This is a genomic window from Bradyrhizobium sp. NBAIM18 (assembly GCF_020193825.1).
GTDB classification, from domain to species: domain Bacteria; phylum Pseudomonadota; class Alphaproteobacteria; order Rhizobiales; family Xanthobacteraceae; genus Bradyrhizobium; species Bradyrhizobium yuanmingense.
Genome location: NZ_JADYVO010000003.1, coordinates 1 through 55403, shown reverse-complemented (window position 1 = coordinate 55403; position 55403 = coordinate 1). Strand labels below are relative to the sequence as shown.

Annotated in this window: 54 protein-coding genes and 1 pseudogene (1 of these 55 running past the window's edge); 19 read left to right on the top strand and 36 right to left on the bottom strand. The window is 64.7% G+C overall.

Annotated features, from left to right (window positions below):
- Positions 1 to 481, top strand: the 3' portion of a protein-coding gene (gene msrA, locus I6F17_RS07765; RefSeq protein ID WP_036008049.1) for a peptide-methionine (S)-S-oxide reductase MsrA. The gene continues 35 nt to the left of window position 1, outside the view; only the last 481 of its 516 coding nucleotides appear in the window; the start codon falls outside the window, past its left edge; its stop codon occupies positions 479 to 481.
- A gap of 70 nt (positions 482 to 551) precedes the next feature.
- Here the strand turns inward: msrA and I6F17_RS07760 are convergent, their stop codons facing one another.
- The 7 genes and pseudogenes from I6F17_RS07760 to I6F17_RS07730 all read right to left on the bottom strand — a co-directional run bounded on the left by I6F17_RS07760 (position 552) and on the right by I6F17_RS07730 (position 7802).
- Positions 552 to 1712 carry an MFS transporter gene (locus I6F17_RS07760; RefSeq protein WP_225130197.1) on the bottom strand — a complete coding sequence of 387 codons (1161 nt, stop codon included), beginning with the start codon at positions 1710 to 1712 and terminating at the stop codon, positions 552 to 554.
- A gap of 117 nt (positions 1713 to 1829) precedes the next feature.
- Positions 1830 to 3062: pseudogene (locus I6F17_RS07755) on the bottom strand (Zn-dependent hydrolase).
- The gene (locus I6F17_RS07750; RefSeq protein ID WP_036041970.1) at positions 3055 to 3840 is read right to left on the bottom strand and encodes an ABC transporter ATP-binding protein; all 786 of its coding nucleotides are present in this window, start codon (positions 3838 to 3840) and stop codon (positions 3055 to 3057) included. Before I6F17_RS07750 ends, I6F17_RS07755 begins: the two are co-directional and overlap by 8 nt.
- Positions 3837 to 4610 (bottom strand): ABC transporter permease, encoded by a 774-nt coding sequence (locus tag I6F17_RS07745; protein WP_036008029.1) that lies wholly within the window; start codon positions 4608 to 4610, stop codon positions 3837 to 3839. The genes I6F17_RS07750 and I6F17_RS07745 overlap by 4 nt, the downstream gene beginning before the upstream one ends.
- Before the next feature lie 61 nt (positions 4611 to 4671).
- Entirely contained in the window at positions 4672 to 5616 is a 945-nt protein-coding gene (locus tag I6F17_RS07740) for an ABC transporter substrate-binding protein (protein WP_225130195.1), read from the bottom strand.
- 105 nt (positions 5617 to 5721) lie between these two features.
- On the bottom strand, positions 5722 to 6447 hold the full coding sequence (gene hutC / locus I6F17_RS07735) for a histidine utilization repressor (protein WP_036041972.1): 726 nt from the start codon (positions 6445 to 6447) through the stop codon (positions 5722 to 5724).
- Entirely contained in the window at positions 6444 to 7802 is a 1359-nt protein-coding gene (locus I6F17_RS07730; protein ID WP_225130193.1) for a formimidoylglutamate deiminase, read from the bottom strand. Before I6F17_RS07730 ends, hutC begins: the two co-directional genes overlap by 4 nt.
- A gap of 87 nt (positions 7803 to 7889) precedes the next feature.
- Here I6F17_RS07730 and hutI point away from each other — a divergent pair, with 87 nt between their 5' ends.
- From hutI to hutU, 3 genes are read left to right on the top strand one after another with little or no spacing between them, the layout of a single operon-like run.
- Positions 7890 to 9104, top strand: coding sequence for an imidazolonepropionase (gene hutI / locus I6F17_RS07725; protein WP_225130191.1), 1215 nt, complete (start codon positions 7890 to 7892; stop codon positions 9102 to 9104).
- Complete coding sequence (hutH, locus tag I6F17_RS07720) at positions 9101 to 10660, top strand: histidine ammonia-lyase (RefSeq protein ID WP_225130189.1); 1560 nt, start codon at positions 9101 to 9103, stop codon at positions 10658 to 10660. Before hutI ends, hutH begins: the two co-directional genes overlap by 4 nt.
- Positions 10661 to 10670: 10 nt before the next feature.
- Positions 10671 to 12341, top strand: a complete 1671-nt coding sequence (hutU, locus tag I6F17_RS07715; protein WP_225130186.1) for a urocanate hydratase — start codon at positions 10671 to 10673, stop codon at positions 12339 to 12341.
- 7 nt (positions 12342 to 12348) lie between these two features.
- On the opposite strand, the gene I6F17_RS07710 is transcribed toward hutU, so the two are convergent.
- The 4 genes from I6F17_RS07710 to I6F17_RS07695 all read right to left on the bottom strand — a co-directional run bounded on the left by I6F17_RS07710 (position 12349) and on the right by I6F17_RS07695 (position 18992).
- Positions 12349 to 14358 carry an EAL domain-containing protein gene (locus tag I6F17_RS07710; protein ID WP_225130184.1) on the bottom strand — a complete coding sequence of 670 codons (2010 nt, stop codon included), beginning with the start codon at positions 14356 to 14358 and terminating at the stop codon, positions 12349 to 12351.
- A 220-nt stretch (positions 14359 to 14578) separates the two neighbouring features.
- A complete protein-coding gene (locus I6F17_RS07705; RefSeq protein ID WP_036041991.1) occupies positions 14579 to 15712 on the bottom strand; it encodes a hypothetical protein in 1134 nt (377 codons plus the stop codon).
- Between the two features lie 192 nt (positions 15713 to 15904).
- Positions 15905 to 18328 (bottom strand): autotransporter outer membrane beta-barrel domain-containing protein, encoded by a 2424-nt coding sequence (locus I6F17_RS07700; protein WP_346657040.1) that lies wholly within the window; start codon positions 18326 to 18328, stop codon positions 15905 to 15907.
- Complete coding sequence (locus tag I6F17_RS07695) at positions 18288 to 18992, bottom strand: hypothetical protein (RefSeq protein WP_225130255.1); 705 nt, start codon at positions 18990 to 18992, stop codon at positions 18288 to 18290. The genes I6F17_RS07700 and I6F17_RS07695 overlap by 41 nt, the downstream gene beginning before the upstream one ends.
- A gap of 169 nt (positions 18993 to 19161) precedes the next feature.
- On the opposite strand from I6F17_RS07695, the gene I6F17_RS07690 reads away from it, so the two are divergent.
- Positions 19162 to 19971, top strand: coding sequence for an extracellular solute-binding protein (locus I6F17_RS07690; RefSeq protein WP_036041993.1), 810 nt, complete (start codon positions 19162 to 19164; stop codon positions 19969 to 19971).
- Here the strand turns inward: I6F17_RS07690 and I6F17_RS07685 are convergent.
- Complete coding sequence (locus I6F17_RS07685; RefSeq protein ID WP_036007971.1) at positions 19945 to 20643, bottom strand: ABC transporter permease; 699 nt, start codon at positions 20641 to 20643, stop codon at positions 19945 to 19947. The two genes, I6F17_RS07690 and I6F17_RS07685, sit on opposite strands and share 27 nt — an antisense overlap.
- 316 nt (positions 20644 to 20959) lie before the next feature.
- On the opposite strand from I6F17_RS07685, the gene I6F17_RS07680 reads away from it, so the two are divergent.
- The 4 genes from I6F17_RS07680 (at position 20960) to I6F17_RS07665 (ending at position 25165) form a co-directional block, all read left to right on the top strand.
- Entirely contained in the window at positions 20960 to 21811 is an 852-nt protein-coding gene (locus I6F17_RS07680; protein WP_225130182.1) for a 3-hydroxybutyryl-CoA dehydrogenase, read from the top strand.
- A 132-nt stretch (positions 21812 to 21943) separates the two neighbouring features.
- A complete protein-coding gene (locus I6F17_RS07675; RefSeq protein WP_036029348.1) occupies positions 21944 to 22408 on the top strand; it encodes a group III truncated hemoglobin in 465 nt (154 codons plus the stop codon).
- A 236-nt stretch (positions 22409 to 22644) separates the two neighbouring features.
- Positions 22645 to 23298, top strand: coding sequence for a Rieske 2Fe-2S domain-containing protein (locus tag I6F17_RS07670; protein ID WP_036041995.1), 654 nt, complete (start codon positions 22645 to 22647; stop codon positions 23296 to 23298).
- 142 nt (positions 23299 to 23440) lie between these two features.
- The gene (locus I6F17_RS07665; protein ID WP_225130250.1) at positions 23441 to 25165 is read left to right on the top strand and encodes a methanol/ethanol family PQQ-dependent dehydrogenase; all 1725 of its coding nucleotides are present in this window, start codon (positions 23441 to 23443) and stop codon (positions 25163 to 25165) included.
- A 155-nt stretch (positions 25166 to 25320) separates the two neighbouring features.
- On the opposite strand, the gene I6F17_RS07660 is transcribed toward I6F17_RS07665, so the two are convergent.
- From I6F17_RS07660 to xoxF5, 7 genes are all read right to left on the bottom strand, one after another.
- On the bottom strand, positions 25321 to 25578 hold the full coding sequence (locus tag I6F17_RS07660) for a hypothetical protein (RefSeq protein ID WP_036041998.1): 258 nt from the start codon (positions 25576 to 25578) through the stop codon (positions 25321 to 25323).
- Positions 25579 to 25650: 72 nt separating this feature from the next.
- Positions 25651 to 27963: a molybdopterin cofactor-binding domain-containing protein gene (locus tag I6F17_RS07655; protein ID WP_036042001.1), complete on the bottom strand. Its 2313-nt coding sequence runs from the start codon at positions 27961 to 27963 to the stop codon at positions 25651 to 25653.
- A 1-nt stretch (position 27964) separates the two neighbouring features.
- Complete coding sequence (locus I6F17_RS07650) at positions 27965 to 28417, bottom strand: (2Fe-2S)-binding protein (protein ID WP_024342565.1); 453 nt, start codon at positions 28415 to 28417, stop codon at positions 27965 to 27967.
- 649 nt (positions 28418 to 29066) lie between these two features.
- Positions 29067 to 29630, bottom strand: coding sequence for an S-(hydroxymethyl)glutathione synthase (gene gfa / locus I6F17_RS07645; RefSeq protein WP_225131819.1), 564 nt, complete (start codon positions 29628 to 29630; stop codon positions 29067 to 29069).
- A gap of 31 nt (positions 29631 to 29661) precedes the next feature.
- Positions 29662 to 30771, bottom strand: a complete 1110-nt coding sequence (locus I6F17_RS07640; RefSeq protein WP_225131820.1) for an S-(hydroxymethyl)glutathione dehydrogenase/class III alcohol dehydrogenase — start codon at positions 30769 to 30771, stop codon at positions 29662 to 29664.
- 60 nt (positions 30772 to 30831) lie between these two features.
- Positions 30832 to 31323 carry a c-type cytochrome, methanol metabolism-related gene (locus tag I6F17_RS07635; RefSeq protein ID WP_225131834.1) on the bottom strand — a complete coding sequence of 164 codons (492 nt, stop codon included), beginning with the start codon at positions 31321 to 31323 and terminating at the stop codon, positions 30832 to 30834.
- Positions 31324 to 31436: 113 nt separating this feature from the next.
- Entirely contained in the window at positions 31437 to 33242 is a 1806-nt protein-coding gene (gene xoxF5, locus I6F17_RS07630; protein ID WP_225131835.1) for a lanthanide-dependent methanol dehydrogenase XoxF5, read from the bottom strand.
- 512 nt (positions 33243 to 33754) lie between these two features.
- Between xoxF5 and I6F17_RS07625 the strand changes: the two genes are divergently transcribed.
- Complete coding sequence (locus I6F17_RS07625) at positions 33755 to 34723, top strand: helix-turn-helix domain-containing protein (protein WP_025037738.1); 969 nt, start codon at positions 33755 to 33757, stop codon at positions 34721 to 34723.
- Between the two features lie 59 nt (positions 34724 to 34782).
- Here the strand turns inward: I6F17_RS07625 and I6F17_RS07620 are convergent, their stop codons facing one another.
- The 4 genes from I6F17_RS07620 to I6F17_RS07605 form a co-directional block, all read right to left on the bottom strand.
- A complete protein-coding gene (locus I6F17_RS07620) occupies positions 34783 to 35772 on the bottom strand; it encodes a tripartite tricarboxylate transporter substrate binding protein (protein WP_036007944.1) in 990 nt (329 codons plus the stop codon).
- A 261-nt stretch (positions 35773 to 36033) separates the two neighbouring features.
- Complete coding sequence (locus I6F17_RS07615) at positions 36034 to 36963, bottom strand: transporter substrate-binding domain-containing protein (protein WP_036042006.1); 930 nt, start codon at positions 36961 to 36963, stop codon at positions 36034 to 36036.
- Complete coding sequence (locus I6F17_RS07610; RefSeq protein ID WP_225131821.1) at positions 36960 to 37313, bottom strand: cytochrome c; 354 nt, start codon at positions 37311 to 37313, stop codon at positions 36960 to 36962. The genes I6F17_RS07615 and I6F17_RS07610 overlap by 4 nt, the downstream gene beginning before the upstream one ends.
- Positions 37314 to 37324: 11 nt before the next feature.
- A complete protein-coding gene (locus I6F17_RS07605) occupies positions 37325 to 38989 on the bottom strand; it encodes a methanol/ethanol family PQQ-dependent dehydrogenase (RefSeq protein ID WP_225131822.1) in 1665 nt (554 codons plus the stop codon).
- A gap of 318 nt (positions 38990 to 39307) precedes the next feature.
- Here I6F17_RS07605 and I6F17_RS07600 point away from each other — a divergent pair, with 318 nt between their 5' ends.
- The 5 genes from I6F17_RS07600 (at position 39308) to I6F17_RS07580 (ending at position 42007) form a co-directional block, all read left to right on the top strand.
- Positions 39308 to 39700, top strand: coding sequence for an EF-hand domain-containing protein (locus I6F17_RS07600; protein WP_036042040.1), 393 nt, complete (start codon positions 39308 to 39310; stop codon positions 39698 to 39700).
- The gene (locus I6F17_RS07595; protein WP_225131823.1) at positions 39697 to 40182 is read left to right on the top strand and encodes a hypothetical protein; all 486 of its coding nucleotides are present in this window, start codon (positions 39697 to 39699) and stop codon (positions 40180 to 40182) included. Before I6F17_RS07600 ends, I6F17_RS07595 begins: the two co-directional genes overlap by 4 nt.
- Positions 40183 to 40400: 218 nt before the next feature.
- Positions 40401 to 40481 carry a pyrroloquinoline quinone precursor peptide PqqA gene (pqqA, locus tag I6F17_RS07590; RefSeq protein WP_008562446.1) on the top strand — a complete coding sequence of 27 codons (81 nt, stop codon included), beginning with the start codon at positions 40401 to 40403 and terminating at the stop codon, positions 40479 to 40481.
- A gap of 228 nt (positions 40482 to 40709) precedes the next feature.
- Entirely contained in the window at positions 40710 to 41579 is an 870-nt protein-coding gene (locus tag I6F17_RS07585; RefSeq protein ID WP_051056922.1) for a hypothetical protein, read from the top strand.
- A gap of 218 nt (positions 41580 to 41797) precedes the next feature.
- The gene (locus I6F17_RS07580; RefSeq protein ID WP_036007926.1) at positions 41798 to 42007 is read left to right on the top strand and encodes a hypothetical protein; all 210 of its coding nucleotides are present in this window, start codon (positions 41798 to 41800) and stop codon (positions 42005 to 42007) included.
- A gap of 22 nt (positions 42008 to 42029) precedes the next feature.
- On the opposite strand, the gene I6F17_RS07575 is transcribed toward I6F17_RS07580, so the two are convergent.
- The 5 genes from I6F17_RS07575 to I6F17_RS07555 are packed head-to-tail and all read right to left on the bottom strand — an operon-like array spanning position 42030 to position 45691.
- Positions 42030 to 42377, bottom strand: coding sequence for a hypothetical protein (locus I6F17_RS07575; protein ID WP_225131824.1), 348 nt, complete (start codon positions 42375 to 42377; stop codon positions 42030 to 42032).
- 25 nt (positions 42378 to 42402) lie between these two features.
- Positions 42403 to 43212 (bottom strand): pentapeptide repeat-containing protein, encoded by an 810-nt coding sequence (locus tag I6F17_RS07570; protein WP_225131836.1) that lies wholly within the window; start codon positions 43210 to 43212, stop codon positions 42403 to 42405.
- A 47-nt stretch (positions 43213 to 43259) separates the two neighbouring features.
- A complete protein-coding gene (locus tag I6F17_RS07565) occupies positions 43260 to 43988 on the bottom strand; it encodes an ATP-binding cassette domain-containing protein (protein ID WP_036007922.1) in 729 nt (242 codons plus the stop codon).
- Positions 43978 to 44715 (bottom strand): ABC transporter permease subunit, encoded by a 738-nt coding sequence (locus tag I6F17_RS07560; RefSeq protein WP_225131825.1) that lies wholly within the window; start codon positions 44713 to 44715, stop codon positions 43978 to 43980. Before I6F17_RS07560 ends, I6F17_RS07565 begins: the two co-directional genes overlap by 11 nt.
- 1 nt (position 44716) lies before the next feature.
- The gene (locus tag I6F17_RS07555) at positions 44717 to 45691 is read right to left on the bottom strand and encodes an ABC transporter substrate-binding protein (protein WP_225131837.1); all 975 of its coding nucleotides are present in this window, start codon (positions 45689 to 45691) and stop codon (positions 44717 to 44719) included.
- Positions 45692 to 45778: 87 nt separating this feature from the next.
- Between I6F17_RS07555 and I6F17_RS07550 the strand changes: the two genes are divergently transcribed.
- Complete coding sequence (locus tag I6F17_RS07550) at positions 45779 to 46138, top strand: hypothetical protein (protein WP_036042017.1); 360 nt, start codon at positions 45779 to 45781, stop codon at positions 46136 to 46138.
- Positions 46139 to 46349: 211 nt separating this feature from the next.
- Here I6F17_RS07550 and I6F17_RS07545 read toward each other — a convergent pair whose 3' ends face one another.
- A complete protein-coding gene (locus I6F17_RS07545) occupies positions 46350 to 47168 on the bottom strand; it encodes a quinoprotein dehydrogenase-associated SoxYZ-like carrier (RefSeq protein WP_225131826.1) in 819 nt (272 codons plus the stop codon).
- A 54-nt stretch (positions 47169 to 47222) separates the two neighbouring features.
- Positions 47223 to 48146: a quinoprotein relay system zinc metallohydrolase 2 gene (locus tag I6F17_RS07540; protein ID WP_225131827.1), complete on the bottom strand. Its 924-nt coding sequence runs from the start codon at positions 48144 to 48146 to the stop codon at positions 47223 to 47225.
- A gap of 126 nt (positions 48147 to 48272) precedes the next feature.
- Between I6F17_RS07540 and I6F17_RS07535 the strand changes: the two genes are divergently transcribed.
- The gene (locus I6F17_RS07535; RefSeq protein ID WP_225131828.1) at positions 48273 to 49157 is read left to right on the top strand and encodes a substrate-binding domain-containing protein; all 885 of its coding nucleotides are present in this window, start codon (positions 48273 to 48275) and stop codon (positions 49155 to 49157) included.
- Positions 49154 to 49711: a PQQ-dependent catabolism-associated CXXCW motif protein gene (locus tag I6F17_RS07530; protein WP_036042023.1), complete on the top strand. Its 558-nt coding sequence runs from the start codon at positions 49154 to 49156 to the stop codon at positions 49709 to 49711. The genes I6F17_RS07535 and I6F17_RS07530 overlap by 4 nt, the downstream gene beginning before the upstream one ends.
- A 56-nt stretch (positions 49712 to 49767) precedes the next feature.
- Here I6F17_RS07530 and I6F17_RS07525 read toward each other — a convergent pair whose 3' ends face one another.
- From I6F17_RS07525 to I6F17_RS07500, 6 genes are all read right to left on the bottom strand, one after another.
- A complete protein-coding gene (locus tag I6F17_RS07525) occupies positions 49768 to 50070 on the bottom strand; it encodes a copper-binding protein (protein ID WP_225131829.1) in 303 nt (100 codons plus the stop codon).
- A gap of 136 nt (positions 50071 to 50206) precedes the next feature.
- The gene (locus I6F17_RS07520; protein ID WP_225131830.1) at positions 50207 to 50821 is read right to left on the bottom strand and encodes a hypothetical protein; all 615 of its coding nucleotides are present in this window, start codon (positions 50819 to 50821) and stop codon (positions 50207 to 50209) included.
- Positions 50818 to 51666 (bottom strand): ABC transporter permease, encoded by an 849-nt coding sequence (locus I6F17_RS07515; RefSeq protein ID WP_036042028.1) that lies wholly within the window; start codon positions 51664 to 51666, stop codon positions 50818 to 50820. Before I6F17_RS07515 ends, I6F17_RS07520 begins: the two co-directional genes overlap by 4 nt.
- Positions 51663 to 52469 carry an ABC transporter ATP-binding protein gene (locus I6F17_RS07510; protein ID WP_225131831.1) on the bottom strand — a complete coding sequence of 269 codons (807 nt, stop codon included), beginning with the start codon at positions 52467 to 52469 and terminating at the stop codon, positions 51663 to 51665. The genes I6F17_RS07515 and I6F17_RS07510 overlap by 4 nt, the downstream gene beginning before the upstream one ends.
- A complete protein-coding gene (locus I6F17_RS07505) occupies positions 52466 to 53434 on the bottom strand; it encodes a YVTN family beta-propeller repeat protein (RefSeq protein WP_057026749.1) in 969 nt (322 codons plus the stop codon). The genes I6F17_RS07510 and I6F17_RS07505 overlap by 4 nt, the downstream gene beginning before the upstream one ends.
- Positions 53435 to 53442: 8 nt before the next feature.
- Complete coding sequence (locus I6F17_RS07500; protein ID WP_225131832.1) at positions 53443 to 54624, bottom strand: ABC transporter substrate-binding protein; 1182 nt, start codon at positions 54622 to 54624, stop codon at positions 53443 to 53445.
- A 60-nt stretch (positions 54625 to 54684) separates the two neighbouring features.
- Here I6F17_RS07500 and I6F17_RS07495 point away from each other — a divergent pair, with 60 nt between their 5' ends.
- Positions 54685 to 55257 carry a DUF3280 domain-containing protein gene (locus I6F17_RS07495; RefSeq protein WP_225131833.1) on the top strand — a complete coding sequence of 191 codons (573 nt, stop codon included), beginning with the start codon at positions 54685 to 54687 and terminating at the stop codon, positions 55255 to 55257.
- The last annotated feature ends 146 nt before the right edge of the window (positions 55258 to 55403 follow it).

Sequence of the window (55403 nt, the reverse complement as noted above, 5' to 3'; positions counted from 1 at the left end):
CTTCTGGGGCATGCAGGATCTGATCCGCAAGCAGCCGGGCGTGATCTCCACCCGGGTCGGTTACACCGGTGGGCACGTCAAGAACGCCACCTACCGCAATCACGAAGGCCATGCCGAAGCGATCGAGATCGTGTTCGATCCGGCCAGGACCAGCTTCCGGACCATGCTGGAGTTCTTCTTCCAGATCCATGATCCGACCACGCTCAACCGTCAGGGCAACGATATCGGCACGAGCTATCGGTCGGCGATCTTCTACACCAGCGAGGAGCAGAAGCGGATTGCCGAAGACACCATCGCCGACGTCGAGGCGTCCGGCCTGTGGCCCGGCAAGGTGGTGACCGAGGTCGCGCCCGCGCGCGAGTTCTGGGAGGCCGAGCCCGAGCATCAGGATTATCTCGAACGTTATCCTGACGGCTACACCTGCCACTTCATCCGGCCGGGCTGGAAGCTACCGCGGCGCGCTGCGGCGGTCGGAGGCTAGAGCCTGAAGAAGGTGGCTCGCCGGCTGTGGCGGTCCACCTCCTCATCGGTCAAAGCCGACGCGAGTCCGGTCACGCATCGACATGCAAGGTCAGGCGCTGCTCCGCGGTGACGGTCCGGGCGGTCAACGTGACGAGACCCATCAAGGCGGCCAGCAGCCAGAATGCCAGCGGCAGTCCGCCGAGCTGTGCGACGAAGCCGACGCCGGCAGGGCCCAGCAGGACGCCTGCATAGCCGGCCGTCGTGATCGCCGCGACCGCAAGTCCCGTGGGCATCACCTTTTGTTGCGCCGCCCGGCGGAATAGCACGGGCACGAGGTTCGAGGCGCCGAGCCCGATCAGCAGGAATCCGGCGATGGCGACCGCTGCCACGGGCGCGGTGAGCAGCACCACAAAGCCGGCGATCGCGATGAGGCTGCCCCACAGCAATGTCGTGCGGTCTCCGATGCGTGCAACGACCGCGTCGCCGCCGAGCCTGCCGATCGTCATGGCGATCGAGAACACCATGTAGCCGATGCCGCCTTGCGGCTCGCTGACAAGCTCGGCGCCGATCACGAGCAGCGCGCCCCAATCGAGTATCGCGCCTTCGACCAGGAAGGTGATGGCGCCGAGCAGCGCCAGCAGCAGCACCGATCCATGCGGCAGCACGAACAATGGGCCTTCCTGCACCTGCACCGAGCGAAGCAGGCGCGGCCAGGTCACGAGCATCGCGATCAGCATCAGCACGGAGCAGATCAACGTCGAGGCGAGCGCGCCGAGCTGCACCGAGAGCAGCGCCGTCATCAGCGCGGAACCGGCGAAGCCGCCGATGCTGAACAGGGCGTGGAAGCCGGACATCAGCGGGCGTCGCGCGGCGCGCTCCACCTCCACGGCGTGGATGTTCATGGCGACGTCGATCGAGCCCAGCGCGGCGCCGAACGCAAGCAGCGCCAGCGCCAGCGCCAGCGGCGAGCTTGCGATCGCGAGCAGCGGCAGCACCAGCGTCAAACCGAGTCCGCCCGCGACGATGATCGGCCGGCTGCCATAGCGCGCGCTCAGCACGCCGGTCAGCAGCATCGCCACGACCGAGCCGATGCCGAGGCTGAGCAGGAGCAGGCCGAGCACTCCGTCGTCGACGGCGAGCCGCGCCTTCGCGAACGGCACCAGGGGTGCCCAGCACGCGATGCCGAAGCCCGCAACGAGGAAGGCAAGCCGCGTCGCAAGGCGGGTTGCCGGCCGGTCGGCAGAAGACATGGGAACTCCGGGAAAGCAGGGGAGGAGACGGTCGACAGGCCCGAGGATTGCCGCGGCTTTATGGCAGAGCCCTGCTCGAATGGTCGTGGCAGGCGCTCAACGGCTGCATGCCTCGACCTAGCCCCCGAGGATCCGCCGGCACGCCTCGACGAACACCTCTGCGCCCGTCACGATGTCGGCATCCGCCGTGTTCTCGGTCCAGTGATGGCTGATGCCGCCGATCGACGGCACGAACAGCATGCCGGCAGGCATGACGGTTGCCAGCATCTGCGCATCGTGGCCGGCGCCGCTCGGCATCCGGATGGAACGGCCACCGGCGACGGCCTTACTTGCGGCCTCGATCGCGTCCTGAAAGCCCGCGTCCATCATCGCGGGTGCGCCGGTGCGCAGCTTCGTCACGCTGACCGTGCAGGGGCCGTTGGCACTGGCCTCGTCCGCCATGGTCCGCAGCAATTGCTCCAGCCGCGCGATCACAGACGGGTCGTCGTCGCGGATCTGGAACAACATCTCCGCGCCACCGGGAATGATGCTCGGTGCGCCCGGATCGAGCGTGATGCGGCCGGTGGTCCAGACCGTGCGCGGGCCGCAGGCCGTCGGGAAGCGCTCGTCGATCGCGACGCAGAACTTGGCCAGCGCCAGGCCCGCATCCTTGCGCACCGCCATGCGCGTGGTGCCGGCATGGTTCTGCTCGCCTACGAAGTTGATCTGGTACTGCCAGATGCCGACGATGGATGTCACGACGCCGATCGCCAGGCGACCGCTTTCGAGCGTGTCGCCCTGCTCGATATGCGCCTCGAGATAACCGACGTGCCGTCCCGGCTCGGTGGTGATGCGCGGGCGCCCCGCGAGCCCCATGTCGGCAAGGGCATCGCGCATGCTGCGGCCGCTGGTGCGGTCGCGCGCGGCGTCGATGTCGGCCTCGGTCACCTGTCCGACATAGGAGCGCGAGCCGAGGAAATGACCGAAATGTCCCTCCTCGTCGCACCAGGAGGCGACCTCGACCGCGCCGTTCACGGAAGCGTCGGCATTGAGCACGCGCGCGGCCTCGAGCGCATAGACGACGCCGAGCGGGCCGTCGAGCCAGCCGGCATAGTTCTGGCTTTCCAGGTGCGAGCCCGCCAGCAGCTTCGGCCCGGGCTTCGAGCTCGTCCCGAACACATTGCCGATGCCGTCAATCGTCGCGGAGAGCTCGGCCTCGGGCAGCTTTTGGACGAGCCACTCCAGTGACAGCTTGTGCGGCTCGCAGAAGGTCGGCTTGTGCACGCCGGTCTTTTAGGCGCCAAAGGCGCGCAGTGCGTGGAGGTCGGCAAGAACGCGATGGCCGTCGGCGCGGGGCTGGGTGTCAGGCATGTTCGGCAACCTTCAGCGCCTCGGTTCGGATCTCCTCGACCAGCCGTTCCTTCAGCTGGACGAATTCAGGCGTGGTCTTGATCTTGTAGGAGCGGGGATGCGGCAGGTCTACATGAATGTCCGCCTTGATGCGGCCGGGGCGCGCGCTCATCACGATGACGCGGCTGCCGAGGAAGATCGCTTCCTCGATATCGTGGGTCACGAACAGCACCGTCTTCTGGTCGCGTTCCCAGATCCCGAGCAGCATCTCCTGCATCAAGGCGCGGGTCTGGTTGTCGAGCGCGCCGAACGGTTCGTCGAGCAGCAGGATCTTCGGATCGTTGGCGAGCGCGCGTGCGATCGCGGTGCGCTGCTGCATACCGCCGGAGAGCTGCTTGGGCCAATGGTTTTCGAAGCCGGACAGCCCGACCTGGCGGATGAAGGCATCGGCGATCTTGTGTCGCTCCGCCTCGGACACGCCGCGCTCGCGCAGGCCGAAGGCGATGTTCTCGCGCACCGTCAGCCAGGGAAACAGCGTGTAGGACTGGAACACCATGCCGCGATCGGCGCCCGGGCCGGTCACTTCGCGTCCATCGAGCGTGACGCGGCCGCCGGTCGGACGGTCGAGGCCGGCGACGATGCGCAGCAGCGTGGACTTGCCGCAGCCGGAGGGACCGAGGATGGTGACGAAGTCGTTGTTGCCGATGGTGAGATCGGTCGGCTCCAGCGCCCTGGTCGGCGCGTTCCCGTGACGCGCAGGGAAGGTGCGCGAGACCTGCTCGATCCTAAGAATGGTCATGCCAGCTTCCAGGGAAACAGCCAGGCGTTGAATGCCTTGAACAGGAAGTCCGAGATCAGGCCGATCAATCCGATCACGATGATGCCGAAGATGATCTGGCCGGTGTTGAGCAGCGCCTGGCTGTCGGTGATCATGTGACCGATGCCCGAGGACGAGCCGATCAGCTCGGCGACGATGACGTAGGTCCAGGCCCAGCCCAGCACCAGCCGCAGGATTTCTGCGATCTCCGGCGCGGAGGAAGGCAGCAGCACGCGGCGGATGATGCCGCGGTCGCTGGCGCCAAGCGTATAGGCGGCCTCGACCAGATCGCGCCGCGTGGCGCCGACCGTCACCGCGACCATCAGGATGACCTGGAACACCGAGCCGATGAAGATGACGAGCAGCTTTTGCAATTCGCCGATGCCGGCCCACAGGATCAGCAGCGGGATGAAAGCCGAGGCGGGCAAATAGCGTGCAAATGAGACGAAGGGTTCGAGGAAGGCTTCGACCGGCTTATAGGCGCCCATCAGCACGCCGAGCGGCACCGCAATGACCGCCGCGAGCGCAAAGCCGCCGACGACGCGCCAGATCGTCATGCCGATGTCGAACAGGAAGCCGTGCTTGGTGAGCAGCTCGAGGCCTTCCTGCACCATGGTGAGCGGATTGGCGAGGAAGGTCTTCGACACATGGCCGCCGAACGTCGCCCATGACCAGAGGGCGACGAACAGCACGAAGAACGCCAGGCCATATGCCGCACGTTGCTTCGATGTCACGGGATCCAGGGGACGCATCAAACTGTATCCGAATGGTGCGCCGGCTCCGCCTGAGGCGGAACCGGCAGCTTGGAGAACGTTACTTGATGAAGCTCGCGTCGTAGAGGTCCTCGACCTTCGGCACGGCCTTGATGATGCCGATCTCGAGCAGGAGCTCGGCGGCCTCCTTGTTGAAGGTCAGGAACTCGCCGGCGAAGAACTTCTGGTTCGCGGCCTTGTCCTGCCAGCGCAGATACTTCGCCGAGTTGCCGAACTGCTCGCCGGTCTGCTTCACGTCGGCGCCCATGATCTCGTAGGACTTGGCCTGGTCCTTGGCGATCATCTCGATCGCCTCGAAATAGCTGTCGGCGAGAGCCTTGGCGGCCTTGGGATTGTCGGTGAGGAACTTCGGCGTGCAGCCGAACGTGTCCATGACCATCGGATAGTCCAGCGTGGTCGCGATGATCTTGCCCTTGTCGGGCGCGGCACGCACGGTCGACAAGTATGGCTCATAAGTCATCGCCGCATCGTTCTGGCCGGAGACGAAGGCCTGCGCGGCCGCCGCCGGCTCGAGGTTCACCACCGTCACGTCCTTGGTGGTGAGGCCGTTCTTCTTCAGCATCCAGGCCAGCGCGAAATAAGGCGAGGTGCCCGGCGCGGAGGCGGCGACGGTCTTGCCCTTCAGGTCCTTGATCGCGGCGATGTCGTTGCGCACGGCCATGCCGTCGGCGCCATAGCTCTTGTCGAGCTGGAATATCTGCTTGGTCGCGACGCCGTTGGCGTTCCAGGAGATCCAGGTCTCGACCGTCGTCGCCGCGCACTGGATGTCGCCGGAGGCGATGGCGAGATGGCGGTCCTTCTGCGGGATCTTCTTGATGGTGACGTCGAGGCCGTTTTTCTTGAAGATGCCGGCCTCCTTCGCCAGCGTCAGCGGCGCGAAGCCGGTCCATCCGGAAATGCCGATGCCGACCTTGACGTCCTGGGCGAGCGCCGGAGTGGAGGCCGCGAGAGCAATGATTGTCGCAAATACTGTCGAATTACGCATGATTATCGTCCTCTTGCCGATCGATGGTTTGACGTCCTGTTGATCTCTGCCGGCCCATATGGGCGGTTCCGCGAAGCGTTGCACGATTTGTGCCGACATGTCCTCTCAGCCTCCCTTGAATCGCGCGACAAGGCGGTGAGAGTCACCGGGATAGAGCAGGCGCACGGCGGTGATCGTGCGTGCGCTGCGCCAGGTGTAGCGGTCGATCACGAGACAGGGGGCGCCGACGGCGATCGCGAGCGCTTCCGCCGCGCGGTCGTCCGCAACGATGGCGCTGATCGTGTGCTCGGCCTCGGTCCATGGGACATGGTGAAGCAGCCAGGAGCCGGGCGGCTCGCGCGAGAAATCCGCGGTCGCGGCGTCAGGAACGGACGAGAGATCGATCAGCCTGTCCTCGACCGCGAACGGGACCTTGTCGGCGCTGTGCCGGCAGGTGATCGCGACCACCTTGCCGGCCTTCTTCACGCCGAGCCGGTCGCGATCGGCGGCCGTCGCCGCGCGCAGCTTGCGGCCGATCAGCTCGTAGCCGTAACTGCGGCCAAGCGCGGTGATCTCGGCGCGGATGTCGGCGATCTTGAGCACCGCCGACTGATGCTGCGGCCGGCGCACGAACGAGCCGGCGCGCCGCCGCCGCTCGATCAGATCGGCCTGCGCCAGCTCAGACAGTGCCTTGTTCACGGTCATGCGCGAGCAGCCGTAGCGCGCGACCAGCTCGTGCTCGAAGGGAATGCGATGGCCGGGCGGCCATTCGCCGGTGAGGATGCGCTGCTCGATGTCGGCGCGGATGCGCTTGTAGAGCGTCGGCTTGTCGGCATCGGTGACGAGGCTCATGCGACGAGCCTCCACATCGATGTATTGAAGCGCTCACGCGCGGGCTGGCGCAGCTTGTGCCGCCCGCCTTCGACCACCTTGTTGCCGCCGGCCCAGACGCAATCGATGGCGGCGCCGCCGGCGGCGAAGATCCAGCCGTCGATGACGGCATCGTGCGCGCGTCCCGCCAGCGATGGATGCGCCGTGTCGAGCGTGACGATATCGGCGCGCGCGCCGGGTGTGAGGCCGACCGTCGGCTGCGCCAGCGCCCGCGCGCCGCCGGCGAGCGCCCCGTCGAACAGCGAGCGTCCCGTGGAGCGACCTGCGCCGCCGGAGAGGACGTTGCGCTGGCGGTGCTTGAGCCGCTGGCCGTATTCGAGCTGGCGCAACTCGTCTGCGGCGCCGATCAACACGTTGGAATCGGTACCGACGCCGAAAAAGCCGCCGGCGTCAACAAACTCCCGCGCCGAAAAAGTGCCGTCGCCGAGGCTCGCTTCCGTAATGGGACAGAGGCCCGCCACCGCACCCGTCTTGGCGAACGCCGTCACTTCCTCATTGGTCATGTGGGTCGCGTGAATGAGGCACCAGCGTTGATCGACGGGCGCATGCTCCAGCAGCCATTGCACCGGGCGCCGGCCCGACCAGGCGAGGCAATCATCGACCTCCTTCACCTGCTCGGCGGCATGAATGTGCACCGGCCCGCCATCGGCGAGTGGAATGATGGCGGCGAGCTCGTCCGGCGTCACCGCGCGCAAACTGTGCGGCGCGATGCCGATATTGGCGCCGGGCAACGCGCCGATTGCCTGGCGCGATGCCGCCATCAATGCGGCGAACTGATCGACCGAGCAGATGAAGCGGCGCTGCCCGGCATGCGGCGATGCGCCTCCAAACGAGCCATGCGCATAGAAAGTCGGCAACAGCGTCAGCGCAATGCCCGAGGCTTCGGCGGCCTGTGCAATCCGCGCGGCCATCTCGGCGGGGTCAGCGTAGGGCGACCCGTCGCGGTCGTGGTGCAGATAGTGGAATTCGCCGACGCGGGTAAAACCCTGCTCGAGCATCTCGACATAGAGCAGCGTCGCCACAGAAGCGACGTCGTCCGGCGTCATCGCCAGCGCAAAGCGATACATCGTCTCGCGCCAGGTCCAGAAGGTGTCGGTGCTGTCGCCGCGCATTTCGGCAAGGCCCGCCATGCCGCGCTGGAACGCGTGGCTGTGCAGGCTCGCAAGTCCCGGAAGCGCGATGGCATGGCGCTCGTCGCCGGCAGCCGGCGCCACGCCCGGTGTCACCGCCGCAATCGCGCCGGCGGCGATCACCACCTGCACGTCATTGGCCCAGCCCGAAGGCAGGAGCGCGGAAGCGAAATGCAGTCGGGTCATGATTTACACGCCGGCTGGACAGAACCGTCTTACGATTATATGTCTAGACATATAAGTCAAGCATCCCCAGGGCGAACGGATACCCGCATGGCAGAGCGCTTCGACCGGATCTGGCATAATGCCCGCCTCGCCACGATGCGGGTCGATCGTCCCGATCTTGGCGAGATCGAGCATGGTGTCATCGCCGCACGTGGCGGCCACATCGCCTATGCGGGTGCGAAAGCGGACTTTCCCGTCGATGCGGACGCGATCGAGCGGATCGATTGCGAGGGGCGCTGGATTACGCCCGGTCTCGTCGACTGCCACACCCATCTCGTCTATGGCGGCAACCGCGCGCATGAATTCGAGCTGCGCCTGAAGGGGGCGAGCTACGAGGAGATCGCGCGGGCCGGCGGCGGCATCGTCTCGACCGTGGCGGCAACGCGCAAGGCGAGCGAAGCCGAGCTCGTCGCAAGCGCGCTGCCGCGGCTGGACGCGCTGACGGCTGAGGGCGCCACCACGGTCGAGATCAAGTCCGGCTACGGCCTCGACACAGAAACCGAGATGCGACAGCTCTCCGCTGCGCGCAGGCTCGGCCGTGAGCGGCCGGTTACGATCCGCACGTCGTTCTTGGGCGCGCATGCGCTGCCGGGCGAGGCGGGTGGCGACAAGGATGGTTACATCGATCTCGTCTGCAAGGAGATGTTGCCGGCGGTCGCAAAAGCGGGCCTTGCCGACGCCGTCGATGCCTTCATGGAAGGCATCGCATTCTCCGCCGAGCAGACCGCGCTTGTGTTCGAGACGGCGAGGGGACTTGGACTGCCGGTCAAGCTCCACGCCGACCAGCTCTCGAATCTCGGCGGCGCCGCGCTTGCCGCGCGATTCTCGGCACTCTCGGCCGATCATCTCGAGCACACCAATGAGGCCGGTGCCGCCGCAATGGCGAGGGCCGGCACTGTCGCCGTGCTGCTGCCCGGCGCGTTCTATTTCATTCGCGAGACGCAGAAGCCGCCGATCGAGACGTTCCGCAAGCATAACGTTCCCATGGCGCTGGCGACCGACTGCAATCCCGGCAGCTCGCCCCTGACCTCGCTGCTGCTCGCGATGAACATGGGCGCGACATTGTTCCGGATGAATGTGGCCGAGTGCCTCGCCGGCGTTACCCGTGAAGGCGCGCGGGCGCTCGGCCTCCTGAATGAGACCGGCACACTGGATGCCGGCAAATGGTGCGACCTCGCGATCTGGGAGATCGAGCGGCCCGCCGAGCTGGTCTACCGCATCGGCTTCAATCCGCTGCACCAGCGGGTATGGAGGGGGCAATGACGGAGCAGGAGACGGCGATCGCCGTCAAGCCGGGAACAGTGAGCCTCGACGATCTCGCGCGCGTGCTCGAAGGCGCCCCTGTCGTGCTCGATCCCTCGTTCTGGCCGCGGGTCGAGGCGGCTGCGCAGATCGTTACGCGGGCCGCGCAGGCCGACGTCCCCGTCTACGGCATCAACACCGGCTTCGGGAAGCTCGCATCCAAACGCATTCCGCCGGACCAGACCGCGCTGCTCCAGCGCAACCTGATCGTCTCGCATTGCTGCGGCGTTGGCTCGGCAACGCCGCAGCCGATCGTCCGCCTGATGATGGCGCTGAAGATCGTCTCGCTTGGCCGCGGCGCCTCCGGCGTACGCCGCGCGGTGATCCAGCAGTTGCAGGACATGCTGGCCCGTGGCGTCTACCCGCTGGTGCCGCAGCAAGGTTCGGTCGGCGCCTCCGGCGATCTGGCGCCGCTCGCACATATGACGGCCGTGATGATCGGCGAGGGGCAGGCGATCGTCGGTGGCAAGACTGTATCCGGCAGCGAGGCACTCGCCGCCGCCGGCCTCACGCCGCTGACCCTCGGGCCCAAGGAGGGCCTCGCGCTGATCAACGGCACGCAATTCTCGACCGCCTATGCGCTATCAGGCGTGCTGCGTGCATTCCGCCTTGCCCGCGCCGCACTCGTGACCGGTGCGCTGTCGGTGGACGCGGCGATGGCGTCAACGGCACCGTTCCGGCCCGAAATCCAGGCGCTGCGTGGCCATGCCGGCCAGATCGCGGCGGCTGCGACGCTGAATGCGTTGCTCGACGGCAGCGACATCCGTATGTCGCATCTCGAGGGTGATGAGCGTGTGCAGGATCCCTATTGCCTGCGCTGCCAGCCACAGGTTGCCGGTGCCGCGCTCGATCTGATCACGCAGGCGGCGCGCACGCTGATCGTGGAGGCCAATGCCGTCACCGACAATCCGCTGGTGCTGGTCGAGACCGGAGAGATCGTCTCCGGCGGCAATTTCCACGCCGAGCCGGTGGCGTTTGCCGCAGATGCGCTGGCTCTGGCGCTGTCGGAGATCGGTGCAATCAGCGAGCGGCGCATCGCGACGCTGGTCGATCCCGCGCTCAATTTCGGACTGCCGCCGTTCCTCACCCCCGATCCCGGCCTCAATTCCGGCTTCATGATCGCCGAGGTGACGGCGGCCGCGCTCTATGCCGAGAACAAGCAGCGTGCGCTCGCCTGCTCGATCGATTCGACGCCGACCAGCGCCAACCAGGAAGATCACGTCTCGATGGCCGCGCACGCAGCGCGGCGTCTGTCCGACATGGCCGACAATCTCGCCGCCATTCTCGGCATCGAGCTTCTGGTCGCGGCCCAAGGCATCACGCTGCGCGCGCCGCATGCAACCAGTGCGCCGCTGGTCGCCGTCATTGCCGCGTTGCGTGAGCAGGTGCCCGCACTGGGCGCCGATCGCTACATGGCCGGCGACCTCGCCAAGGCCGCTGCATTGATCGAGGCCGATGCGCTGCCAGCTGCCGCGCTCGCCCAGCTTCCCACCGATCCGTTTCCGCGACTCGTCTGAAGAGGCCCACATGAACCGCCGACTGGACAATGACCGCACCATCCGCGCTCCCCGCGGCAGCGACATCAGCGCCAAGAGCTGGCTCACCGAAGCGCCGCTGCGCATGCTGATGAACAATCTCGATCCTGACGTCGCGGAGCGTCCCAGCGAGCTCGTCGTCTATGGCGGCATCGGCCGCGCCGCCCGCGACTGGGAGAGTTTTGACCGGATCGTTGCGGCCTTACGCAAGCTCGAAGCCGACCAGACGCTGCTGGTGCAGTCCGGCAAGCCGGTTGGCGTGTTCCGGACCCATGCCGATGCACCGCGCGTGCTGATCGCCAACTCCAACATTGTGCCGCATTGGGCGACGCTCGATCATTTCAACGAGCTCGATCGCCAAGGCCTGATGATGTACGGCCAGATGACGGCGGGCTCCTGGATCTATATCGGCAGCCAGGGCATCGTACAGGGCACCTATGAAACCTTCGTCGAGGTCGGCCGTCGCCATTACGGCGGCAGCCTTGCCGGCAAATGGATTTTGACTGCCGGCCTCGGCGGCATGGGCGGTGCACAGCCGCTGGCGGCGACCATGGCGGGCGCTTCGATGCTTGCGGTCGAATGCCAGCCGAGCCGCATCGAGATGCGCCTGCGCACCGGCTATCTCGACCGGCAAGCCGCAACGCTCGATGAAGCGCTCGCGATCATGGCGGACGCCGCGAAGACGAACAAGGCGGTCTCGGTCGGCCTGCTCGGCAACGCCGCGGAAATCTTCCCTGAGCTGGTGCGCCGCGGCGTCAAGCCCGATATCGTCACCGACCAGACCAGCGCGCACGATCCGATCAACGGCTACTTGCCGAAAGACTGGACGCTTGCCGAATGGGAAGCCAAGCGCGCGTCCGATCCGAAGGCAGTGGAGCGTGCGTCGAAGATTTCGATGGTCGAGCATGTCCAGGCGATGCTGGATTTCCATGCCCAGGGCATTCCGACGCTCGACTATGGCAACAACATTCGCCAGATGGCGCAGGATATGGGCCTGAAGAACGCGTTCGATTTTCCCGGCTTCGTGCCCGCCTATATCCGCCCGCTGTTTTGCCGCGGCGTCGGGCCATTTCGCTGGGCCGCGCTGTCGGGCGATTCCGAGGACATCTTCAAGACCGATGCCAAGGTCAAGGAGCTGATGCCTAACGACAAGCATCTGCACAATTGGCTCGACATGGCGAAGGCGCGCATCAAGTTCCAGGGCCTGCCGGCACGCATCTGCTGGGTCGGCCTCGGCGATCGCCATCGCCTTGGCCTTGCCTTCAACGAGATGGTGGCGCGCGGCGAATTGAAAGCGCCGATCGTGATCGGCCGCGATCATCTCGACAGCGGCTCGGTGGCGAGCCCCAACCGCGAGACCGAGGCGATGAAGGACGGATCGGATGCGGTGTCCGATTGGCCGCTGCTCAATGCGCTGCTCAATTGCGCCAGCGGAGCGACCTGGGTGTCGCTGCATCATGGCGGCGGCGTCGGCATCGGCTATTCGCAGCACGCGGGCATGGTGATCGTCGCCGACGGCACGCCCGAGGCTGCGAAGCGGATCGAGCGCGTGCTGTGGAACGATCCCGCCACCGGCGTCATGCGGCACGCCGATGCAGGCTACGACATCGCGATCGAGTGCGCTCGCGACAAGGGGCTCGATCTGCCGAGCCTGGCGGAGTAGGCGAGGCTCAGGCCACGACCTTGGCTCCGGCGGCGTCGAGGCGCCGGCTCTCCTTCGCCAGATGGTCGCCAATCGCATCGGCCGGCATGGGCTTGGCGAAATAGTAACCCTGGATGAAGTCGCATCCCAGGCGGCGCAAGGTGTCGAGCTGAGCACGCGTCTCGACGCCTTCGACGACGCAGGCGATCTCCATGTCGTCGCAGAGACCCGTGAGCGATTTGATGATCTTGTAGCTGACGGGATTGTGGTTGATGTCGGAAACGAAGCTGCGGTCGATCTTGATCTTGTCGAGCGGCAGCCGGTGCACGTGGCTCAGCGACGAATAGCCGGTGCCGAAATCGTCCAGCGAGATGCCGCAGCCCATTGCCTTCAGCGTTGCGATCGATTGCTGCGCGCGGACGAAGTCGAAGGTGACGGCGGTCTCGGTGATCTCGAAATCGATCCGGTGCGGCGGCAGCCCGCTCTTCTCGATGATCGAGATCAGCGGCAGGATGCCCTCCGCCGCACAGACATCGTGGGCGGAGAGGTTGAACGAGAGCCGGATGTGATCGGGCCATGTCTTGGCGATGGCGAGTGCGCGCACCAGCAGCGCTTGCGTCAGCGGCCGGATCAGCCCGATGCGCTCGGCGGCCGGAATGAAATCGGCCGGGGAGACCAGGCCGAGGCGGGCGCTGCGCCAGCGCGCCAGGACCTCGAAGCCGGCGGTGTGCTCGCTCATGGCATCGACGATCGGCTGGAACACCAGGTCCATCTCGGTGCCGAAATCGGCGGTGCGCAGCAGATTCTCGATGACTCCGCGACTGCGGATTTCGGCCTCCAGCTCGCTCGAGAAGATCACGGTGCGGCCGCGCAAATGGCGCTTGGCATGATAAAGCGAATAGTCGGCACACTCATAGAGTGCTTCCGCGGTCGTTGCCGATTGGGGAAACGACGCAAAGCCGATCGAGCAGGACAGCCCGGTATGGGCAGTGTCGAGCTGGTAGGGAAGCTTGACCTGGTCGCCGATGCGCTGGCCCAGCCGCAGCAGCTCCGCATCGTCGGGGTCGCCGCAAACGACAAGGCCGAACTCGTCGCCGCCGAGTCGGGCGAATTCGACCCGCTGCGGACCAAAGCCCTCGCAGACCTCGCGGATGCGCCGGCCGGCCTCGATCAGGACGCGGTCGCCGACCGAGTGGCCGTAATTGTCGTTGATCGGCTTGAAACCGTCGAGATCGATGATGCCGACTGCGACCCGGACGTTCCTGCGTTCGGCATCGGTGAAGGCGCTCGACAGCTCGGCGAAGAAGCGGCGGCGGTTCGGCAGCTCGGTGAGGGAATCGAGATTGGCAAGGCGGAAGTTCTCGTCAGAGAGCGCCTGCGTCGCCGCCTGTTGCGCGAGCAGCGACTTGCGGCTGGCGACGAGATCGGCGAAGTCACGGTAGTAGATGAACAGCACCGTCACCATCGCGCCCGAAACCAGGAGATTGTTGACGGCGATCGCCTTCAGCGTCGGCTCGCCCGTGGCGAAGAAGAACAGCACATAGGGCACATCGACGATCAGCGTCACGATCAGCGCCGCCGAGCGCAGATGCATCAGCGAGAAGATGCAGCCGATGACGGTGACCGCCATGTAGAACGCGACCTGGCTCTTGGCGAAGGGATCGCCGTAGGGGTAGAGCGCGAACGACCAGGCGGTGAAGCCGGCACCGATCGGCAGGGTCAGCCAGTTGGTGGCGCGCAGATTGCGCAGGATGTCGGCATCGCTGCGCACGAGCCGGCGCTGGCGTAGCCACCAGAAGGTCCGTATGCCTGCGAGCACCGTTAGCACGGCCGGCACGATCATGGTCAGCCAATCCGGCGCCACGTTCACATAGGTGTAGGCGACCGCAATCGTGTTGCTGATGAGAATGAAGTAGAGCAGCGGGATCTGCTTGGAGAAGGCGTCGAATTGCGCCCGCGTCAGGTCCGGATTGTCGGCAGGGACGCGAAACAATCGCATCGCGGCAGCAAGATGAGATTTCAAATCGGCAACAGGCATTGCAATACGAGCCCCAGATCCCTGAAAACGCGGGCAATCTTGCACAGCAGGGGTAAAGGGCCCGTTAGATCAATTCTGGCCCGGGGCAGGCCAGCACTGGTTGCGCACTGCCTCACGATTTTCCGATCGCGTGCATTGGTGAGGTCCCGTTAAGGATATCCGGCGGCAACGGGCGTGCGTCTCAGGCGCAGATCGCCCGACATCGCCGCAGAAGAAAGGATCAGGCGAGAACGGCCCGGCGCTCGCGCGCCGGTTCGCGGACGCGCTCGATGGTCCGCGGCTCGGCGAGCCGCGTGAAGCTCCGATGGCTCGCCTGAACGGGTGCCTCGACGATCACGCCCTCACAGACGATCTGTCCGCCGAGCATCCTGAATTCCAGCTTGTCGTAGCGCGGCATTGTCTCGCCGGGTGCCGGGGGCAGCAGCCCGATGCTTCCCTGGATGTTCAGCGCGGCTTCGCCGGTGCCGTGCAGCCGCGGATTCCACATCCTGATTCCACTCTCCGCCCAGCGCTGCCGGATCAGCGCGGCGCGGTCGGCGGGCTCTGCGGCTCGCGCGCGAGCCTTCGGTACGTTGCGGATCTCTGGCGAAGGAGACGCGAGAGCCGGAGCCGGCTCGATGTCGGTGACGCCGCTCAATGAGTCGTTAGTCGCCGCAGCGATCGGAACATCGTTTGTGGGGACTTGCGTGCTTTCGACAACGGGCACCGGTTCGCTGTCGGCGCTGGTTTCAGAAACATCGGTCGTGACGCTATCGGCCTCGGCGCGGAGAAGCTCGACTTCTTCGACGGCGACTGGATCGACGGCGGCGGAAACGTCGGGTGAGGAGGCTGCCTCGATGATGACATCAGGGACATCAGTCAAGGCGGTCGCGACGTCCGCTGACGAAATCACAACCTCCTCTACGACGGCGGAGTCGATCTCTGCAGGAATCTCAGCAGGCGATGCATCGTCGTCAACGATGGCGAGATCAGAGGCTGCAACTGGCTCACTCTCCGCACTGGCCGATGCAGCCAGCACCTCCTCGGAGGCTGGCGGCGTCGCGGGCGCCTCGATTTCCGGCACCGTCTCCGGAGAGGAGTCCCCGCTGATACGGATTTCGTCGGACGGATTCTCCGCGACGACAGACATAGCCGCATTGTTCTCCGCGACCAGAGCCTGGGTGGCGGGGGCAGCGTCGTCGCGCACCGGGGCGGTGCTGATCTCGGCGCTTGGAGCTTGAGCCGGGACCGCGACGTCTTCGATGATGGCGGGCGAAGCGTCCGTGACGGTCGGCGCGACCTCAATGTTGCCGCTGTGCGGCACAGGCCGGAGTCGGGAAAACGCCCAGTTCACCGCAGGGATGCGGCGCAGCAACGATATCAGTCTCGAAAGCACTGGGAGTTGTCCAAGAGGTGCTCGGCGTGAGGCAATCGCTGATTCGTCAGCAATGTGAAAACCTGCCCCGGCCGTCACATCCGTGTCAATGTAGGCAGGACCAATTGCAGAACATCCGCGCATCCAGCGCGCATATGCCAACGCAATCAGATCGAGGTTCCGCGCGCCAGCTCACCAGACGATGCGGAAGCCGCCGGTGCCTCTGTAGCCGTGATTGTCACCGGGATCATCAACGCTCGCGCGGTAGGTGATCTCGCCGAACACGGCATAGCGGCCGTTCGCCCAGTAATACGTGCCGCCGCCACCGATGCTGCCCCACAGGCGGTCATGGCCGCTCGCGAAGCCGGTGCCGGCGACATCGATCCCGGTGCCTTCAAGGAATTCGTAGTGCAGATTGCCGATGGCGTAGAGGTCGGAACGGACGATGCCGGTGCCGTCGTTCCAGGTGCGCTGATGATTGAGCGACAGTCCGAGACGGCCGAGCAGGCTGTCGGCATTGCCAAGCGAGACCAGCGCGCCGAAGCGGTCGGTGAAGGCATCGAAGCCGACCTTCGAATAGGCAAGCTGAGCCTGCGGTGTCAGCCAGAAGCCATTGCCGACCGCCATCCGCTTGCCGCCCTCGACGCTGAAGGCGTATCCGAGGCCTTCATTGCCATGCGTCATGCTGCCCACGAGCGCCGATGACAGATCACTGCGGTAGAACATGGTCTGCGCCTGGCCGTCGACGTAGAAGCCGTCATGGCCGTACCAGGTCGCGGTCGCGCCGACGCCCGTCCCTTGCGCACGGATGCGGCCGTTACCGAACGGCGAATTGACGAAGGCCGTGGTCAGGCCGTATTGCGCCGTGAGGCCGACGATCAGCCGGCCCTGCGCGTTGTCGAGCGCGGCGCCGTCGAGCCCGACCTGCGCCTTCATCTCGTCGGAATCATAGGTCGATCCCGTGGTGTTGGAAGGCCGTAACGCGCTCTGTCCGCCTTCGATCCGGCCCCAGAAGGCCGATTGCGTCCACGAGCCATCGGACGTCTGCGCAGTGTTCACGCCGGCGCGCGCCATCGCCTCGCTGCCGCCCCAATAGCGGTTGCCGACGCGCTGCTGAAGGCTCGGCGCCTGGTTCATCCCGAGCAGCACCTGTGCGTAGTTCTCGTACAGGGGAACGCCGGCCTGGTAGAGCGGCCCGGCGGGCACCGACGGCGGCGGGTTGATCAGGCTGGAGCGCAAATACCAGTCGCCGTCCGTGGGCGTGCTGATCCCGTTCTTCTGCAGCGTATAGGCGTAGGCGCCGCCGACGACGGCCTGCTGGCCGCCAATGACGTAATCGCCCTGCAGGGCGAAGGTGCCGTTCGAGGCGCCGGCGACGTCGATGACCTTGATGCCTTCGCTGGTCTGCGCACCGCCGCCGCCGATGTTGGTGATGCGCAGCGTGGATGCGCCGGAGGTGGCGCCCTGCACCACCATGCGGTCGGTGATCGAATGGTCGCCGCCGAGGGTGCTGTTGAGGAGAAGCGTGCCGCCGCTGCCGACATAATTGCCGGCCACCGTGAGCGTCGTTCCCGGCGCGCCGCCGGTTCGCACGATGCCGGCATTGCTGAGCGAGGACATCGTCTGATTGAAGCCGTTCAGGTCGAACGTTCCGCCGGCGTTGGCGACATAGGCGGAAGCGGCGCTGAACGCGCCCGCGGCGCCGGCGCGCAGCGAGCCGCCGGACACTGTGGTCGCGCCATTGTAGGTGTTGACGCCCGACAGCGTCTGCGTGCCGCCGGTGACTGTCAGTCCGCCCGTGCCGCCGAACACACCGGCGAAAGTGTCGTTCGCGTTGGTGATCGTCAGAGTCTTTGTGCCGAGGCTGACGCCGCCGTTGCCGGCGAGGCTCTGAATGCTGGTGCCACCAGCGGTGATGCCGGAAATATCAAATGTTCCGTTCGCAACGACGCGGCTCGAATTGCTGATGGCGCCCGCACCAGTCAGCGCGAGGATGCCGGCCTGGATCGCGGTCTGGCCGGTATACGCACTGCTGGCGGCCAGGTTCAGAGTGCCGGCGCCGATCTTGGTCAATCCACCGGCGCCCGTGAATGTGGACGTTGCATCGGTACCCACGGTGAACGCGCCCGTGTCGATCGTCAGCCCGCCCGCCAGGATGTTCAGGTTGGGGCCTGGAAATCCGTTGATGAAGGTCGCGTTGCTGGCAGTCGCTTTCAGGGTGCCGCTGTCGAAGTTGACTTGGCTCGCGCCGAGGCCGCCCCGCAAGAATTGGGTTACCAGCGTGCCGCCGCCGCTGATGTTGAGCGTGCCAGAGCCGTTCGTCAGTCTTCCAACACTAACTCCGTTGTTGGCGGTCACCTGTGCGCCATTCTCAATATTGAGCGTTCCTGTCCCGGAATTGCCGACACTTAATGTCGCACCCGAGAGAAGCCAATTCGACCCGGCTCCGGTAACAGTAACGGTACCGGCGCTTCCTCCAGTCGAGCCGATGACAAAAAGCGTCCCGGCGCTGGTCAGCGTACTGCCATTCCGAATGGTCAGATTGGCCGAGGTTCCATTTAAACCGACGGCTATGTTACGAGTTGCGCCGCTTGCCGGACCATTGACGCCCAGCACCGTCGGATTTGGAGATGAAGAATCGACGGTGGTAGCAGAGGCGGCGGTCGGTACCACTCCGCTGTTCCAGTTCGAGCCGACCGTCCAGTCGTTGCTGGTGGCGCCGGTCCATGTCTGGGCCGCCGCCGATCCCGTGAACAACGCCGATAGCGCTGCCACCGAGACGCCCATCAGCAGCCGGCGGCGGACCGCGACACGCTTGCCTGTGAAGGATGAAAGGTGGTGCGGATGTCTGCGCTGAGCATCGCTCGATTGTCGTGAAAACGTCATAGGCCCGATGCATTCGCGCATGGCGCACAGCCCTTGTTGTTCTTGCTGCTGTGCCCTGGAACAACATCGACAGCGGATCGTGGTTGTTACGGTATGTGGCTGCCGGTGACCGGTCAATGCAGATCATTGCTGCGTATTGGGAAAGGTGCGCAGTGTGTTTCCGCTGCAACGTCAGGTTGTCTAAGTCAATGGAGCAGTAACCAAGCCAAATCTGTTGCATGCCTGTGACGGCATGTTGCAAGATTGCGACCGCGAATTTTGCGCGCGTGCAGGAAAAGGCGAAAGAGCACTCGCATCCGCCCGAGTTACGAAACCCGCACAGCAGCCGATGATGCAATAATACCCCTGTTTTGCCCGACGCCGCAAGCGCGTCTTCGGCAAAACCGAAAATCATCAGCGATATCAACCCCATCGCTACTGTGCATGGGGTTGTTTTTTCACTTCTTGTTTTGCAGGCGTGCCTAGCCCGCGCGCACCAACTCTCGTTGCGATCCAAGCTTGTGGTTCCGGTCGTCGTCGCGAGCCGCTATTCAAGAACGTCATTGTCTGGCCGAGGACGTCGCATGAGGAAGCTTGTCATCATCGGAGCGGTCCTGCTCTACTCCTCCATCGCATCCGCACAGGACCGCACCATCACGGTTGCTTCGACCACCTCGACGGAGCAGTCGGGGCTGTTCGGCCATCTGCTGCCGCTGTTCTCGAAGGCGGAAGGCATCAGCGTGAAGGTCGTGGCCGTCGGCACCGGCCAGGCGCTGGATATCGGGCGGCGCGGCGATGCCGACGTGGTGTTCGTCCATGACAGGCCCGCCGAGGACAGGTTCATGTCCGAAGGGCAGGGCGTGAAGCGCTTCGACGTCATGTACAACGACTTCGTCATCATCGGCCCCAAGAGCGATCCGGCGCAGATCTCGGGCAGCAAGGACGCGGCCGAGGCGCTGCGCAAGATTGCGACCGCAAAGGCGCCGTTCATCTCGCGCGGCGACAAGTCCGGCACGCATGCGGCCGAGCTGAGACTATGGAAGGAGGCTGGCGTCGACCTCAGTGCCGGCAAGGACATTTGGTACCGGGAGATCGGCCAGGGCATGGGTCCGGCGCTGAACATGGCCTCGTCGTCGAACGCCTACCTCCTGTCGGACCGCGGCACCTGGCTGTCGTTCAAGAACCGTGGCGAACTCGCCATCCTGATCGAGGGTGACAAGCGGCTCTTCAATCAGTACGGAATCATGCTGGTCAATCCCGCAAAGCATCCGAACGTGAAGGCGAAGGAGGGACAGGCCTTCGTCGACTGGCTGGTCTCGCCGCAAGGGCAGCAAGCGATCGCCGGGTACAAGGTCGGCGGCGAGCAGCTATTTTTCCCCAACGCGCCCAACTAGGACGAAGGCGACGGTCGAGACCGCGACACTGAGAGCGAGCAGGATCAGCCCGAGCCCGAGCGCCAGTGGCAGCTCGCCTTTGCTGGTTTCCAGCGCGATCGCCGTCGTCATCGTGCGGGTGAAGCCGCGGATGTTGCCACCGACGATGATGATGGCACCGACTTCCGCAATGGCGCGCCCGAACGCGGCGAGAAAGGCCGTCAGCAACGAGGTCCGGCCGAGCGCGAACAGCAGGGCCATGCTGCGCAGGGCCGACAGCCCGTCGATCCGCGCCAGGTCGCCATACTCCGCCCACAACAGGCTTGCCGGCCGGTGCACCAGCGCCACCACGATCGGCGTCGCCAGCAGCGTCTGCGCGATCACCATGGCGGCCGGCGTGAACAACAAGCCCGCCGCCCCGAACGGGCCGGAGCGCGACAGCAAGAGATAGAGCGCGAGCCCGACCACGACCGGCGGAAGCCCGAGCAGGGCATTGGTCAGAATGATGATGATTTGGCGTCCCCGGAAGCGGGTGATCGCAAGCAGGGCTCCAAAGGGGGCGCCGATCAGGAGCGCCAGGATGCTGGCGGTCAGGCTGACCCGCAACGACAAGGCGACGATGCCCAATAGCTCGGTGTCGGCGTCGCCGATCAGCGCAAAGGCGGCACCGATGGATCGTGCGAAATCGTTCATCCGGTCTCGGGCAAGCCCCTGTTCCGCGGTAGCCCCGCGCCGCCCTTCTCGCTGCTGCCGCGGCCATAATCAAGGGGCGAGGGGGTGGGCAGCCTCGCCGGAGCCGTTGGAGAAGGGCTCAGGATGATCGGTAAACGCGGCCAGGGACCCACAATCGAGGCACCTGACCGGCCCGCGGGCGGCTTTCTTCCGGCCTCGGATGCGCTAAGGAACAGGATCGGGTCGCGCCGGGCCAATGGCGGTGCTAGACCCTTATGCAGGAACAATGGAGCCGGGCTGCGACTGGCGCGCCCGCAAGGATGAAGGATGTGACGCAATGATCCAGACCGTTGGCATCATCGGGGCAGGGACCATGGGGAACGGCATCGCGCAGGTCTGCGCGGCCGCCGGCCTCTCGGTCGTAATGGTCGATATTTCCGATGCGGCGGTGAACCGCGGCCTTTCGACCGTCGGCGGAAGCCTCGAGCGGCTGGTCAAGAAAGAGAAGATGTCGGCGGCCGACCGCGAGGCGACGCTCAAGCGCATCACCGGCACCACGGACCGGGCGAAGCTGTCGGATTGCGACCTCGTCATCGAGGCGGCGACCGAGAACGAGGAGGTCAAGGTCAAGATCCTGAAGGATCTCTGCGCCACCCTGTCGCCGCGCACGCTGGTCGCGACCAACACCTCCTCGATCTCGATCACCAAGCTCGCCGCCGCGACCGACCGTCCCGACCGCTTCATCGGCATGCACTTCTTCAACCCGGTGCCGGTGATGGCGCTGCTCGAGCTCATCCGCGGCCTGCAGACCTCGGACGACACCCATGCCAAGGCGCTGGATTTCGCCAAGCGCGTCGGCAAAGTGGCGATCACGGCCAAGAACAGCCCGGGCTTCGCCGTCAACCGCATCCTCTGTCCGATGATCAACGAGGCGATCTTCGCGCTCCAGGAGGGCATCGCGACGGCGGAAGAGATCGACGCGGGCATGAAGCTCGGCTGCAACCATCCGATCGGGCCGCTCGCACTTGCCGATCTCGTCGGGCTCGACACCATGCTTTCGGTGATGGAGGTCTTTTACAAGGGCTTCAACGATCCTAAATATCGGCCAGCGCCGCTGCTGAAAGAGATGGTCGATGCCGGCCATCTCGGCCGCAAGACCGGGCAGGGCTTCTACACTTATTCCGCCTGACGAAGGCATTGGCGGCGGGCGCCAGCGTCCGCCGCCAGATCCCGCAATTTGCGCTGCGACAAAGACGCCGCGTGCGATAGGCCCGACAATGTCGGGCGGCCTGCGGGGATAACGGAACGGATAGCAAAGGACATGTCGGATCGACTGAAGGCCGAGCGGGAAGCTGCGGCCGCGCGCCGCAGCCTGTTGACCCAGGATGCGATCGAGCGAACCGGGATCACCGAGGAGATGATTGGAGAACTCGTCACCCGCTTCTACGGACGCGTGCGAGAGGACGCGCTGTTGGGGCCCGTCTTCGGCGTCGTGCAGAATTGGGACGAGCATCTCGCCAAGCTCAGGGATTTCTGGTCGTCGGTCGTGCTGATGAGCGGCCGCTATCATGGCTCACCGATGCGGGCACACCTGCCGCTCAGCCTGGCCGGCGGCCATTTCGATCGCTGGCTCGACCTGTTCGAGCAGACCGCGCGCGAGGTCTGCCCGCCGGCGGCGGCTGCACTGTTCATCGACAAGGCGCGTCGTATCGCCGATAGCTTTGAAATGGCGTCGGCGACACTTGCGGGCCGCATCGCTTCGCCGCGTCACGTGCTCAGGTCGTGAAGGACAGGATGCCTGCGTGGGATTCCGCATCGCATCGTGGCGTCGCAGCAATTCCTCCATCATCGGATCTGATCTGCGAAATCATCATGCCATTCGCGCAACGCGATGTAGAATCGCGAAAACGCGCTTGAACGCATTTACTCCTACGCAATCAACGCGAGCAAAGCCATATTGATGCACTGCGGCGCCAAGTCTTCGCCTTGTTTTCGGCAGAGTTCCAGCGCCTCCTAGCGGGCATGGCTCGCGCATCGTTCGATACCCATTCATCATCTTCCGAAAATGCTACGGAACCCGACGTCGAAGCGGGCACCGAACAGACACGGCGATCCCTGCTGCTCGGTGCGATGGCGACGACGGCGTGTCTCGGCTGTTCAACCAGGGCCCGCGCAGGTGAGGATCCGCCCGGCTCGGATGAGCGGCCGCAGAAAGGTGATCTGCTCGTCTTCTCCGAAGGTGACCAGGAGGGAAAGCTCGTCACTGCGGCCGATCTCAAGGTCGGTGGACCGCCGCTCCATGCCTGGCCGAAGGACCCCACCACATCGGTGGTGCGCAGCGCCTCGCGGCTCAACGAAATCCTGATCATCAAGCTCGATCCCGCCGACCTCGACGAGAAGACCCGCGCGCGCGCCGTCGACGGCATCATCGCCTATTCGGCGATCTGCTCGCATGCCGGCTGTCCCGTCACCGCCTGGGTGAAGAGCGATGTCGGCGACAAGGAGGTGTTCAAGTGCATGTGCCACAACTCCGAATTCGATCCCCGCGCGGGCGCGCAGGTCGTGTTCGGGCCGGCGCCGCGGCGGCTTGCAGCGCTGCCGCTGGCGCTCGCTGACGGTTCGCTCAGCGTCGCCGGCAATTTCATGGGAAAGGTAGGTGGCACACAGCCAGGATGATGGACGGTTGCGGGCTGGGCCCGCCTCACGACTAGCCGCTTCCGCCGAAGGGCGGGCGACGGGACGAACGACAAGAATTCACAACAAGAATTCACAACAAGAATTCAAGCGGATGAAAAGGGGAACGTCCATGAAAACTTCCATGATCAGGAAGCAATGGTTACTGTCCGGCTTGGTCGCCTTCACGTGTCTTGCCTCAACCGCCGCCCTATCGGGTCCGATCGAGAGTTATTCTCCGGTCACCGCGCAGCGGCTGGAAAACCCCGAGCCCCACAACTGGATGCTCTACCGGCGCACCTATGACGGGCACGGCTATAGCCCGCTCGACCAGATCAACACCTCCAACGTGAAGAACCTCACACCGGTCTGGACCTTTTCCACTGGTGTGGTCGAAGGCCATCAGGCCCCGCCGATCGTCAACAATGGCGTGATGTTCGTGACGACCCCAATGGGCCAGGTGATCGCGCTGAATGCGAAGACCGGCGACGAATACTGGCGCTACAAACGGCAGCTTCCTGACGATCTGTTCCAACTGCATCCGACCAACCGCGGCGTCGGCCTGTGGGAGGACAAGCTCTACCTCGCCACCACGGACGACCACGTGGTCGCGCTCGATGCCAAGTCCGGCAAGGTGCTGTGGGACACGAAGGTGCAGGACTACAGGAAGGGGCAGTACCTCACCCTGATGCCCTTGATCGTCGACGGTAAGGTCATTGTCGGCGGCTCCGGCGGCGAGTTCGGCGTGCGTGGCAATATCGTTGCTTATGACGCCAAGGAGGGCAAAGAGTTGTGGCGGACCTACACCATCCCCGGTGAAGGCGAGCCCGGTCATGACACCTGGCAAGGCGACGACTGGAAGAACGGCGGCGGGTCGGCCTGGATGACAGGCAATTACGACAAGGAGACCAGGACGATCTATTGGGGTGTCGGCAATGCCGCGCCATGGCCCGGCGACTCGCATCCCGGCGACAATCTCTACACAGCATCGGTGCTCGCGCTCGATCCCGACACTGGCAAGATCAAGGCCTATCACCAATACCACCAGAACGATTCCTGGGATTGGGATGAGGTCGACGCGCCGATGCTGATCGATTTGCAGCGCAACGGCCGCACCATCAAGAGCCTGGTCCATCCGGGACGCGATGCGATCTTCTGGGTGCTGGAGCGGACTCCAACCAAGATCAATTACGTCGCCGGATGGCCGTTCGTCTTCACTGACGTCTGGAAGGGCATCGACGAGACCGGCAAGCCGATCGTGGATCCAGCGCACAAGCCGGTGATCGGCAAGCGCGTCGAGTTCTGTCCCTCGCTGTGGGGCGGCAAGGATTGGCCATCGGCGGCCTACAGCCAGAGGACCGGCCTCGTCTACGTGCCTGCCAACGAGAATTTCTGCGGCGGCTTCACCGGCGAGAAGGTGCCGCTCAAGCCGGGCGAGCTCTGGCTCGGCACCAAGCCGGAAGACATCGGCCTGAAGACAAAGCCGGGCGCGGATCATTTTGGCGAGCTCCAGGCCTGGGATCCCGCAACCGGAAAGAAGGTCTGGCAGCACAACTTCCCCAAGTCGCATCTGTTCGGATCGGTCACCGCGACCGCTGGCGATCTCGTCTTCGTCGGCGGGACCAACGACCGCTATTTCCGCGCCTTCCACGCCAAGACGGGCGAACTGCTGTGGGAGCAGAAGACCAACTCCGGCATCGTCGGCATGCCGGTGTCATATGAGATCGACGGCACGCAGTACATCGCGATCCAGTCGGGCTGGGGCGTCGACGCGCAGCGCATCCAGGATGCGCTCGTGACCAACAATATCGGCATCGAAGCCAACGTGCCGCAGGGCGGCGTCGTCTGGGTCTTCGCGCTGAAGAAATAGCTCCGCGGGCGGATCGAAAGAAGCGGAGCAGCGGGGGGTGGCGAATGCGGCGGATGGCAACATCCGCCGCATTTGTTTGCGATGGGCGTCGAACGCGCCTCTGGCCTCTCCCACAACAACGGGAGAGGGCACATCCATGCGCAGCCCAGATCGAGTTACTTCCCCTCGCGCTCGACCTTGTCCTTCTCCTTCTGGTTCATCTCGCGAATCTTGGGATCCGGATTGTGCTGCCCGGTGGTCTGGGTGGCGGAGGCGGGTGGGGCGTTGGCGTTCGGCAGCGAAGTCTGGTCGGGGCCGGTGGGGCGCGTCGCGGTGGTCGGCGGCGTCGTGTTGCTCTGGGCGAATGCGCCCGCGGCGGTCAAAAGAAAGGCGCCCGACAGCGAGACTGCGAGCGCCCTTGAGATGTTGGTCATCGATCTGCTCCTGTCAGATCGATGGAAACGGCGCCAGGCGGCTTGTGTTCCGCCTCGCACTTCGGTTCCGTCTCACGCCTCCAATTGCTTGCCGATCGGAAGCGCGCGGATGCGTTTTCCCGTCGCTGCGAAGATCGCGTTGATCAGGGCCGGTGCGAACGGAGGAACGCCGGGCTCGCCGACGCCGCTCGGCGGCGTGTCGGGTCCGGGCGGCACGATGTAGACGTTGGTCACTACAGGCGAGTCGTCCATCCTGACGACCTGGAAGTCGTCGAAATTCTTCTGCTGGACCTTGCCGTCCTTGAAGGTGATCTCGCCGTATTTGGCGAGACTGAGCCCCATGATTGCTGCGCCCTCGATCTGCGAAGCGATGCGCTCGGGGTTGACATAGGTGCCGCAATCGATCGCCGTGTCGACCCGCGGCACCGTCAGCTTGCCCTTGTCGTCGACGGCGACCTCGACGATGGTCGCGATGTAGCTGACGAAGCTGCGGTGCACGGCGATGCCGAGACCGTGGCCCTTCGGCACCTTTCGTCCCCATTCGCCCTTCTCGGCGACCAGCTCGACCACCTTGCGCAGGCGCGCGGTGTCGATCGGGTAGCTGTCCTGGGGCTCGCCGTAATTCCAGAGGTCCTTCACGTTGGGCTTGACGATGCGAGGCGAGCCGATCAGCTCGAGCAGCATGTCTTTCTGGTCGCGGCCCGTTGCCTGCGCGATCTCGCCGACCATCGACTGGACGGCGAAGGCGCGCGGGATGTTCGAGACCGCGCGGAACCAGCCGATGCGGGTGAACGCCGCGGCTTCCGGGTTCTCACACGAGATGTTCGCGATCTCGAACGGCATATCGACCAGGCCCATGCCGATCTCGAACGGCGCCTGATGCACCGTGCCGGCGGCAAAGGTCGAGGCGATGCTGGGAGCCACGCTGCGGTGGCGCCAGGCGATCACCTTGCCGCTCTTGTCGAGGCCGGCCTCGATCCGCTCGACCGAGACGGTGTGCAGGAAGCCGTTGTGGATGTCGTCCTCCCGCGTCCACTGCACCTTCACCGGAGCACCGAGCTCCTTCGAGAGCAGCGCGGCTTCGAGCGCAAAGTCGCATTTCGACTTGCGTCCGAATCCGCCGCCGAGCAGCGTCACGTTGACCGTGACGTTGGCCTCGGGAATGCCGAGCGTTTTGGCGACGTCCTCGCGGGTGCCGCCGGGGCTCTGAACCGGCGCCCAGATCTCGGCCTTGTCGCCCTTGACGTCCGCGACCGCCACCGGCGGCTCCATGGCGACATGAGCAAGATGCGGAAGGTAGTATTCGCCGACGATCACCTTGTCGGCGCTCTTCAGGGCAGCGTCCGCGTCGCCCTCCTTGCGCAGCACGAGGCCGGGCTTGCGCGAGGCCTCCTCGAGCTCCTTGCGGTAGGCGACGGAGTCGTATTTGCCGTTGGGACCGTCGTCCCAGGTCAGCTTCAGCGCGTCGCGGCCCTTGATCGCCGCGCCTGTGTTGCGCGCGATCACCGCGACGCCGCCGAGCGGCTGGAATTTCGAGGGCCACGGCCAGCCGCGCACCTGCATCACCTTCTCGACACCGGGGACCTTCAGCGCCTCCTCCGGTTCGAACTTGACCAGCTTGCCGCCGGTCACCGGCGGGCGGGCGATCACGGCATATTTCATGCCGGGCAGCCGCACGTCGGCGCCGTAGTTCGCCTTGCCGGTGGTGATGTCGTGGAGATCGACGATGCCGATCTGGCCCTTGCCGAGATAGCGGAAGTTCTTGGGGTCCTTCAGCTTGAGGCCCTCGATGCTGGGCACCGATTCCTTGGCGGCGTCGGCAGCGAGCTCGCCGAAGCCGAGCTTGCGCCCGCTGGCGCTGTGCACGACCTCGTGGTTCACCGCCTTGACCTCGGTTGCCGGCACGCCCCAGCGCTTGGCCGCGGCCTGCTCCAGCATGGTGCGGGCGGAAGCGCCGATCTGGCGCATCGGGATCAGATAATGCCGCGTGCTGCGCGAGCCGTCGGTGTCCTGGTTGCCGAACTTGACCTCGTCGCCATGGGCTTGCTGCACCTTGACCCTGGACCAGTCGGCCTCCATCTCCTCGGCCACGATCAGCGGCAGGCTGGTGCGCACGCCGGTGCCCATTTCCGAACGATGCCCGACGATGGTGACGATGCCATCCGCGCCCACCGAAACGAACACGCGCGGATCGACCACGACGCCATGCGGCATCTTGCCGGCGCCGGTCTCATAGGCGAGCGCCTGGCGCGACATCACGGGAGCGGCGAGCACGAAGCCGCCGGTGACGCCGAGCCCCTTCAGGATGCTGCGGCGCGACACCTTCTCGACCTTGATGTGCTTTTCGAAGCCGCGAAGCTTGCGGGGATTGTCGATGAAGTTCATGTCACACTCCCGTCGATGCGAGATGGACGGCGTTCTCGATGCGCTGATAGCAGCCGCAACGGCAGATGTTGCCGGACATCGCCTCGCGGATCTGGTCATGCGAGGGTTTGGGATTCTCCATCAGAAGCGCCGCGGCCTGCATGATCTGGCCGGCCTGGCAGAAGCCGCATTGGGGCACGTTGACCTGGCGCCACGCCTTCTGCACCGGGTGATCGCCGTTCGGATGCAGCCCTTCGATCGTGGTGACCTCGCGTCCGGCGACGTCGTTGACGGACGTGATGCAGGCGCGCACCGCTTGCTTGTCGACGATGACCGTGCAGGAGCCGCACAGCGCCTGGCCGCAGCCGTATTTAGTGCCGGTGAGCCCGGCCTCGTCACGCAGGAACCAGAGTAGCGGGAGATCCGGGTCACCGTCCCAGCTCTGTTCCTGGCCGTTGATCTTCACCTTGATCATGATCGTGCCTCGCTCTTAATAAGCATGCCAAATTCAAAGTCCGCCGACGCCGGCCGGCGACGGTTCGTGCGTCGTCTCGCCACATCCCGCCGTGGTCCCGCGCGGGCAAATCCCGGAAGGAGGCAGGAACGCAGCTAGCGATGTCTGGATGTGCTCGATACCTCCCGTTTTCTTCTTAATTGATTGTACGTCGTGCGGCATCGTGACGGCGCGACCTTAGCAGAGATCGCGCCCACCCGGCGTTCACAGCCGAGTGTTCTCACCGGGAAAAGATTGCATCGACGGTTTGTCAAAAGCAGGGCGCGTCATCCGCCACGTTGCGTATCAAATGGACGCAACGAAAAAAGCTTCGTCCGCCGGCTGCACCGAACGGACGAAGCAGTAGGCCTCAGTCGAGGGAGGGAGAACGCAGAGCACCGCGAACTTCAAGCAGGAAGCGGACGGTCCTGCGCAGTCATTCAGAGACCAGGACTGAGGAGCCGATGGTCCTCACCCACGCGTGGTGCAGAAGCGGCGGCATCGCGCCGCGGTGGTCCCGGCAGCCGGGACCCGTGAGGCTCGCTGGCGGCAACGAACGCCAGCGAGCTGCGGATGGTGTAGCCAAGATCCGGCGGCCGGCCAGTTCAGGCGGACGTCCCAGGCAGTCTTCCTAAGCGGCTTTGGCCTTCGCGACATGGGTCGCGATCGCGTCCATCAGGGCCGGGGACAGGCAGTCATAGGGCTCGAGGCCGATCTCCTTCAGCCGCGAACGGATGCCGGCCATCTGCTCGGGCTTCACACCCGATTCGATCACGGAGGAAACGAAGGCGGCGAATTGCGGCGCCTGCGAGCCCTGCTCCTGGAACAGTTCGGGATGGATGAAATCGAGGCCGTAGAACGGATGGTTCTTGTTCTCGATGCGGCCGTACATGTGCGTGCCGCAGGCCTTGCAAGCGTAACGCTGGATCACCGCGGAGGGGTCGACGATCTGGAGCTTGTCGCCGTTCTCGAGCACGGTGACGTTCTGGCGCGGCACGACGGCGACGACGGAGAAAGTCGCGCCCTGCGGCTTCCAGCACTTGGTGCAACCGCAGGCGTGGTTGTGGGCGACGTCGCCCTTGATGCCGACCTTCACCGGGTGATCGCTGCATTTGCAGACCAGCGTGCCGCCGGCGAAGCTGCCGCTGCCTTGCTTGATGCCGTTGTCGATCGAGGGATGGAGTGCAACAGTCATGGTCGATCCTCCTTGGTGTGACGTTTTCGAGCTAGAACACGACGACTGAACGGATGGATTTGCCCTCGTGCATGAGGTCAAAGCCCTTGTTGATCTCCTCGAGCTTGAGCACGTGGGTGATCATCGGATCAATCTGGATCTTTCCGTTCATGTACCAGTCGACGATCTTCGGCACGTCGGTGCGCCCGCGCGCGCCGCCGAAGGCCGTGCCGCGCCAGTTGCGGCCGGTGACGAGCTGGAACGGGCGGGTGGCGATCTCCTTGCCGGCCTCGGCGACGCCGATGATGATCGAGGTGCCCCAGCCGCGATGGCAGGCCTCCAGTGCCTGGCGCATCACGGTGGTGTTGCCGGTGCAGTCGAACGTGTAGTCGGCGCCGCCGTCGGTGAGGCTGACGAGGTGCTGAACGATGTCGCCGGTGATCTTCTTCGGGTTGACGAAGTCGGTCATGCCGAACCTGCGACCCCATTCCTCTTTGGAATCGTTGATGTCGACGCCGATGATCTTGTCGGCGCCGGCCATCTTGGCACCCTGGATGACGTTGAGGCCGATGCCGCCGAGGCCGAACACGACCACGTTGGAGCCCGGCGTCACCTTGGCGGTGTTGACGACGGCGCCGACGCCGGTGGTGACGCCGCAGCCGATGTAGCAGCTCTTGTCGAACGGCGCGTCCTCGCGGATCTTGGCGACCGCGATCTCGGGCAGCACGGTGAAGTTCGAGAAGGTCGAGCAGCCCATGTAGTGGTAGATCGGCTTGCCCTTGTAGGAGAAGCGGCTGGTCCCGTCGGGCATTACGCCCTTGCCCTGCGTCGCGCGGATCGCGGTGCAGAGATTGGTCTTCTGGCTGAGGCAGCTCTTGCACTGCCGGCATTCCGGCGTGTAGAGCGGGATGACGTGATCGCCCGGCTTGACCGAGGTCACGCCCGGGCCGATCTCGCGGATGATGCCGGCCCCCTCATGTCCCAGGATCGAAGGGAAGATTCCCTCGCTGTCGAAGCCGTCGAGCGTGTAGGCGTCGGTATGGCAGATGCCCGTCGCCTTGATCTCGACCAGGACTTCGCCGGCCTTCGGGCCTTCCAGATCGACCTCGACGATCTCGAGCGGCTTCTTGGCTTCGAAAGCAACGGCGGCACGTGTCTTCATCGGTAGCTCCTCAAATTCTCATCAGGCGCCAAGAAGTAGTCCTGGCAGCCTTCGTAACGTTCATTTCTTGCCCATGCAGGCGTCCTCGGCCTGGGTATAGGCCTCCGTCTTCTCCTCCTTTTTCGAAGGACGCTGCCGGCCCACGGCGTCGGTGGAGCGCGCGCGGAGATAGACGTAGAGATCGTCCATGTAGCAGGCGACGTTCGGGTTGTCGCCGAAGGCTGGCATGACGTTCTCCTGCGCGGCCGAGATGTTCTTGCGGCCGGAGGCGACCACGCCGAGGAAGTCGCCGTAGCTCATCGACTTCACGGAATCCCTCAGCGCCGGCGCGTATGTGGATCCCATGCCGTCGGGGCCGTGACACACGTGACAGTCCGAATGATAGCGGCGGTATCCGGAATAGGTGAACCAGTCCACGGTGCCGTCGGCCGAAATCTTGTAGGTCGGGTTTCCGTCCTTATCGAGCCACTTTCCGTCGTCTTCCTTCTTCACGGCGGTCGGGTCGCCCGGACCCTCTGCGACCGCGCTTCCTCCGGACACAACGAAGATCATCATCACAGCAATGACAGAGCAGATTTGACGCAAGAGATTGTTCCTCGGCCGGCATTCGGTGGAGACGAGCCGGCGCGTGGAGCGATCCACGCGCCGGAGCGATGCTGACGGGTTTAGTTCGGCAGCGAGAACACGGTCAGGGTACCGCCGAGCGCCGTGTAGTTGCTGAGGGCAGCGTAGCCGCCGACCGCACCGAGGCCTGCGGTCGGGTCGGTCAGGCCTGCCGCCAGACCGATGCCGGCCCAGCCACCCACGCCGGAGAGAATGGCAATGTATTGCTTGCCATTGTTCTCATAGGTGGTGACGTTTCCGATGATGCCCGAGGGAGTCTTGAACTTGTAGAGCTCCTTACCGGTCTTGGCGTCGACCGCCTTCAGATAGCCTTCGAGCGTGCCGTAGAACACCACGCCCCCGGCGGTTGCGAGCGCACCCGACCAGACCGAGAACTGCTCCTTGTTCGACCAGACGATCTTGCCGGTCTTGTTGTCCCAGGCGATGAAGTTGCCCATGTGGCTTTCGCCCTGCGGCGGATACATCGAGAGCGTCGCACCCACATAGGGCTGACCCGCGGTGTAGCTCACCTTGAACGGCTCGTAGTCCATGCAGACGTGGTTGGTCGGAACGTAGAACAGCTGCGTGTCCGGCGAGTAGGCTGCCGGCTGCTGGTCCTTGGTGCCAAGCGCGGCCGGGCAGATGCCCTTTGTGTTCTTGTCCTCTCCGCCGTGCTCGGTCGAGTATTGTGCGACGACCTTGGGACGGCCGTAGGTCGGCGAGTTCTTGTCCATGTCGACGCCGCTGGTCCAGTTCACCTTCGGGTCGTACTTCTCCGCGACCAGCAGTTCGCCGCTCTCGCGGTCCATCGTGTAGGCGAGGCCGTTGCGGTCGAAGTGCGTCAGCAGCTTGCGGTTCTGACCGTTGATCTGCTGATCGCTGAGGATCATTTCGTTGACGCCGTCATAGTCCCATTCGTCGTGGGGCGTCATCTGGTAGACCCACTTCGCCATGCCGGTGTCGGCATCGCGGGCGAAGATCGCCATCGACCACTTGTTGTCGCCGGGACGCTGCTTCGGGTTCCAGGTCGAGGGATTGCCCGACCCGTAATAGACGAGGTTCAGAGCGGGATCGTAGGAGATCCAGCCCCAGGTGCAGCCGCCGCCGATCTTCCACTGATCGCCCTGCCAGCTCTTCAGCGAAGAGTCCGGGCCGATCGGCTTGCCGAGCGACATCGTCTTCGCCGGATCGACCTTGATCTGATCATCCGGGCCCGTGGAATAGGCGCGCCAGACCTGCTTGCCGGATTTGAGGTCGTATGCGGTGACATGGCACTGCACGCCGAACTCGCCGCCGGAGATGCCGACCAGGACCTTGTCCTTGACGACCAGCGCAGACGACGTGCCGGTCTCACCCTTCGCGGGGTTGCCGTTGGTCGCGGACCAGGCCACCTGGCCGGTCTTGGCGTCGAGCGCGACGAGGTTGGTGTCGGCCTGATGCAGGATGATCTTGCCGTCGCCGTAGGACAGGCCGCGGTTGACGGTGTCGCAGCACATCACGGGTATGACGTTCGGATCTTGCTTCGGCTCGTACTTCCAAACGATCTTGTTCTCTTGCGAAAGGTCAATAGCGTAGACCTTATTCGGGAACGGCGTGTGGACGTACATCATGTTGCCGATGATCAGCGGGCCACCTTCGTGACCACGTAGCACGCCGGTCGAGAAGGTCCAGGCAACTTGGAGTTTCCCGACATTCTGTGCGTTGATCTGGTTCAGCTTCGAATAGCGGGTATTGGCGTAGTCGCCCGCCGGCATCACCCAGTCTTTCGGGTTCTGCGACATCTTGATCAGCTCGTCATTTGCTGAAGCGCTGCCGACGGCGAGAGCCGCCGCCGAACCAAGACAGGTCGCCAGTAGCACCTTGCGCATAGTCATTCCTCCGTTGGTCTCGTTTATTGTTTCCGAAGCATTGCTCAATCACCGGGCTTCTCGTCCGGCGTCTGCTCGTGCAGGGCGGTCGCGTGGGGACCAGAAACGATGCTGTGCTGTTTCCTCCTCCTGATGAGAGCTACGGGTCCACGTGCAGGAGCGGCCCGTTCTTGTTGTTCCTGCCGCAATCCCTAACGGCTTCGCCATCGGGAAACTTGCCCAAGAGCGAAGGCGGTTTGCTCGACAGCGCACGGAGGTGAAGATTTTGATTTTGCAGTAGCGAATTCAGCGGCTTCGGTGCGCCCTCGAGGCCGCCTCGGCGCTCAGGTTCCCCTTGACGGCGCTGCAACTAAGGCGGAGGATTAAGTTTCAAGAGTGGCAATGGAACGATGGCGCTCGTTGCAAGAGACCGCTCAAATGCGAGGTAAACGTCACGCAATCACGGCTGAGGGCTCCGGCAGCGCTGGTTGCGATTCGCGCCGAACCTCCGGATCAAATCAGTGGCTGGATTAATGTCCGACACCATTCACACGCTCTCGACGACCGGAATGACGCCGAAGCGGCAGATCCAGAGCTGGATCGACGGGCTCACGAGCCTGTGCGGGCATTTCGACGTCGATCCGCTGGAAGCGTCCTCGCTCGAAGGTCGCATCGATTACACCACGGTCTCGCGCCTGAAGCTCTGCCAGATCGAGGTCAGCCAGCATCGCATCGCGCACACGCTGGCGCGCGCCAAGGCCAATGAACACCCGTACATAAAAATTCACTTCCAGACCTACGGCGTGTCTTATTTCGAACAAGAAGGCCGTCACATCGAGATCAATCCGGGCGACATCATCGCCTATGACGTCTCCTGTCCGCATTCGATCATCAGTCCCGCCTTTACCCGTCACGACGTGGTGATCGTGCCGAAGGCGCTGCTGCGCGACCGCGGATTCCCGTCGCAGCGGATGCCGGCGTGCAAATTGACGGCGAAGACGGGGACCGGGCGGATCGCCCACGATTTCGTCCATGCCACCTTCGACGAGGCGGCAAAGCTGTCGGCCAACAGCGCGGTCGGCGTCGCCGATTCGCTGATCGACCTGTTGCTGCTGCCGCTGCGCGAAGCCGACACGATGTTCGATCGTGTCGGGCCCGAAGCGATGTATGTGCGCGCGCAGTTCTTCATCCGGGAGCACTTGCGCGACCCGGATCTGTGCATCGACCAGATCTCGGCCGAGCTCGGTTGCTCCAAGCGCTATCTGCACATGCTGTTCTCGGAGCGCGGCACCACAGTGAGCGACTACATCTGGCAGGCGCGGTTGCAGAACTGCCGCCAGGAGCTCGAGGCCCATGCCGGCAAGACCATCACCGACGTCGCCTTCTCCTGGGGGTTCTCCAGCTCATCGCATTTCAGCCGGGTGTTCCGGAAATACTTCGGCGTGGTGCCGTCCTCGATCCACAAGGCACAGCAGGGCGCTGCGAGCTCGGGCGAGCATTAGACGCGGTTTTTCTAGAAGCGGCCGGCGAGGCCGTCCTCCCGATGCGCCCAACTTTCTGATCAGGCCGGCTCGAGGCCCAACGACTTCGCGCTCTCGATCCAGATCGGCAGCTCGCGCTGGTACAGCGCATTGGTTTCCTTGAAGCCGATCGCGGGCTCGAGCACGAAAGTCGAGAGAACCTCCTTCACTTTCGGATCGGTGTTGGCGGCGACGCAGAGCTCGGCCAGGCGGTCGACCACGGCTTGCGGCGTCGCCTTGGGCACGGCCCAGCCGGTGAATCCGCTCACGGTGAAGAATTTCGACGTGGCGCCCTGCTCGGGAAGGGTCTTGATCGCGGGGATCGCATCGACCTTCTTCGAATGCACGGCGAACACCGTGCCGCGGTCGCTTTGCAGGACCGACTGCGCGGCCGTGTAGCTGCCCATCGCGGCATCGAGGGTGCCTTCCAGCATTCCCGTCCACATCGGCGCCTCGCCGCGATAATGCACCGGCTCGATGTTGAGGCCATACTGCTTGTTGAGCTCGTTGACGGTCATGTGCGGGGCCGAGCCCGCGCTGTAGGTGCCGAAGTTCACCTTGCCGCTCTTGCGCGCGAAGGCGACGAAATCCTCCAGCGTCTTGACCCCGGTCTTGGGGTTCGCGACCAGCAACAGACCCGCGCCGGGAATGACGCTGACGAGCGTCAGATCCTTGTCCATGTCGTAGCCGGGATTTTTCATCACCACACGGTTCATGATGTAGGTGGTCGAGATCGAGCACAGGATGGTGTGGCCGTCGGGCTCGGCGCGGGCGACTTCCGCCGTCCCGATCGCGCCGGAGGCGCCGGGTTTGTTCTCGATGACGACGGTCTTGCCGACCTGCTTGGAGATGAACTCGCCATAGGCGCGCGCGAGCAGGTCGGTCTGGCCGCCGGCGGGATAGCTGCAGATCATGCGAATTTGCCGCGCCGGCCAGCCGCCCTGCGCCGATGCGCCGCGCGCGACGAACGGCATCGCCAGTGCACTGGTACCGGCGGCGATGAAGTGGCGGCGATCGAGCTTGGCGGACATGATTCTCTCCCTGATTTTTGCCGAACCTACTGCATCAGGCCGTCGCTGCCATGGGCCGCAGGCGAGACAGATTGGCGCATTCAATTCGTCTGTGCGGTGCCTATTCGATGGCCGTGCCATCCACTCGGTGTCATCGCCCGGCTTTGACCGGGCGATCCAGTACTCCGAGACCGTTGTGGTTGATTCGATGGGCCGCGGCGTACTGGATGCCCCGGTCAAGCCGGGGCATGACAGCGGTGATGTCTGCCACGTGAGTCCGTATCACCGCTGGATGATCTTCGTCCAGACATCGCCGAGGATCGCGGGCTCGCGCGGCGGCAGATAGGTGAGGCCGGCCTGCTTGCCGAACTCGGCGATCTTGCCCGAAGCCGTGAGCTCAGTCAGCGCCTTGTTGACGGCCGCGATCAGCGCGCCATCGCTGGCGAGCCCGACATAGCCGCGATTGGCTCCGATCGGATAATAGTAGCCGGACGCCGTGATCGCCGTGTCCGGGTGCGCGGCGCGATGGGCGTCGAAGCGGGCAAGATCGATCAGCGTCGCGTCATGGTCGCCGCGCTCGAGTCCGCCGAGGAGATCGTCGCGGCCGGGGACGAGATGGGTGATGTTGTCGATCAGGCGCCCCTTGTCGAAGGTCATCAGGATGGCGTCGCCGAGCGATCCGCTTTCGATGGCGAGACGAAGGCCGGCGAGATCGCCGATGTCGCCGACCTTGCGCCCGCGCGCCTTTGGCCCCAGCACCACCGTCATCGGCGAATAGATGTAGGGTTGGCTCGGCGCGAGCACGCCGAGCGGGACGCGGCGCCGCCGATCGTCGCGCGTGGCGCCGGCGAAACCCGGCAAGCGCGCTGTCTTCATCCCGGGTGCGACAAGCGAATCCTGCGTCAGCGCGTAGCCGCCGACCAGCGAGCAGCGCCCGTCCGAGAGCAACGCATTGGCCTCGAGCTGCGGGCTCGAATCCTCATCCAGCCTGCTCTCGAACCACTGGATCTTCAGCGGGCGTCCCATCCGCTCGGCGATCGCCTGCGCCAGCAGCACGTCGAAGCCAGCATCCGGCTTGTCGCGGCGATGCACCGAGAGCGGCGGCCGGTCCTCGTCGAGACAGACCTTCAGAGGATCGTCGGCTGCGAGAGCGACCGACGCCATCGCGGACAGAACGGCCGCAACGCTCCAGGCAACGCGCCGGCCCGTCATGGCTTCCTCCGGCTGGAGACGAACGCCCAGAGGTTTCCGATCTCGTCGTCGCTGAGAATGTCGGCCCAGGGTGGCATCTTGTTGTTCTTGCCGTTCTTCACCGTGGTGACGAAGCGCGTCTTGTCGTCGGGAATGGCACGCAGATCCGGCGTGACGGTGCCGGAATTCATCAGATTGGGGCCGTGGCAGTGGGAGCATTTCGAGGCGTAGGTCGACCTACCATGGTCGATCTGCGCCTGCATGGAATTGCCGGTGGTGTCATCGGCGCGGACGGTCGCCGCATGCGCGACCGAGAGCACCGCGACGGCGGCGATCATCGCCGCCGTCTTGTGAGAGATCACTTTCAGCATCGTACCCGTGTTTACTGCTTGACCGCAAAGACCCACAGCGAGCCGCCGGGCGGCACGTTGGCAAGCCGCTCGTCGCCGGAGAACAGCGAGTAGACGCCGCCATAGCCGCTCGTCACGGCGACATACTGCACGCCGTCCTGCTGCCAGGTCACCGGCTGTCCCTCGATGCCGGAGCCGGTCTGGAACTGCCAGAGCTTCTTGCCGGTGTCGGCGTCGAAGGCCTCGAACTCGCCGGTCAGCGCGCCAGAGAATACGACGCCTCCGGCCGTCGAGAGCACGCCGGAGAAGCGCGGAATGTCGCTCGGCGCTTCCCATTTCGATTTGCCGGTCATGGGATCGATGGCCTTGAGATGGCCGCGCGGCCCGTCGCCGTATTCCCAGAGGTCGGTCAGGTCCATGCCGAGGTACCATTCGCCCTGCTTGTAGGTCACGGGCTCGGTCTTGTACCTGCCGCCGAACGCGAGCGTGTTGGCATAGGCAAGGCCGGTCTGCGGATTGAACGACATCGGCTCCCAGTTCTTGCCGCCGAGGATCGAGGGATAGACCGTCACTTTCTTGCCCTCGCGTGCGTCCTTCGACACGTCGGTCTCGATCGGACGTCCGGTCTTCATGTCGATGCCGGTCGCCCAATTCACCTTCACGTAAGGATTAGCCGCGAGCAGCTTCCCGTTGGTGCGGTCGAGCACGTAGAAGAAGCCGTTGCGGTTGGCATTCATCAGCGTCTTGGTCGGCTTGCCCTCGATGTTCACGTCGGCGAGCACCATCTCGGCCACGGCGTCGTAGTCGAACGGATTGTTCGGCGAGAACTGGTAGTGCCACTTGATCTTGCCGGTCTTGGGATCTAGCGCCAGGACGGAGCAGGTGTAGAGATTGTCGCCGGGGCGCACCGCCGAGTTGAACGGGCCGGGATTGCCGGTGCCCCAATAGATCGTGTTCAGCTCGGGGTCATAAGAGCCGGTGATCCAGGTCGAGCCGCCGCCGAGCTTCCAGGTGTCGCCCTTCCAGGTGTCGCCGCCGGGCTCGTCCGGCGAGGGGATCGAATGGGTCCGCCAGAGATGCTTGCCCGTTGCCGGATCCCAGCCGTCGATGAAGCCCCTTGTGCCGAACTCGGCGCCGGAAATGCCGGTGATGACGACGCCGTCGGCAACGAGCGGCGCCACCGTCATCGAATAGCCTTCCTTGATGTCGGCTGCCTTCTGCCGCCACAGCTCCTTGCCGTTCTTGGCGTCGATGGCAATCACGTGGGCATCGAGCGCCGTACGGAACAGTTTGCCCTCGTGAATCGCGACGCCGCGGTTAATGATGCCGCAGCAGACAATTCGCGGCGTCTCGGCCGGATATTCGATCTTGCTCTTCCAGATCTGCTTGCCGGTCTTAGCATCGACCGCCATCGTGGCATTGTGCGAGGTGACGTAGATGACGCCCTGATAGACGATGGGCTGCGATTCCTCGCTCCGATCGTCATTGAAGCTGTAATTCCAGATCGGGACGAGATTCTTGACCGTATCCTTGTTGATCTGCTTCAGCGTCGAGAAGCGCTGGAGATTGTAGCCCATTCCGTAATTGAGAACGTTCGACGTGTCGGTCGCACCCTTGACCAGCTGCTCGGTGGTTTGTGCATTTGCACAGGTTGACGCAAGCATGACGAGGCTCGCGGCCATCGCAAAGCGTTTCATCCGTTCCTCCCAAAATGCGCGCCTTTTGACGCTGCGGCTGCAACACTCCGTCGGAAACCAAAACGCGTCAATACGAAAGTCGTAACTGCCGTGCCGATATCGTCGGCGGTCACCTGACGGAAACCTGACAAAGGCAACTCCAACTTGTGCGCAGACGCTGAGAAATTCCGCGACGCGAAGCACTATTGGGAGCAGGGCAATGCATCTCTACCGGTTGTGGCGCGCGCAAGTTGCAGGTCCGGACTTGAACCGAGGGCCGCTTGCGGGTTTATCTCGGCTCTGCCCCAATTGATCCGGGGCTATGTCAGGGAGGTCTCGATGATTTCGGCTCGCTCGATTGTCCTTGCACTTGTGATTGCACTTTCGGCCGGTCCGGCGTGGTCGGCCTCCGGCAATGCGGTCAAGTTGTTCGACACCGACAATGACGGCACGCTCGATCTTGCCGAGGTGAAGAAGGTGGCCGCCGCCTCGTTCGCAAAGCTCGATCCCGATCGCGACGGCACGCTCGATGCGCGCGAATTGCGTGGACGGTTGAGCGCGAAAGAACTCGCCGCGGCAGACCCCGACCGCGACGGGACCCTCACCCTCGACGAATATCTGTCGGTGGTCGAGCAGCGTTTCAACGCAGCCAATCCCGACAAGGATGGAACGCTGGATGCGAAGGAGCTGAATTCGCGTGCCGGGCGCGCGCTCGTACGATTGCTCCGGTGAAGCGCCGCAAGCGGAACGGGCATGACGAGCGTAACGTTTGCGATCATTCCGGCCTGACGCTCGGGAACATCGGGCTGCTCGGCCTGTTTCTCCGCATGTCCTGCCGGCGCCGGGGCTGCGCTGCGGGAGAAAAGGAGATGCAAATGAATACGAAGCGTTCCCTTCTTGCTGCCTGCGCAATCCTGACGCTGAGCGCCGGGGTTGCGGTCGCCGGTCCCTGCAACACCGGCAGCGCCAGCACCGACAAGACCGACAAGGATGCCGGTTCTGGCCCTGTCACCGTGGGCTCCGCGCAATCGCACACGTCCGGTTCGGCGAGCGATAGCAGCCAGCATCCTCCGACCAGCACGATGAACCGGGCCAGCGGTGAATCGCCGGCGTCGTCCGAGGATGCGCAGCGGCAAATGCAGAGCGAGCCGACGGCGGCTCAGCGCGCCGCGGGCGCCAAGCCGAATGCCGAAATGGCCGACAAGGACTGCTGACGGCACCGTTGTCGATTGGACGCGCGGTGCATTGCACAAGGCGGTGTCTCGCTGGTCGTGTTTGACCAGGAGGGAACTTGCTTTGTCCGAGAGAGAAATTGCGGCCGCGAAGTATCGGCACAGACGCGACGGCAGTCGAATCGAGGCTTGAACTGCACTCGACGCAGCCCTAGGTTTTTCGCCGCGCGATGTCGCGCTCAATACCTTGGGAGACCCGAATGGCTTGGAAAGCTCCGAAGATCGTGGAAGTGCCGGTCGGCATGGAAATCAACATGTACGCCTGCGCCTCGCGCAAGTAAGACCGACGACCTGCCGCGGCTTCGATGGCAAACGCCGTCGGAGCCGTGGCAGTGTCGGATCTGCGCCTCGCCGTGCTCCATGCTTTGCGGATCGCGCGAAAGCCGCACGTGGAGGGGCTTCAATTCTTTCCCCGCAAAATTTCGACCGTGCTCTGCGGCAGTGTGTTACGCTGACGCCCGGTCAGCGCTGCTGCCGCATCACAGCGGCGCGCGCCTTTGGGGCACGGGATGGGCGGCAGAGCCTGCAAGTTCTGGACGGTGATCGTGTGCGCGATCGTGCTGGCGCCGGCGCGCAGCAGCGCCGAGGCAGGTTTTGATACCGAGCACATCTTCGGCTTCATGATCGGCACCGATATCGGCAATGTCGGCGAGCGCGAATTCCAGACCCAGACGACGGGGCGCTTCGGCAAAGGCGGGGGCGCTTATCGCGCCCTTGAACATGAGGTCGAGATCGAGGTCGTGCCGCTGCCGAATTTTCGTGTCGAGGTCGGCGGCACCGCCAGCTTGCACCACATCACCGGCGTCCCTGATATAGACGACCGCCGCCAGTTCAACTTCCAGGGCATCTCGCTTGACCTGCGCTATCGCCTGCTCGACCGCGAGCGCGCACCATTCGGCTTCACGATTGCGGCCGAGCTCCACGGCGACCGCATCGACGAGACCAGCGGCGCGAAAGGGCGGATGTACGGCACCGAATTCACGCTCGCCTTCGACCGCGAACTCATTCCGAACTTCGCCATCGGCGCCCTCAACCTGATCTACCAGCCGGAATGGGCGCGCTTCGAGATTGGAGGGGCATCCGAGAAGAGCTCGACGATCGGGGCCGCGTTTGCCGGCCTGGTTCGCGTGCGGCCCAATGTGCTGCTTGGCGGCGAGATGCGCTACTTCCGGCAATATGAGGGCATCGGCCTTAGCGAGTTCTCAGGCCAGGCCCTGTTTGTCGGCCCCACCGCCTATTTCCAGCTCTCCGAGCGTTCCCGGCTCACCGCAAGCTGGAGCATGCAGGCCTGGGGGCGCCCGGCCGGCTCAGGCGGCAATCTCGACCTCGTCAATTTCGAGCGGCATCAGGCGCGATTGGTGTTCGGCGTGAACTTCTAACACGGAAGGTCGTCATGCTCGGGCTTCTCCCGGCTACGCGGCCGAAGCCGCTTCGGCGAGGCGACGGCCCGGGCATCAACGTTCTTTGTTCCACGAGGCAAGGCGTGGATGGCCGAGCCCGGCCATGACGAGGCTTCGGCGCTATGAAACTTCCCCCTCCTTCGCGCGTAGCTTCATGTGCTAATCTCTCCATCGCCCCCTTGCGAGAGGATCCCGGCATGAACCCGATTGACCTGGTGGTGACTGTGTGCGCGGTGCTCTCGCCTGCGACCTGCGAGGAGCGGCATCTGGTGTTCCACTATTCCGGGTCGCCGCGGCAATGCGCGATGGCCGCGCCGCCCTATATCGCGCAATGGGTCGGTGAGCATCCGAAGTGGCACGCGGTGAAGTGGCGCTGCGAATATCCGCACCCGAACGACAAGGCGTGAGCTGCCAGAATCGGTTCGAACGCTACTTGGTGCAGTCCTTCAGATCCTTGTCCGCAATCGAGAACACTGCATCCGCCTTGATCTCGATATCGCGGACGACGCACTGCCGTGCATTGGGGTAACTGACCCTGGCGTCGTAGCGGCCGGGCTCGACGCCGGTGATGCGCAACCGCTCGTCGTGGTCGACCTCCTTGTCCTTGTCATTCAGGCACTGGTTCGGACCCCAGTCGGTCTTGCCGGCGGGTGCGAGCTGGAAGCCGGAGATGGTCTCCGTCGTGAGATTCCAGAGCCTTATGCCCTTGCCCTTGGTCTGCGCGGCGGCTTCGCCGGCAAGCGTCAACAACGCGATCAAAGCAAGAACCCCACGCATCAGCCAGTCCTCCCAAAGGGCGCCGTCATTCCTTGATCAGGCGCTCGCGGTTCTTTGCCTTGTCGAAATTCTTGGCGCGGTCAAGGCCGTTTGGTGCGATCAGCTTCGCCGAGACGAGATCGGCGCCGTCGAAATCGGCGTCGATGACGATGGCGCCGGTCAGATCGGCTCCGCCGAGTTGGGCGTTTTTCAGTGATGCGCCGCTCAGATCGGCGCCCCTGAGGACTGCGAATTCGAGGTCGACGCGCGACAAATCGGCGTTGCGCGCGTTCAGCCGTTCCAGCTTGGCGGATCTCAGCACCGCGCGCATCAAACCCATCGACTGGTTGCGCATATCGGCGCCAAGATTCGCGTCCGCGATCGAGGCGCCGACCAGGCTTGCGCCGGTGAGGTCGGCAGCGATCCGCGCTCCTGACAGGTTCGCACCGTCGAGACGCGCGCGGGCCATTTGCGAGGCGAACAGATTGGCGCCCTTCAGGCTTGCGCCGGTAAGATCCGCATCCAGCAGCCACGCCTGATCGAGGATCGCACCGTCCAGCCTGGCGTCTCGAAGTATTGTCTTGTTGAGCCGCGCGGCGCGGAGAACCGTGTTGGACAGGTCCAGCCCCGAGAGATCGAGACCCGACAGGCGTTTGCCGGTGAAATCGGCAGGTTGCTTTGGGCTCGCTTTGGCCAACATGGCCTCGACCTCCGGCCTCGTCATTTCAGCCGAGACCATCGCGGGGGAGGTGAGGTCGACGCCACGCATCATGTCCTGCGCGCCCGCCGTCATCGCAACGAGTGCGAGGCTAAGCGCTGCAAGACCAAGCGTTGCGAAGGCGACTGTCCGTGTCATCATCAGCTCCGCCGCCCGCTAATCTAGCACGTCCACCAGGCGACCGGCTATGAGGCATCTCGCTCAGTGCGGTCGCCTTGAGTTCGTTGCGCCAGGCCGGCCTTGATCGCCGCAATTTCGGCTTCGCCGCGTGTGTCGCGCGGGATGCCGATAGGCACCTCGGCCACGATCCGCGCTGGTCGCGGCGACAGGAAGAACAGCCGGTCGCCCAGGCGCACTGCATCGTCCAGGCTGTGTGTCACCAAAAGCGTCATCACCGGCCGGCTCGCGACGAGCGTTGCAATTTCATCGCGCAGGCGTCCGGCGAGAGCGTCATCGAGCGATGCCAGTGGTTCGTCGAGCACCAGAATATCCGGCTCGACGGCAAAGGCGCGGGCGAGCGCCACGCGCCGGGCCAAACCCAGCGAGAGCTCACCGGGATAGTGGTCGCGATGTGCTTCCAGCTCCAAAATCCTGAAGAGCTCGGCGAGCTTGGCATCTGCGACATCGGGCGCAGCCAGCCGCACATTCTGCTCGACCGAGCGCCACGGCAGCAGGCGCGGCTCCTGGAACACCATGCCGATCCGCGCCTCCGGCGGTCGCGCGACGTGGCCTGCAAAGTCGTGGTCCAGTCCCAGGATGATGCGCAGCATCGTGCTCTTGCCGCAGCCGGAGGGGCCGATCAGCACGCCGACCTCGCCGGATTGCAGCGCGAACTTGACGGGCGCCAGAACCTCATGCGTTCCGCCCGCGGCACTCCTGAAAGTCTTGCCCGTGATATCGACCTCAAGCCGCACGGGGCCGCCACCGGTTTGCGCGGGCTTCGAACGGCTGCACCAGCAAGGTTTCGATGACGAGCACGACGGCGGCGAAGGTGAGGGAATAGGCCAGCAGCCGCGGCGTGTCGAACAGCTGGAAGGCGACGCCGATCTCGAAGCCGACGCCGTTCGGCCGCCCCAGCAGCTCAGCGACGAGCACGATCTTCCACACCAGCGACAGGCCGGAGCGGGCCGAGGCCGCGATATAGGGCGCCAGTTGCGGCAGCACGACGTGGCGGAAGGCGCGCCAGCGCGGCATTGCGAACACGCCCGCCATCTCGTCGAGCGAACGGTCGAGCGCGCGCGTGCCCTCGCGCAAGGTGACGATGGCGGTCGGCAGCTTGTTGATGGCGATCGCCGCGATCGCGGCGGCCTCGGTCAGGCCGGCCCAGATATAGGCCAGCACGATCACGACCAAGGCGGGCAGGTTGAGCAGCAGGATCAGCCAGGGATCGCCGAGCCGGTCGGCGAGCTTCACCCGGCCCATCAAATAACCGATGGCACTGCCGAGCGACATCGCGAGGGTGAAGGCGAGCGCGACGCGCGCCAGCGTGGCGCCGAGATGCAGGAACAGCGCGCCGCTTGATGCTTCCGCGATCATCACCTGAAGCACCGCCGGCGGGGAGGGCAGTTTTGCGCCGCCGACCACGAGCGCGGCAATCCACCAGATCGCGAGGAACAGGGCGAACGACAGCAGGCGCAGCACCTCAGTCTCCGGGGACTGCGTGATAGAAGGTGCCGGGGTCCAACTCGGCTGCGGGGCCGACGAGGTCGCGGCCGCCGATCTCGGCCAGCACGCGGTAGAGCACGCGCGCGTCCTTTTCCTCGTCATCGATGCTCCGGCGCGGAATGCCGTCGCGGTAGCGGTCGCGGTAAGTCTTGAGCAGGACAGGATCGGTCGTGCCGGTGAGCGGCGCGACCTTGTCCCAGGCCGCATCCGAGGTCGCCAGCAACTCCTTGGCCTTGCGGGTCATCGCGATGAAGCGCGCGACGGCCTCCTTATGGCGCGCGGCCCAGCTCTCATCGAAGACATAGCCGACCGCGGCGACCGCGCCTTTGGCACCCAGCTTAGGCAAGATGTCCTCGATGCCGGTCAGGCGCCTGAAACCCTTGGCCTCGAGCTGGGCGCAGAAATTCCAGAAGTTGAGGCTCGCATCCATCTCGCCGTCCAGCGCCTTGGCGGCGATCAGCGGCGGGGCGCCGTAGACGATGGTTGCTTCCGACTTGAGGTCGATGCCGTCCTGCTTCATCCGCGCCTGCAGCAGCAGCCAGCTCTTGTCGATCGCCCCGCCGGCGACCGCGAGCTTGCGGCCCTTGAGGTCGGCGAGACTCTTGATCGGCGATGAGGCCGGCACCATCACGGCGCCGAGTGCGCTGGAATAGGGATAGAAGGTGAGCTTCGCACCGAGCGTGCGCTCGCGCGACACCCACAGCCAGTCCGACAGGATGATGTCAGCGCTGCCGGCGCGCATCGCGATCTTGCCGGCCTCGGTGCTCGCCAGCTCAGTGACCTCCAGCGCCAGGCCGGCCTCCTTGTCGAGGCCGGCGCTGCGGATCGCGGCCAGCTCCCACGAGAACGTTCCGGTCTTCTGCACTGCAAGGCGGATCGTGTCCGCGGCGCCGGCAGGTGCGGCTAGCGCCAGCACCGTTGCGAGCGCCCATATTCGCGCCAAAACTGTCATCACCTTGTGAGCCGTTTCCTCTGACAGAGTGCTTTTCAGCACAATACGCATAGCATAGCCTTGGTCGCAACCAGCGGGAGGACGCGCATGAATCTGGCCGGACGGCTACGACCGATTGTCGCCGCATTGACGGCGCTCGCTGCGAGCGTATGCGTGGCACGGGCCGAAGAGGCCAATGATTATCCCACCGCGGCGCGCGCGGAATACGTCTATGGCTGCATGAAGGCCAATGGCGAGACGCGGTCAGCGATCGAGCAATGTTCCTGCTCGATCGACGTGGTCGCCTCGATCGTGCCCTACGAGCGCTATGTGACCGCCGAGACCGCGCTCAGCATGTCGCAAGTGCGCAGCAATCTCGGCGTGCAGTTTCGCACCTCGGAGCAGGCCAACGCGGCGGTGAATGACTTAAGGCGCGCGCAGGCGGAAGCCGAGGTGAGGTGTTTCTGAATTGTGCCGCGGTGTCTCTCACCCTCCCCTGGAGGGGTCCGGGACGAGCGTAGCTCGCCCGTGGTCGATCGCGCGAAGCGCGAGCGGGGTGGGGTGATCTCTCCACTCGGGCAGTGTCGGATGCGGAGAGACCGTCACCCCACCCCGTCCCACATTTCGCTACGCTCAATGTGAGCCGACCCTCCCCCTCCAGGGGAGGGTGCTCCTCGCCTCACGTCCCCGGTTTCTCCACCTCCCATTCATTGCGGAACACATGCCCGTCCGTATCCCGGGCCTCCGCACGAAAGCGCTTGGCGCCGTTGGAGACATAGGTGAAGCGCAGGTTGGGATCTTCCGAGATCGAGATGCCGCCTTCCATCGACAGCACGGGGCTATCGTCCTGCGTCAATCTGAGCTGGTTGATGAAGAAGGCGGGGATATAGAGCTGCGTGACCTGGTCCATCTGCAGGCCGGAATTGTTGGGATGGCCGATCATGATCTGCGCTTCGCGCAGCCGGCTTGCCGGACCCTCTTCACGGGCGAATTGCCGGTAGCGCATCTGGCCGAGCCGGTTCTTGGCTTCCTCCACGTTCTTTGCAGCCGGCGCCGAGCAGCCGCCAGAGGCCTTCACATAGACTTTCGAGACGTAGAGCTGGCCGTCGCTGAGCTCGGCCACCGCATGCACGTCGGTGTAGTTGTTGACGCGCACACGGGTCGAGATTTCCGTGACATTGGCGTCCGGGCCGAGTTCGAACTTCGCGGCCATCGGCGCGGGATTGCGGTCGATCACCAGCGTGATCGAACGGATGCGTCTGCTGTCGCCGGGCGACAGCTTGCTGCGCAGCGTCACCGGCACGATGGCGGCATCCTCGGCGCGATAGGGCATCTCGATGCCGATGACCTCGGCGCCGTCGTTCATCGGCCGGTTGCTGAAGATGTCCTGCACCAGGCCCGGCCAGGGATCGTAGGCCTCGTCCGCCTGCGCCGGCACGGCAAAGGCGATGCCGAGGAGCAGGGCAATCAGGGGCAGGCGGCGTGTGCATGCCGTCATGGTCATGCTCCTCGGTTTAGGTGAAGCTGATCTCCTGCCAGCGTAGCGCGCCCGCTATTCCCATTCAATTTCCGAAAATGCTGCAGTTGCGTTGCGGGCGTTGTAGTCCTCGAACAGCTGCCAGTGCGGCCGCTCGTCCGCCGCCGCCTTGTCCGCAGCGGCGCGGATCGGCGCGCCCCTCTTGTTCAGGGCGCGGACGTCGGACAGCAGCGTTGACAGGTAACGTCGTTGATCGCTCAGGGCCGCTGGCCAGTCGCTCACAGGACCGTGACCGGGAACAACGCGCAGCGCCGGGATCGTCTCCAACTCTTTCAGCGTGGCGAGCCAGCCGCGAATGCTGCCGTCCATCACCGGAATGTGGCCGAGAAAGACGAGATCGCCGGCAAGCAGGGTTTTGGTGCTCTCGTCGAACACGGTCAGATCGTTGTCGCTGTGCCCGGCCGGCCAAGCGCGCAAGGTCAAGCGGCGCGAGCCCAGATCGAGCGTGAGCGTGTCCGTTACGAGCAGGGTCGGCGGTACGATCTTCATGGGATCGATCAGCTCGGGGCCCATGAGGCGCCTGAAATTGTCGAGATAGAAGGGCCCGCGGCTCGCCAGCGCCTGCGGCAGCTTGCTGTGGCCGACGAAGCTGGTTCCCTCTGCCATGAAGGCAGCATTGCCGAAGACATGGTCGGGATGGCCATGGGTGTTGATGACATAGCGGATCGGCTTTTGCGTGCGCGCTCGTACCGCCGCCAGCAGCGCCTCGCCTTCGCGCAGGCTGCCGCCAGTGTCGATCACGGCCACCGCGTCACCTCCGATGATGAAGCCGACATTGGCGATGCCGCCTTCATTCTCGCGGCTCATCAGCGCTATGGCCCCGGAGTGTACGAAGATTCCCGGCGCGACTTCGCTCACAGGCAATTCGCCCGCCCCGGCGCGTGCTAGCGTGGCTGTTACCAGGGACAAGGCTGCGATCACGAGAGCGATGCGAGACACTTTTCCGCCTCAGTTCAAAGGATTGGCCTCATTGCACTGCAACAAAGCAAAGCCGGCAAAAGTTGGCACACGTGGCGCGTCATGCGTTGCATGGATAACATTCAAACAAAACGAGGAGGAAGCGCGATGACGCAGGCCGGACGACATCGTCGCTGGTGGTTTTCACTCTGGATCATGATCGCATCTTGTGCCTATGGCGATCTCGCCATTGCGCAGACCAACGAGACCGGAGATCTCTCATTCGAGCTGGTCGACCCGAAGGTGCTGCGCGTCTGCGCCGACCCGCGCAACCTGCCGTTCTCGAATGAGAAGGGCGAGGGCTTCGAGAACAAGCTCGCCGAGTTTCTGGCGGACAAGCTGCAGAAGAAGCTGGACTACGTGTTCTTCCCGCAGGCCGCCGGCTTCGTGCGCATGACGCTGGGTGCGCATCGCTGCGACGTCATCATGGGCTACCCGCAGGGCGACGACCTCGTGCAGGGCACCAATCCCTACTACCGCACGACCTATGCACTGGTTGCGAAGACTGGCAGCGGGCTCGAGGACGTCGACACGCTGGAGGACGCACGCCTGAAAGGTAAGCATATCGGCATCGTCGCCGGCACGCCGCCGGCGACCAATATGGCGTTGGCAGGCCTGATGGGCGATGCAAAGCCCTATCAGCTGATGATCGACACGCGCTTCGACAATTCCGCGCAGGCGATGATCGACGACCTCGCTGCCGGCAAGATCGACGCCGGCGTGCTCTGGGGACCGATGGCCGGCTATTATGCGAAGAAAGCCGGCCCCTCGCTGCACGTCATGCCGCTGGTCAAGGAGACCACCGGGTCCAAGCTGGTCTATCGCATCGGCATGGGCGTGCGACCCGCCGACCAGAACTGGAAGCGGCAGCTCAACCGGTTGATCCAGGAGAACCAGGGCGAGATCAACAAGATCCTGCTCGATTTCGGCGTGCCGCTGCTGGACGAGAGCAACCGGCCGCTCGGTGCGGAGACGGCCAAGAAGGCGCCATGAGCCGGCCGCTTGCCGCTGCGTTCGTCGTTGCCTTGCTCGTGGCCCCGGCGTCGGCGCAGCAGCAGGAGCCGTTCGAGCCCGAGGGATATCGTACCGACAATTATCGCGCGCCGGTGCCGGCGACGCTCGCTGGCGCGCGCGTGCTCACGACCGGCGAGGCGGAGGCGATCTGGCGCGCGAACAGCGGCACCTTCGTTGACGTGATGCCGCGCGCGCCAAAACCAAAGAACCTTCCTGTGAGCACGGTGTGGCGTGACGCGCCGCGCAGGAACATTCCGGGCAGCTTCTGGCTGCCGGACACCGGCTACGGCAACTTGCCGCCCGCCATGGACGATTATCTTCAGCGTGGCCTCGCGCGCGCCTCACGCGGCGACAAGGCCGCGCTGCTGGTGATCTATTGCCTCGCCGATTGCTGGATGTCCTGGAACGCGGCGAAGCGTGCGCTCGCTTACGGCTATGCCAACATCGCCTGGTATCCTGACGGCACCGACGGCTGGGAGGGCGCCAAACTCCCGACGGAGGACGCGCAGCCTGAGCCGCGCCCGGACCAGTAAATGACTGGATGCAGGTGCTTGGCCGCCCCCTGTGAGCGGGAGACGCAGCGACGGTGTTATTTCTGCTTCTGCAACTTCGTCAACGTGCCTGTACCGTTGGTTTCGGTCGCAGAATAGCTCACCCTGTCGCCGGCATGGACGGCATCCAGCATCGCGGCGTCTTTCGCCTTGTACTCCTGGAGCGCGCCGGCGCTGCCTGTGCTGGCGCCGACCGTGCCCTTCTGGGTCTGCTGGATCGAGATCGTGCCGTTGAGCCGATCGATCCGCGTGATCATCCCGGTCATGTCGTCAGCAAAGGCGCTGGTTGCGAGCATGCTGAGGGCCGCAGCGCCCGCCAACATGATTCTTGTGGTTCCCATCGAGGCCTCCCGACGTCTTGAGTTCACGTCGACAAGCCATCATAAATCGATTTGGTTCCGGCACATAGCGCGGCGAAAGGTTAACGTTGCCGGGGCGATTGCGGGAACTTTTCGTGAGCGGTCAGCGTAACTGACACTATTCCATTTCCTGCTGGATGACGCGTCCGAGCGCGAACAGGCGCTGATCGATCGAGGTTGGAACCTCGCAGACGAAGCGCACCACCTTGTGGCGGTCCTCAAAAATCCGGGTCTTCCAGATCAGCTCGTTGGTGAGCGCCTCGACCTTGGCCTCGTCACGCGGTGTGGCCCCTTGCAGGGCCTGGAGCTGAATTGCCTCCTCGCGGATCTTGTCGGCGGCATCGCGCTGCTTGCGGCTGACGCGCTCGAGTCCGTTCATGACCTGGGAGCGCTGGGCGTTGAGCGTGTCGAACAGGCCGGCGAACAGCAGCTTTGCGTTCGCGGTCTTGTCGGCAGCGGAACCCGCGAGAAACTCCTTCACCAGCTTTTCCGCCTCATCCAGCGGCGTCTTGCGCGCCGCCAGTTTCGCAACGAGCGCGCTGATCCTGGCGTCATCCTTCCATTTGTTCTGGACGTCGTCGAGCGGCGGACCGCCCCACACGGCCGCCAGCGAGATCTCGGGCACCTTCGCCTGGGTGCACGGCCAGTCCGGAAAGCGCGGATCGGCGGCGTGCGCCGTGGTGCTCGCGACAGCGAGCACCAGTACAGAGGTGACCAGAACCCGAACAATCATCCTTCGCCTCCCGCAGGCCCGCGTCGCGCCAGCCCGCGCGAGGGATCATAGGCCAGGATCGCGCCGATCATGAAGACGATTGTGCAAACTGCAACCACCGCCAGGGAGATCCAGTTGATCTGGCCATACAGCGCGAAGCGGATCAGCTCGACCGCATGGGTGAACGGATTGGCCTCGCAGAGGTAATAGAGATAGGGGCTGCCCTCCTGCACCCGCCAGAGCGGGTAGAGCGCGGAGGAGGCGAAGAACATCGGGAAGATCACGAAGTTCATGACACCGGCGAAGTTCTCGAGCTGCTTGATGCCCGACGAGATCAGCATGCCGAGCGAGCCCAGCATCAGCCCCGACAGGATCAGCGCCGGCAGCACGGTGAGATAGCCCTGGGGCGGCGGGGTGATGTCCCAGAGCCAGGCGATCAGCAGGAACGCATAGACCTGGAGCAGCGATACCGCGGTGCCCGCGAGCAGCTTGCAGAACAACAGGAATCCACGCGGCAGCGGACTCACCAGGAGCGTGCGCATGTTGCCCATCTCGCGGTCATAAACCATCGAGAGCGAGGACTGCATGCCGTTGAAGAGCTGGATCATCGCCATCAGCCCGGGCGCGATATAGACCTCGTAGAGGATGTAGGTCTCGTAGGGCGGGATGATGGAGATGCCGAGCACCTGGCGGAAGCCGGCGGCGAAGATGAACAGCCACACCAGAGGCCGCACCAGCGCCGAGACGAAGCGCTCGCGCTGATGCAGGAAGCGCAGGCCCTCGCGCCAGACGATGCCGCTGAGGCAGGTCATGTACTCGGCGAACGAGAAGCCGCGCGGCGCCTCGCGCGTCGTGATGCTGCTCATGCGCCGCCTCCAGGCATGGTTTGCGCGCCGGTCAGGCGCATGAAGGCGGTGTTGACGTCCTGCGCGCCGGCTTCCGCGACGACGCGGTTCATCGGTCCCTGCGCCAGCACCTTGCCCTGGTGCAGCACCACGAGATCGTCATCGGGCATGATCTCGTCGAACAGGTGCGTGGCCCAGAGCACGCCGATGCCTTGCTCGGTCACGAGCTGCCGCACGTGGCTGATGATGTCGGCGCGCGCCTTGACGTCGAGGCCGACGGTCGGCTCGTCGAGCAGCAAGAGGCGCGGCCGGTGCAGCAGCGCCCGGGCGATCTCCAGCCGCCGCATCTGTCCGCCGGAGAGGTCGCGCACCTTGCTTGCAGCGCGATCGGCAAGGCCGATCCGGCCGAGCAGCTCGGCGCTGCGCGCCGAGGCCTCGCGGCGGCCAATGCCGTGCAGCGCGGCGTGGTAGAGCAGGTTCTGCGTCAGCGACAGATCGAGATCGAGCGTGCGCGGCTGGAATACGACCCCGAGCAGCCGCAGCGCCTCGCCGGGGCTCTTGCTGACGTCGTGCCCGAAAATGCCGACGCGGCCGGACTGGATGCCGAACAGCCGCGTGATCAGCGAGAACAGCGTGCTCTTGCCGGCGCCGTTGAGTCCCAGCAGCGCCGTGAAGCTCGCGGGCTGCACATTGAAAGACACGTTCGTCAATGCGCGCCGCGGACCATAGGCATGGCTGACACCGTCGATCGACAATGCCGGCACCGCGGCCTCTTCGGGTCTCGGCGTCTCCTGGGCTTCGGCGATCGGGGCGGGGCTGGTCATGGCGCGATCGCGACGCCCCAGGGCAGCTCGCCGACCTGAATGGTCTTGATCACCTTCTGCGCGGCGACGTCGATGACGGAGACGTCGTTCGACACACCGTTGGTGGTGAGCAAATATTTCTCGTCGGGCGTGAACGCCATGTGCCAGACCCGCTGCCCGACCAGGAGATATTTCGTCACCTTGCGCGAGGCGACGTCGACCACGGCGATGCGGTTGGCAGGGCCGAGCGCGACGAACGCGGTTTTGTCGTCCCTGGTCATGCCGATGCCGACCGGCTGGATCGCCTCCTTGCGCAAGCCCGGAATCTCGAACGTGACCTTGCCGATCACCTCGTGCTTTTTGGGGTCGATGATCGAGACGGTGCCGCCGATCTCCGAGGACACCCACACCTCGGAAGAATCATGCTTGTACTCGGCGTAGCGCGGCCGCGCGTCCACCAGCACGTTGGCGACGATCTGGCGCGAGGCGGTGTCGATGAAATGCGCCATGTTGGTGGTTTCCGAGGTGTTGATCAGCGTCTTGCCGTCCGGACTGATGGTCATGCCCTCGGGCTCGACACCGACCTGGATGTCGCCGAGCCGGGCGCGCTTCTCGAGGTCGATCACCGTCACCGTGTTGTCGTTCTCGTTGGCGACATAGAGCATCTTGCCGGCAGCATCCTGCGCGAACAGCTCGGGGTCGGGTCCGGAGGGCAGGCTGTCCACCACGGTTTGGGTCTTGGCGTCGATTACCTGGATGGTGTCGTCGTCACCGACCGCGACCATCACGAACTTGCCGTCGCGGGTAAGGTCGATGCCGCGCGGACGCTGGCCGACCTTGATGGTCTTGGTCACGGTCCAGCTGTCGGTATCGATCACCGAGACGGTGTTGCTCTTCTCGTTCGAGACATAGGCGATGAACGCATGCGCTGGGGCTGCCGCCAGTGCCAATGCGGAGAGAAGTCCAACACGCCACATCCGCGACATCTGCATCCTCATTTCAGCTTGCATTTGCTCTCCGGGCGATCGTAGCCCAGCGTGTCGAGCTCGGAGACCTGGTGCAGGAATCCTTCTTGCGGCGACACCGACACCACCATGCGGCCGTCGACCAGGAGGATCGGCTGGCGCAGCTGCAGGTTCCAGTCGCGCAAGGTCAGCCGCGTGCCCTTGAAGGCGGCGACCGAGAAATCCGGGCCCTTGATGAAATCGGTGACCTTCCTGACCTCGCCGGAATTGGTGCGCGAGGTGGCTTCGCCGATCATGCGCACGGCGGTCCAGGCCTGCATGTCGCGTGCGGTCATCCGGCGCGAATTCAGCTTGATGAAGCGGTTCTGCATCTGGATCGCGCCCCACTGATCCTGCGATGCGTCCCAGCTGCGCGGCACGAGGCCGGCGGAGCCGGCGACCGGGCGCGGATCCCAGGTGCGATAGGGCAGATAGGCGCCGAATACCTCGCTCTCGTCGGCGGCGACCAGCACGTCATAGGCCGGTGCCTGCTGCGTGAAGACGGGGATCTGACGCTGGATCTGCGCCACGCCGCTATCGGTGCGCCGCGCCCCGCCCTTGTCCTCGAAGGTTCGCTCCTGCACGATCTTGGCGCCGAACCGCGCCGCGGTGCGCCTGATAGCATCGGCGAACAGCTTGTCCTCGTCGTGCGAGCCGACCACCAGCAGCCAGCGCGACCACTTCTTCCACACCAGATATTGGCCGAGCGCGTCGGCGAGCATCGCACGCGTCGGCGCGGTGTGGATGACGTTGGCGCGGCAATCGGTCTCGCGCAGCCGCTCGTCGATCGCGCCGGCGTTGAACAGCAGCGTGCCGCGGTCGCGCAAGGCGTCCGCAACCTTCAACAGCGCATCGGCGGGCAGGTCGGCGATAATGAAGCCGTTCTTCTCGGCGAGCGCGGTCGCAGCCTGCACCGCGTCTTCGCCTTCCCTGATGCGGCGCTCCTCCAGCGTGAAGCGCTGGCCGGTGAACTTCCCGGTGGTGTTGTTGTCCTCGATGGCAAGGCGCGCGCCGGCGAGGCCGTCGTTCTCGGCAGGTTGCTCGGCCAGCGACAGCGTCGATCGGGTGCTGGCGATTGCTAGATAGCCGATGCCGATCGTGACGGGATCGGCCGCAAGCGCGCTCGTCGCGGCAAGACCAAAGCCGATCAGGCCGGCCAACCATCGGATCATGTTTCCTCCAGACGATCTCCCCGGCTTGACCGCCGGTGAAGAATTGTCTCTGCTTCAAGCATGACCAATTTGTCAGGCCGTGCAACCCCGCATTTCGTCCCCGCGCGCGCGAGGCCGGGAATCACGATCATGCGAGCATTGTTGGCAACCGCAGCATTGCTGCCGACGGGGGCGGGCGCGCTCGCCGATCCACCGAAGCTCGCGGTGTTCGATTTCGAGCTGGTCGACACCAGCCTGCCGGGCGAGTTCTACGGCTCCAAGCCGGAAGAGGCGCGGCTCGTGCGCATCAGCGAGCAGCTGCGCAGGGAGCTGGCAGAGTCGGGCCGGTTCCAGGTGCTTGACATCGCGCCGGTACGGGAGGCCGCCCGTGGCGCGAACCTGCAGGCCTGCGGCGGCTGCGACCTCAAGCTCGCCGGCCAGCTCGGCGCCGATCTGGAGATCACCGGCCTCGTGCAGAAGGTCTCCAACCTGATCATCAATCTCAACATCTATCTGCGCGACGTGAAGACCGGCAACATGATCGCGGTCGCCAGCGCCGACATGCGCGGCAACACGGATGAATCCTGGTCGCGCACGATGAGTTATCTCATCCGCAACCGCCTGCTGGCGCCGAATTACGGCAAGCGGGAGTAGGGGACTCTTACCCTGCCCTGGAGGGGGAGGGTCGATCGCGCGTCGCGCGAGCGGGGTGGGGTGACAGTCTCTCCCTTGAGGCGGTGCCCGCGTGAGAGATCACCCCACCCCACCCCGCATTCCGCTGCGCTTCATGCGCTGCGACC

Excerpts from the sequence above, each read along its gene's own strand:
- I6F17_RS07760 (WP_225130197.1), bottom strand. The coding sequence starts at position 1,712 with ATGTCTTCTGCCGACCGGCCGGCAACCCGCCTTGCGACGCGGCTTGCC.
- I6F17_RS07750 (WP_036041970.1), bottom strand. The coding sequence starts at position 3,840 with ATGACCATTCTTAGGATCGAGCAGGTCTCGCGCACCTTCCCTGCGCGT.
- I6F17_RS07745 (WP_036008029.1), bottom strand. The coding sequence starts at position 4,610 with ATGCGTCCCCTGGATCCCGTGACATCGAAGCAACGTGCGGCATATGGC.
- I6F17_RS07740 (WP_225130195.1), bottom strand. The coding sequence starts at position 5,616 with ATGCGTAATTCGACAGTATTTGCGACAATCATTGCTCTCGCGGCCTCC.
- hutC (WP_036041972.1), bottom strand. The coding sequence starts at position 6,447 with ATGAGCCTCGTCACCGATGCCGACAAGCCGACGCTCTACAAGCGCATC.
- I6F17_RS07730 (WP_225130193.1), bottom strand. The coding sequence starts at position 7,802 with ATGACCCGACTGCATTTCGCTTCCGCGCTCCTGCCTTCGGGCTGGGCC.
- hutI (WP_225130191.1), top strand. The coding sequence starts at position 7,890 with ATGGCAGAGCGCTTCGACCGGATCTGGCATAATGCCCGCCTCGCCACG.
- hutH (WP_225130189.1), top strand. The coding sequence starts at position 9,101 with ATGACGGAGCAGGAGACGGCGATCGCCGTCAAGCCGGGAACAGTGAGC.
- hutU (WP_225130186.1), top strand. The coding sequence starts at position 10,671 with ATGAACCGCCGACTGGACAATGACCGCACCATCCGCGCTCCCCGCGGC.
- I6F17_RS07710 (WP_225130184.1), bottom strand. The coding sequence starts at position 14,358 with ATGCCTGTTGCCGATTTGAAATCTCATCTTGCTGCCGCGATGCGATTG.
- I6F17_RS07695 (WP_225130255.1), bottom strand. The coding sequence starts at position 18,992 with ATGATTTTCGGTTTTGCCGAAGACGCGCTTGCGGCGTCGGGCAAAACA.
- I6F17_RS07690 (WP_036041993.1), top strand. The coding sequence starts at position 19,162 with ATGAGGAAGCTTGTCATCATCGGAGCGGTCCTGCTCTACTCCTCCATC.
- I6F17_RS07685 (WP_036007971.1), bottom strand. The coding sequence starts at position 20,643 with ATGAACGATTTCGCACGATCCATCGGTGCCGCCTTTGCGCTGATCGGC.
- I6F17_RS07680 (WP_225130182.1), top strand. The coding sequence starts at position 20,960 with ATGATCCAGACCGTTGGCATCATCGGGGCAGGGACCATGGGGAACGGC.
- I6F17_RS07675 (WP_036029348.1), top strand. The coding sequence starts at position 21,944 with ATGTCGGATCGACTGAAGGCCGAGCGGGAAGCTGCGGCCGCGCGCCGC.
- I6F17_RS07670 (WP_036041995.1), top strand. The coding sequence starts at position 22,645 with ATGGCTCGCGCATCGTTCGATACCCATTCATCATCTTCCGAAAATGCT.
- I6F17_RS07665 (WP_225130250.1), top strand. The coding sequence starts at position 23,441 with ATGATCAGGAAGCAATGGTTACTGTCCGGCTTGGTCGCCTTCACGTGT.
- I6F17_RS07660 (WP_036041998.1), bottom strand. The coding sequence starts at position 25,578 with ATGACCAACATCTCAAGGGCGCTCGCAGTCTCGCTGTCGGGCGCCTTT.
- I6F17_RS07655 (WP_036042001.1), bottom strand. The coding sequence starts at position 27,963 with ATGAACTTCATCGACAATCCCCGCAAGCTTCGCGGCTTCGAAAAGCAC.
- I6F17_RS07650 (WP_024342565.1), bottom strand. The coding sequence starts at position 28,417 with ATGATCAAGGTGAAGATCAACGGCCAGGAACAGAGCTGGGACGGTGAC.
- gfa (WP_225131819.1), bottom strand. The coding sequence starts at position 29,630 with ATGACTGTTGCACTCCATCCCTCGATCGACAACGGCATCAAGCAAGGC.
- I6F17_RS07640 (WP_225131820.1), bottom strand. The coding sequence starts at position 30,771 with ATGAAGACACGTGCCGCCGTTGCTTTCGAAGCCAAGAAGCCGCTCGAG.
- I6F17_RS07635 (WP_225131834.1), bottom strand. The coding sequence starts at position 31,323 with ATGATCTTCGTTGTGTCCGGAGGAAGCGCGGTCGCAGAGGGTCCGGGC.
- xoxF5 (WP_225131835.1), bottom strand. The coding sequence starts at position 33,242 with ATGCGCAAGGTGCTACTGGCGACCTGTCTTGGTTCGGCGGCGGCTCTC.
- I6F17_RS07625 (WP_025037738.1), top strand. The coding sequence starts at position 33,755 with ATGTCCGACACCATTCACACGCTCTCGACGACCGGAATGACGCCGAAG.
- I6F17_RS07620 (WP_036007944.1), bottom strand. The coding sequence starts at position 35,772 with ATGTCCGCCAAGCTCGATCGCCGCCACTTCATCGCCGCCGGTACCAGT.
- I6F17_RS07615 (WP_036042006.1), bottom strand. The coding sequence starts at position 36,963 with ATGACGGGCCGGCGCGTTGCCTGGAGCGTTGCGGCCGTTCTGTCCGCG.
- I6F17_RS07610 (WP_225131821.1), bottom strand. The coding sequence starts at position 37,313 with ATGCTGAAAGTGATCTCTCACAAGACGGCGGCGATGATCGCCGCCGTC.
- I6F17_RS07605 (WP_225131822.1), bottom strand. The coding sequence starts at position 38,989 with ATGAAACGCTTTGCGATGGCCGCGAGCCTCGTCATGCTTGCGTCAACC.
- I6F17_RS07600 (WP_036042040.1), top strand. The coding sequence starts at position 39,308 with ATGATTTCGGCTCGCTCGATTGTCCTTGCACTTGTGATTGCACTTTCG.
- pqqA (WP_008562446.1), top strand. The coding sequence starts at position 40,401 with ATGGCTTGGAAAGCTCCGAAGATCGTGGAAGTGCCGGTCGGCATGGAA.
- I6F17_RS07585 (WP_051056922.1), top strand. The coding sequence starts at position 40,710 with ATGGGCGGCAGAGCCTGCAAGTTCTGGACGGTGATCGTGTGCGCGATC.
- I6F17_RS07580 (WP_036007926.1), top strand. The coding sequence starts at position 41,798 with ATGAACCCGATTGACCTGGTGGTGACTGTGTGCGCGGTGCTCTCGCCT.
- I6F17_RS07575 (WP_225131824.1), bottom strand. The coding sequence starts at position 42,377 with ATGCGTGGGGTTCTTGCTTTGATCGCGTTGTTGACGCTTGCCGGCGAA.
- I6F17_RS07570 (WP_225131836.1), bottom strand. The coding sequence starts at position 43,212 with ATGACACGGACAGTCGCCTTCGCAACGCTTGGTCTTGCAGCGCTTAGC.
- I6F17_RS07555 (WP_225131837.1), bottom strand. The coding sequence starts at position 45,691 with ATGACAGTTTTGGCGCGAATATGGGCGCTCGCAACGGTGCTGGCGCTA.
- I6F17_RS07550 (WP_036042017.1), top strand. The coding sequence starts at position 45,779 with ATGAATCTGGCCGGACGGCTACGACCGATTGTCGCCGCATTGACGGCG.
- I6F17_RS07545 (WP_225131826.1), bottom strand. The coding sequence starts at position 47,168 with ATGACGGCATGCACACGCCGCCTGCCCCTGATTGCCCTGCTCCTCGGC.
- I6F17_RS07535 (WP_225131828.1), top strand. The coding sequence starts at position 48,273 with ATGACGCAGGCCGGACGACATCGTCGCTGGTGGTTTTCACTCTGGATC.
- I6F17_RS07530 (WP_036042023.1), top strand. The coding sequence starts at position 49,154 with ATGAGCCGGCCGCTTGCCGCTGCGTTCGTCGTTGCCTTGCTCGTGGCC.
- I6F17_RS07525 (WP_225131829.1), bottom strand. The coding sequence starts at position 50,070 with ATGGGAACCACAAGAATCATGTTGGCGGGCGCTGCGGCCCTCAGCATG.
- I6F17_RS07520 (WP_225131830.1), bottom strand. The coding sequence starts at position 50,821 with ATGATTGTTCGGGTTCTGGTCACCTCTGTACTGGTGCTCGCTGTCGCG.
- I6F17_RS07515 (WP_036042028.1), bottom strand. The coding sequence starts at position 51,666 with ATGAGCAGCATCACGACGCGCGAGGCGCCGCGCGGCTTCTCGTTCGCC.
- I6F17_RS07510 (WP_225131831.1), bottom strand. The coding sequence starts at position 52,469 with ATGACCAGCCCCGCCCCGATCGCCGAAGCCCAGGAGACGCCGAGACCC.
- I6F17_RS07505 (WP_057026749.1), bottom strand. The coding sequence starts at position 53,434 with ATGTCGCGGATGTGGCGTGTTGGACTTCTCTCCGCATTGGCACTGGCG.
- I6F17_RS07500 (WP_225131832.1), bottom strand. The coding sequence starts at position 54,624 with ATGATCCGATGGTTGGCCGGCCTGATCGGCTTTGGTCTTGCCGCGACG.
- I6F17_RS07495 (WP_225131833.1), top strand. The coding sequence starts at position 54,685 with ATGACCAATTTGTCAGGCCGTGCAACCCCGCATTTCGTCCCCGCGCGC.